The 54,893-nt window shown below is 61.5% G+C and carries 58 protein-coding genes and 3 pseudogenes (2 of these 61 cut by a window edge); 17 read left to right on the top strand and 44 right to left on the bottom strand.

Annotation, left to right across the window (positions count from 1 at the left end; genetic code table 11):
* On the top strand, positions 1-995 hold the 3' portion of the coding sequence (locus tag HX868_RS13850) for an alginate export family protein (RefSeq protein ID WP_177003244.1). The gene continues 328 nt to the left of window position 1, outside the view; the window shows 995 of its 1,323 coding nt (coding positions 329-1,323); the start codon falls outside the window, past its left edge; the stop codon is at positions 993-995.
* A 32-nt stretch (positions 996-1,027) separates the two neighbouring features.
* On the opposite strand, the pseudogene HX868_RS13845 reads toward HX868_RS13850, so the two are convergent.
* Together HX868_RS13845 and HX868_RS13840 are read right to left on the bottom strand one after the other, a co-directional pair.
* Positions 1,028-1,507 (bottom strand): annotated as a pseudogene (locus HX868_RS13845) (flavin reductase family protein); the annotation flags it as partial.
* Between the two features lie 58 nt (positions 1,508-1,565).
* Positions 1,566-2,735, bottom strand: a complete 1,170-nt coding sequence (locus HX868_RS13840; protein WP_028617044.1) for a p-hydroxyphenylacetate 3-hydroxylase oxygenase component — start codon at positions 2,733-2,735, stop codon at positions 1,566-1,568.
* Between the two features lie 236 nt (positions 2,736-2,971).
* Here HX868_RS13840 and HX868_RS13835 point away from each other — a divergent pair, with 236 nt between their 5' ends.
* A complete protein-coding gene (locus HX868_RS13835; protein WP_177003242.1) occupies positions 2,972-4,459 on the top strand; it encodes an aldehyde dehydrogenase family protein in 1,488 nt (495 codons plus the stop codon).
* Here the strand turns inward: HX868_RS13835 and HX868_RS13830 are convergent.
* On the bottom strand, positions 4,434-4,856 hold the full coding sequence (locus HX868_RS13830) for a RidA family protein (RefSeq protein WP_177003241.1): 423 nt from the start codon (positions 4,854-4,856) through the stop codon (positions 4,434-4,436). The two genes, HX868_RS13835 and HX868_RS13830, sit on opposite strands and share 26 nt — an antisense overlap.
* Before the next feature lie 402 nt (positions 4,857-5,258).
* On the opposite strand from HX868_RS13830, the gene HX868_RS13825 reads away from it, so the two are divergent.
* Entirely contained in the window at positions 5,259-5,534 is a 276-nt protein-coding gene (locus HX868_RS13825) for a DUF6124 family protein (protein WP_177003240.1), read from the top strand.
* Between the two features lie 253 nt (positions 5,535-5,787).
* Here HX868_RS13825 and HX868_RS13820 read toward each other — a convergent pair whose 3' ends face one another.
* From HX868_RS13820 to HX868_RS13805, 4 genes are all read right to left on the bottom strand, one after another.
* Positions 5,788-6,720, bottom strand: a complete 933-nt coding sequence (locus tag HX868_RS13820; protein ID WP_177003239.1) for a pyridoxamine 5'-phosphate oxidase family protein — start codon at positions 6,718-6,720, stop codon at positions 5,788-5,790.
* A 79-nt stretch (positions 6,721-6,799) separates the two neighbouring features.
* Complete coding sequence (locus HX868_RS13815; protein WP_177003238.1) at positions 6,800-7,684, bottom strand: LysR family transcriptional regulator; 885 nt, start codon at positions 7,682-7,684, stop codon at positions 6,800-6,802.
* Positions 7,684-8,604, bottom strand: coding sequence for a LysR family transcriptional regulator (locus HX868_RS13810; RefSeq protein ID WP_177003237.1), 921 nt, complete (start codon positions 8,602-8,604; stop codon positions 7,684-7,686). Before HX868_RS13810 ends, HX868_RS13815 begins: the two co-directional genes overlap by 1 nt.
* Before the next feature lie 18 nt (positions 8,605-8,622).
* Positions 8,623-9,243: a glutathione S-transferase family protein gene (locus HX868_RS13805; protein ID WP_177003236.1), complete on the bottom strand. Its 621-nt coding sequence runs from the start codon at positions 9,241-9,243 to the stop codon at positions 8,623-8,625.
* A gap of 256 nt (positions 9,244-9,499) precedes the next feature.
* Here HX868_RS13805 and HX868_RS13800 point away from each other — a divergent pair, with 256 nt between their 5' ends.
* On the top strand, positions 9,500-10,714 hold the full coding sequence (locus tag HX868_RS13800; RefSeq protein ID WP_177003235.1) for a DUF2599 domain-containing protein: 1,215 nt from the start codon (positions 9,500-9,502) through the stop codon (positions 10,712-10,714).
* A 1-nt stretch (position 10,715) separates the two neighbouring features.
* Here the strand turns inward: HX868_RS13800 and HX868_RS13795 are convergent, their stop codons facing one another.
* Positions 10,716-11,510, bottom strand: coding sequence for an ABC transporter permease (locus HX868_RS13795; RefSeq protein ID WP_016978449.1), 795 nt, complete (start codon positions 11,508-11,510; stop codon positions 10,716-10,718).
* Positions 11,507-12,190, bottom strand: a complete 684-nt coding sequence (locus tag HX868_RS13790; protein ID WP_177003234.1) for an ABC transporter ATP-binding protein — start codon at positions 12,188-12,190, stop codon at positions 11,507-11,509. Before HX868_RS13790 ends, HX868_RS13795 begins: the two co-directional genes overlap by 4 nt.
* Positions 12,191-12,363: 173 nt before the next feature.
* Between HX868_RS13790 and HX868_RS13785 the strand changes: the two genes are divergently transcribed.
* From HX868_RS13785 to HX868_RS13775, 3 genes are all read left to right on the top strand, one after another.
* Positions 12,364-13,560: a DUF1835 domain-containing protein gene (locus HX868_RS13785; RefSeq protein ID WP_177003233.1), complete on the top strand. Its 1,197-nt coding sequence runs from the start codon at positions 12,364-12,366 to the stop codon at positions 13,558-13,560.
* Between the two features lie 45 nt (positions 13,561-13,605).
* Positions 13,606-14,430, top strand: a complete 825-nt coding sequence (locus HX868_RS13780; protein WP_177003232.1) for a 5'-nucleotidase, lipoprotein e(P4) family — start codon at positions 13,606-13,608, stop codon at positions 14,428-14,430.
* Positions 14,431-14,505: 75 nt separating this feature from the next.
* On the top strand, positions 14,506-14,883 hold the full coding sequence (locus HX868_RS13775) for a c-type cytochrome (protein WP_218168652.1): 378 nt from the start codon (positions 14,506-14,508) through the stop codon (positions 14,881-14,883).
* A 3-nt stretch (positions 14,884-14,886) separates the two neighbouring features.
* Here the strand turns inward: HX868_RS13775 and HX868_RS13770 are convergent, their stop codons facing one another.
* The 11 genes from HX868_RS13770 to HX868_RS13720 all read right to left on the bottom strand — a co-directional run bounded on the left by HX868_RS13770 (position 14,887) and on the right by HX868_RS13720 (position 27,515).
* Complete coding sequence (locus HX868_RS13770; RefSeq protein WP_177003230.1) at positions 14,887-15,321, bottom strand: RidA family protein; 435 nt, start codon at positions 15,319-15,321, stop codon at positions 14,887-14,889.
* A gap of 244 nt (positions 15,322-15,565) precedes the next feature.
* Positions 15,566-17,149 (bottom strand): flavin monoamine oxidase family protein, encoded by a 1,584-nt coding sequence (locus tag HX868_RS13765; RefSeq protein ID WP_177003229.1) that lies wholly within the window; start codon positions 17,147-17,149, stop codon positions 15,566-15,568.
* Positions 17,150-17,161: 12 nt separating this feature from the next.
* Positions 17,162-18,085, bottom strand: coding sequence for an ABC transporter substrate-binding protein (locus HX868_RS13760; RefSeq protein WP_177003228.1), 924 nt, complete (start codon positions 18,083-18,085; stop codon positions 17,162-17,164).
* An 18-nt stretch (positions 18,086-18,103) separates the two neighbouring features.
* On the bottom strand, positions 18,104-18,877 hold the full coding sequence (locus HX868_RS13755) for an amino acid ABC transporter ATP-binding protein (protein WP_177003227.1): 774 nt from the start codon (positions 18,875-18,877) through the stop codon (positions 18,104-18,106).
* Positions 18,870-19,835 (bottom strand): amino acid ABC transporter permease, encoded by a 966-nt coding sequence (locus tag HX868_RS13750; RefSeq protein WP_028617063.1) that lies wholly within the window; start codon positions 19,833-19,835, stop codon positions 18,870-18,872. The genes HX868_RS13755 and HX868_RS13750 overlap by 8 nt, the downstream gene beginning before the upstream one ends.
* A gap of 16 nt (positions 19,836-19,851) precedes the next feature.
* The gene (locus HX868_RS13745; RefSeq protein WP_177003226.1) at positions 19,852-22,245 is read right to left on the bottom strand and encodes a TonB-dependent receptor plug domain-containing protein; all 2,394 of its coding nucleotides are present in this window, start codon (positions 22,243-22,245) and stop codon (positions 19,852-19,854) included.
* Between the two features lie 385 nt (positions 22,246-22,630).
* Complete coding sequence (locus HX868_RS13740) at positions 22,631-23,839, bottom strand: DSD1 family PLP-dependent enzyme (protein WP_177003279.1); 1,209 nt, start codon at positions 23,837-23,839, stop codon at positions 22,631-22,633.
* A gap of 56 nt (positions 23,840-23,895) precedes the next feature.
* On the bottom strand, positions 23,896-25,227 hold the full coding sequence (locus tag HX868_RS13735) for a D-arabinono-1,4-lactone oxidase (RefSeq protein WP_177003278.1): 1,332 nt from the start codon (positions 25,225-25,227) through the stop codon (positions 23,896-23,898).
* A 73-nt stretch (positions 25,228-25,300) separates the two neighbouring features.
* Positions 25,301-25,657, bottom strand: coding sequence for a c-type cytochrome (locus tag HX868_RS13730; RefSeq protein WP_016979647.1), 357 nt, complete (start codon positions 25,655-25,657; stop codon positions 25,301-25,303).
* A gap of 144 nt (positions 25,658-25,801) precedes the next feature.
* Positions 25,802-26,554, bottom strand: a complete 753-nt coding sequence (locus HX868_RS13725; protein WP_016979648.1) for an outer membrane beta-barrel protein — start codon at positions 26,552-26,554, stop codon at positions 25,802-25,804.
* Between the two features lie 136 nt (positions 26,555-26,690).
* Positions 26,691-27,515: an arylamine N-acetyltransferase family protein gene (locus HX868_RS13720; RefSeq protein WP_177003225.1), complete on the bottom strand. Its 825-nt coding sequence runs from the start codon at positions 27,513-27,515 to the stop codon at positions 26,691-26,693.
* A 120-nt stretch (positions 27,516-27,635) separates the two neighbouring features.
* On the opposite strand from HX868_RS13720, the gene HX868_RS13715 reads away from it, so the two are divergent.
* Positions 27,636-27,872, top strand: coding sequence for a DUF6555 family protein (locus tag HX868_RS13715; RefSeq protein ID WP_016979650.1), 237 nt, complete (start codon positions 27,636-27,638; stop codon positions 27,870-27,872).
* An 80-nt stretch (positions 27,873-27,952) separates the two neighbouring features.
* Here the strand turns inward: HX868_RS13715 and HX868_RS13710 are convergent, their stop codons facing one another.
* Together HX868_RS13710 and HX868_RS13705 are read right to left on the bottom strand one after the other, a co-directional pair.
* The gene (locus HX868_RS13710; protein WP_177003224.1) at positions 27,953-28,327 is read right to left on the bottom strand and encodes a tautomerase family protein; all 375 of its coding nucleotides are present in this window, start codon (positions 28,325-28,327) and stop codon (positions 27,953-27,955) included.
* Between the two features lie 6 nt (positions 28,328-28,333).
* Entirely contained in the window at positions 28,334-28,657 is a 324-nt protein-coding gene (locus tag HX868_RS13705) for a carboxymuconolactone decarboxylase family protein (RefSeq protein ID WP_177003223.1), read from the bottom strand.
* Between the two features lie 107 nt (positions 28,658-28,764).
* Here HX868_RS13705 and HX868_RS13700 point away from each other — a divergent pair, with 107 nt between their 5' ends.
* Positions 28,765-29,652, top strand: coding sequence for a LysR substrate-binding domain-containing protein (locus tag HX868_RS13700; RefSeq protein WP_177003222.1), 888 nt, complete (start codon positions 28,765-28,767; stop codon positions 29,650-29,652).
* Positions 29,653-30,195: 543 nt separating this feature from the next.
* Here the strand turns inward: HX868_RS13700 and HX868_RS13695 are convergent.
* The gene (locus HX868_RS13695; protein WP_177003277.1) at positions 30,196-30,579 is read right to left on the bottom strand and encodes a winged helix-turn-helix transcriptional regulator; all 384 of its coding nucleotides are present in this window, start codon (positions 30,577-30,579) and stop codon (positions 30,196-30,198) included.
* 204 nt (positions 30,580-30,783) lie between these two features.
* Between HX868_RS13695 and HX868_RS13690 the strand changes: the two genes are divergently transcribed.
* On the top strand, positions 30,784-31,722 hold the full coding sequence (locus tag HX868_RS13690; RefSeq protein ID WP_177003221.1) for an NADP-dependent oxidoreductase: 939 nt from the start codon (positions 30,784-30,786) through the stop codon (positions 31,720-31,722).
* Positions 31,719-32,102 carry a hypothetical protein gene (locus tag HX868_RS13685; protein WP_177003220.1) on the top strand — a complete coding sequence of 128 codons (384 nt, stop codon included), beginning with the start codon at positions 31,719-31,721 and terminating at the stop codon, positions 32,100-32,102. The genes HX868_RS13690 and HX868_RS13685 overlap by 4 nt, the downstream gene beginning before the upstream one ends.
* A gap of 207 nt (positions 32,103-32,309) precedes the next feature.
* On the opposite strand, the pseudogene HX868_RS30745 reads toward HX868_RS13685, so the two are convergent.
* Positions 32,310-32,429, bottom strand: a pseudogene (locus HX868_RS30745) (integrase); the annotation flags it as partial.
* Between the two features lie 74 nt (positions 32,430-32,503).
* On the opposite strand from HX868_RS30745, the gene HX868_RS13680 reads away from it, so the two are divergent.
* On the top strand, positions 32,504-32,749 hold the full coding sequence (locus HX868_RS13680) for a hypothetical protein (RefSeq protein ID WP_177003219.1): 246 nt from the start codon (positions 32,504-32,506) through the stop codon (positions 32,747-32,749).
* 321 nt (positions 32,750-33,070) lie between these two features.
* The gene (locus HX868_RS13675; RefSeq protein ID WP_177003218.1) at positions 33,071-33,499 is read left to right on the top strand and encodes a hypothetical protein; all 429 of its coding nucleotides are present in this window, start codon (positions 33,071-33,073) and stop codon (positions 33,497-33,499) included.
* Between the two features lie 77 nt (positions 33,500-33,576).
* On the opposite strand, the gene HX868_RS13670 is transcribed toward HX868_RS13675, so the two are convergent.
* Both HX868_RS13670 and HX868_RS13665 read right to left on the bottom strand, forming a co-directional pair.
* Positions 33,577-33,777, bottom strand: coding sequence for a DUF6021 family protein (locus tag HX868_RS13670; RefSeq protein WP_177003217.1), 201 nt, complete (start codon positions 33,775-33,777; stop codon positions 33,577-33,579).
* Between the two features lie 14 nt (positions 33,778-33,791).
* The gene (locus HX868_RS13665; RefSeq protein ID WP_177003216.1) at positions 33,792-33,968 is read right to left on the bottom strand and encodes a hypothetical protein; all 177 of its coding nucleotides are present in this window, start codon (positions 33,966-33,968) and stop codon (positions 33,792-33,794) included.
* A gap of 113 nt (positions 33,969-34,081) precedes the next feature.
* Here HX868_RS13665 and HX868_RS13660 point away from each other — a divergent pair, with 113 nt between their 5' ends.
* Positions 34,082-34,603 carry a DUF3087 family protein gene (locus HX868_RS13660; protein WP_177003215.1) on the top strand — a complete coding sequence of 174 codons (522 nt, stop codon included), beginning with the start codon at positions 34,082-34,084 and terminating at the stop codon, positions 34,601-34,603.
* Here the strand turns inward: HX868_RS13660 and HX868_RS13655 are convergent.
* The 3 genes from HX868_RS13655 to HX868_RS13645 are packed head-to-tail and all read right to left on the bottom strand — an operon-like array spanning position 34,600 to position 37,626.
* Positions 34,600-35,040 (bottom strand): MEKHLA domain-containing protein, encoded by a 441-nt coding sequence (locus HX868_RS13655; protein WP_177003276.1) that lies wholly within the window; start codon positions 35,038-35,040, stop codon positions 34,600-34,602. The two genes, HX868_RS13660 and HX868_RS13655, sit on opposite strands and share 4 nt — an antisense overlap.
* Before the next feature lie 43 nt (positions 35,041-35,083).
* A complete protein-coding gene (locus HX868_RS13650) occupies positions 35,084-36,214 on the bottom strand; it encodes an MFS transporter (RefSeq protein ID WP_177003214.1) in 1,131 nt (376 codons plus the stop codon).
* A gap of 47 nt (positions 36,215-36,261) precedes the next feature.
* On the bottom strand, positions 36,262-37,626 hold the full coding sequence (locus tag HX868_RS13645; RefSeq protein WP_177003213.1) for an MFS transporter: 1,365 nt from the start codon (positions 37,624-37,626) through the stop codon (positions 36,262-36,264).
* 200 nt (positions 37,627-37,826) lie between these two features.
* On the opposite strand from HX868_RS13645, the gene HX868_RS13640 reads away from it, so the two are divergent.
* Positions 37,827-38,552: a carbonic anhydrase gene (locus HX868_RS13640; protein WP_177003212.1), complete on the top strand. Its 726-nt coding sequence runs from the start codon at positions 37,827-37,829 to the stop codon at positions 38,550-38,552.
* 3 nt (positions 38,553-38,555) lie between these two features.
* Here HX868_RS13640 and HX868_RS13635 read toward each other — a convergent pair whose 3' ends face one another.
* The 7 genes from HX868_RS13635 to HX868_RS13605 are packed head-to-tail and all read right to left on the bottom strand — an operon-like array spanning position 38,556 to position 42,378.
* The gene (locus tag HX868_RS13635) at positions 38,556-39,005 is read right to left on the bottom strand and encodes an alpha/beta fold hydrolase (RefSeq protein WP_177003211.1); all 450 of its coding nucleotides are present in this window, start codon (positions 39,003-39,005) and stop codon (positions 38,556-38,558) included.
* On the bottom strand, positions 38,998-39,747 hold the full coding sequence (locus tag HX868_RS13630) for an HvfC/BufC N-terminal domain-containing protein (RefSeq protein ID WP_177003210.1): 750 nt from the start codon (positions 39,745-39,747) through the stop codon (positions 38,998-39,000). Before HX868_RS13630 ends, HX868_RS13635 begins: the two co-directional genes overlap by 8 nt.
* Positions 39,744-40,568, bottom strand: coding sequence for an MNIO family bufferin maturase (gene bufB / locus HX868_RS13625; RefSeq protein ID WP_177003209.1), 825 nt, complete (start codon positions 40,566-40,568; stop codon positions 39,744-39,746). Before bufB ends, HX868_RS13630 begins: the two co-directional genes overlap by 4 nt.
* A gap of 54 nt (positions 40,569-40,622) precedes the next feature.
* Positions 40,623-40,895 carry a BufA2 family periplasmic bufferin-type metallophore gene (bufA2, locus tag HX868_RS13620; RefSeq protein WP_016979675.1) on the bottom strand — a complete coding sequence of 91 codons (273 nt, stop codon included), beginning with the start codon at positions 40,893-40,895 and terminating at the stop codon, positions 40,623-40,625.
* 26 nt (positions 40,896-40,921) lie between these two features.
* The gene (locus HX868_RS13615; RefSeq protein ID WP_177003208.1) at positions 40,922-41,683 is read right to left on the bottom strand and encodes an alpha/beta fold hydrolase; all 762 of its coding nucleotides are present in this window, start codon (positions 41,681-41,683) and stop codon (positions 40,922-40,924) included.
* Between the two features lie 18 nt (positions 41,684-41,701).
* The gene (locus HX868_RS13610) at positions 41,702-42,109 is read right to left on the bottom strand and encodes a DoxX family membrane protein (RefSeq protein ID WP_177003207.1); all 408 of its coding nucleotides are present in this window, start codon (positions 42,107-42,109) and stop codon (positions 41,702-41,704) included.
* Complete coding sequence (locus tag HX868_RS13605; RefSeq protein WP_010209548.1) at positions 42,106-42,378, bottom strand: BufA1 family periplasmic bufferin-type metallophore; 273 nt, start codon at positions 42,376-42,378, stop codon at positions 42,106-42,108. The genes HX868_RS13610 and HX868_RS13605 overlap by 4 nt, the downstream gene beginning before the upstream one ends.
* Before the next feature lie 576 nt (positions 42,379-42,954).
* On the opposite strand from HX868_RS13605, the gene HX868_RS13600 reads away from it, so the two are divergent.
* Positions 42,955-45,771, top strand: coding sequence for an ATP-binding protein (locus tag HX868_RS13600; protein WP_177003206.1), 2,817 nt, complete (start codon positions 42,955-42,957; stop codon positions 45,769-45,771).
* A gap of 151 nt (positions 45,772-45,922) precedes the next feature.
* Here the strand turns inward: HX868_RS13600 and HX868_RS13595 are convergent.
* Positions 45,923-46,815, bottom strand: a pseudogene (locus tag HX868_RS13595) (glycine betaine ABC transporter substrate-binding protein).
* Between the two features lie 156 nt (positions 46,816-46,971).
* On the opposite strand from HX868_RS13595, the gene HX868_RS13590 reads away from it, so the two are divergent.
* On the top strand, positions 46,972-49,008 hold the full coding sequence (locus HX868_RS13590; RefSeq protein ID WP_177003205.1) for an NADH:flavin oxidoreductase: 2,037 nt from the start codon (positions 46,972-46,974) through the stop codon (positions 49,006-49,008).
* Here the strand turns inward: HX868_RS13590 and HX868_RS13585 are convergent.
* From HX868_RS13585 to HX868_RS13555, 7 genes are all read right to left on the bottom strand, one after another.
* Positions 49,005-49,676 carry a TetR/AcrR family transcriptional regulator gene (locus HX868_RS13585; protein WP_177003204.1) on the bottom strand — a complete coding sequence of 224 codons (672 nt, stop codon included), beginning with the start codon at positions 49,674-49,676 and terminating at the stop codon, positions 49,005-49,007. The two genes, HX868_RS13590 and HX868_RS13585, sit on opposite strands and share 4 nt — an antisense overlap.
* Positions 49,677-49,762: 86 nt before the next feature.
* Positions 49,763-50,830 carry an alpha/beta hydrolase family protein gene (locus tag HX868_RS13580; RefSeq protein ID WP_218168650.1) on the bottom strand — a complete coding sequence of 356 codons (1,068 nt, stop codon included), beginning with the start codon at positions 50,828-50,830 and terminating at the stop codon, positions 49,763-49,765.
* Positions 50,831-50,892: 62 nt separating this feature from the next.
* Entirely contained in the window at positions 50,893-51,663 is a 771-nt protein-coding gene (locus HX868_RS13575; protein ID WP_177003203.1) for an APH(3') family aminoglycoside O-phosphotransferase, read from the bottom strand.
* Positions 51,664-52,043: 380 nt separating this feature from the next.
* Positions 52,044-53,330 (bottom strand): C4-dicarboxylate transporter DctA, encoded by a 1,287-nt coding sequence (dctA, locus tag HX868_RS13570; protein WP_177003202.1) that lies wholly within the window; start codon positions 53,328-53,330, stop codon positions 52,044-52,046.
* Between the two features lie 39 nt (positions 53,331-53,369).
* Positions 53,370-54,311, bottom strand: a complete 942-nt coding sequence (locus HX868_RS13565; RefSeq protein WP_177003201.1) for a D-2-hydroxyacid dehydrogenase — start codon at positions 54,309-54,311, stop codon at positions 53,370-53,372.
* Positions 54,308-54,691, bottom strand: a complete 384-nt coding sequence (locus HX868_RS13560) for a VOC family protein (RefSeq protein ID WP_016979694.1) — start codon at positions 54,689-54,691, stop codon at positions 54,308-54,310. Before HX868_RS13560 ends, HX868_RS13565 begins: the two co-directional genes overlap by 4 nt.
* On the bottom strand, positions 54,684-54,893 hold the 3' portion of the coding sequence (locus tag HX868_RS13555; protein WP_177003200.1) for a hydroxymethylglutaryl-CoA lyase. It continues 741 nt past the right edge of the window; only the last 210 of its 951 coding nucleotides appear in the window; its start codon lies beyond the right edge, outside the window; it ends in the stop codon at positions 54,684-54,686. Before HX868_RS13555 ends, HX868_RS13560 begins: the two co-directional genes overlap by 8 nt.

The raw sequence follows: 54,893 nt of genomic DNA, 5'->3' as shown, positions 1-54,893 counted from the left end.
AACGCACCACCAAGTTTGACGAAGCCTTCGCCGGCTGGCGCTCCGGCGATCTGTTCCCGGCCTTGGGCAAGGACGGCGTGGACCTGTCGTTCGGCCGCCAAATCATCATGCTGGGCGACGGTTTCCTGATCAATGATGACGGCCCCAACCTCGGCAAGGGCGTGGGCGATGGGGAATTCAACCGTGGCGGCGCCTACTACATCGCCGCACGCCATGCCTTCGACAAGACCGCCGTGATCCGCCTGGGCGGCAAGGATGGCGTGCATGGCAGCCTGATGTGGATCAAGTCCGACAACCCCGCCCAGGCCATGACCGAAATGGCCGCCGGCACCCTGGAGTACAGTGCCGCACCGGGCACCCTGGGCCTTACCTACATTCATGGAATCGACGTGGATGAACGCTTCGCCAGCGAGGTGCAGCGCCAACGCAAGGGCATGAACCTCTATAGCCTGCGCGGCGCCGGCAATGCCGGCATCGACAACGCGCATTTCGCCTTTGAACTGGCCCGCCAGGACCGCCGCGACAGCCAACAGAACGCCGGTTACGCCGAAGCCGGCTACACCTTCGCCGACCTACCCTGGTCGCCGGACCTGACCTATCGCTACGCGCGCTATTCAAAGAACTGGGACGCAATGTTCGCAGGTTTCAACCGGGGCTACGGCACGTGGGTGCAGGGTGAAGTCGCCGGCAATTACTCCGGCCCGTACAACACCAATACGTCGGTGCAACACGTGGCGTTCAAGGTCAAACCGCTGGAGAACGTCACCCTCGGCGCGCTGTTCTTCGACTACACCACTGTCAGCACGCGTGGCCAACTCAATCTGGATGGCCGCGAGCTGGACCTGTACGCCGAATGGGCGGTGAACGAGCACCTGATCATCACGCCGCTGCTGGGCCTGTATAAGCCCAACAAAGATGCCGAGACCGGCGGCAACCAGGTCGGTGGCAACGGCACCAACGTCTACAGTCAGTTGGTGGTCGCCGTGCCGTTCTGAACCGTCTCGGGCGCGCACGGACGCAGCGCCTGGACCTCGGCATAAGCGCCCTGGTGGTACAACAGCGGCGCACGCCCGAAGTCATCGAAGGCGACCACTTTGCCGATCATGATCCAGTGGTCGCCGCCGTCGATCTGCTGGTATTTCTCGCAGTGGAACCGCGCCGAGCAATCGGCGAATACGGGCGAACCACCCTCCCCCGGTTCGTATTCAATCAGGGCAAAGCGGTCTTCACGAGGGCGCGCAAAGTTGTTGGACAGGTGCACCTGGTCGGCCGCCAGTACATTCACTGCAAAATGGCTGGCCTCCTCGAACACCTCGTGGCTGTTGGAGCGTTTATCAATGCTCCACAGCACCAGCGGCGGGTCGAGGGACACCGAGTTGAAACTGTTGGCGGTCACACCCACCTTGCGCCCGGAGGCGGTGGCGGCAGTGACCACGGTCACGCCGGTGGCAAAGTTGCCCAGGGCGCGACGAAAGGCCCGTGGGTCGAAAAGGCTGCGGTCAGACATGCAAGACTCCCGGACGCCATCGGATGGGCGCCCTGATTGTTGTGAGGGGAAGAACGCGCTACACCATGCTCGGGTCCGGCTCCAGGCCCATCAGCTCACGGCCGAGGATCTGCGCGCAGACGTCGTAGTCGGTGTAGGCATGGGCGCCGGTCATGTGGGAATCGCGGAACAGGCGCTGCATTTCGTTGTGTTCGAACCAGGCATTGCCACCGGCGGCGGCGAACAGCCGGTCCACGGCTTCGATGCACATTTTCGTTGCGTAGGCCTGGTTGGTGCGCCAGAACGCCAGGGTTTCGCGGCTCGGGTAGCGGTGCGCGGCGCTATGTTCGGCGTGGTCCTGCCAGGTCTTTTCGAGGAATGCGCGGGCGGCCGCCACTTGGTGGGTGGATTCGGCCAGGCGCATCAAGGCGGGCGTGGCCGCACCGACGGCGGCACCGGTGTAGGCGCGAACGCGGTTTTTGGTTTTTTCGCGGAACACCTCCAGCATGCGCTCGGCCACGCCGAGGCTGACGGTGGAAAACCCGCTTGCAAAATACGGGCGGTACGGCGCGTAGAAAATCTGGCTGTCGGGATAAAGGCCGAAACCTGCGGACTTGCCTTCCATCATGTCCTTGGCTTTCTGGATACGATGCTCGGGCACCCAGGCATTGTCGATGACCAGGGTCTTGGTGCCGCTGCCCTTCATGCCGGCAGCGAACCAATCGTCACGGATCTGGTAGTCACTGCGCGGCAGCACGGCGAAGCAGTAATCCTGGCCGCCTTCGGCGTTCTGCCGGCGGCAGCCGACAATCGCCCACTCGCCATGGTCACAACCGCTGCTCCAGCCCATTTCACCACTGAAGTGCACACCGCCCTCGCCCTCCACCACCCGGCCAAACGGCGCAATACTGCTGCTGGCGGTGGCGTGCGGGTTTTCGCCCCAGATCTCTTGCTGCAACTGCGCCGAAAACAGCGCCAGTTGGTGGCTGTGGGTGCACAACAAGCTCATGGCCCAGGCGGTGCTGGCGCAACTGCCGGCAAGCAAGGCGATGCAGTCGGCGAACTCGGGCAGCGACAGTTCCAGCCCGCCAAAGGCCTTGGGTTGAAAGGCGCGGTGCAGGCCGATGCTTTTGAGCAAGGCGATGTTTTCATCCGGCACCTGACGCTGCTGCTCGGCCCGCGTGGCATTCGCGGCAATCAGGGGCAGGAGGGGCTTGAGGTCTTCAAGGAGCGGGTTTGGCTTTTTCATGGACGGCCCTGCTTATTATTGGAAGTCCGGCGGGCGCTCCGGTTTGAGGAACGGCGCCTGATGCAGGGCCAGTATCGATGGGGGCGCACAGGTGGAAAATGCACGTTCCACAGGCAAGGTTGTACTTTTCATAGGCGTGGCAGCCACAGACATCTCGCGCGGCAGGCAGAGTCAAGCCATGGCTCGGTGCCTTGGTTACCCTCGGGCTTTCCTTTGTGAACTGCCAGGAACCTGCCATGAGTGATATCCCGCTGCTGCCCCAAGTCGAAGCCTTTCTGCGTCGGCCCCATGGGTTATTCATCGACGGCGTGAACGTGCGCAGCCATTCCAGCCAGACGCTGGCCGTGACCAACCCGGCCACCGGTGACGTGATCGCCCAGGTGGCCGATGCGGACCTGACGGATATCGACGCAGCGGTGGACTCCGCCAACCGTGGCTTCCAGCTCTGGTCCCAGGCGTTACCCGCGACACGCGGCAACGTACTGCTCAAGCTCGCGGACTTGCTGGAACGCAACCGCGAAGAGCTGGCGCAGATTGAAACCTGCCAGTCCGGCAAGATCATCCAGATTGCCCGCGCGTTCGAAGTCGACCAGGCCGCGCACTTCCTGCGTTACTACGCGGGCTGGGCGACCAAGCTCAGTGGCCAGACCCTTACCCCGTCGCTGCCCTCGTTCAATGGCGAGCGCTACACCGCATTCACCCTGCGTGAACCGGTGGGCGTAGTGGTGGGCATCGTGCCGTGGAATTTCTCCACCATGATCGCCATCTGGAAACTCGCCTCGGCGCTGGTGACCGGCTGCAGCATCATCATCAAGCCCAGCGAATTCACGCCGCTGACCCTTCTGCGCATTGCCGAACTGGCTGTCGAAGCCGGGTTGCCAGCCGGTGTGCTTAACGTGCTCACCGGCGGCGGACATATCGGCAAAGGCCTGGTGGAACACCCTGGCACCCACAAAGTGTCCTTCACCGGCTCCGTGCCGACGGGCATCGCTGTCGGCCGCAGCGCCATGGGCGCCGGCCTCACCCGTGCGACGTTGGAACTGGGCGGCAAGAATGCCGCTGGCTTCCTGCGCGATGTGGACGTGGACAAGGCGGTGGACGGCATCATCGAAGCGGGCTTTTTGCACTCCGGGCAAATCTGCGCGGCGGCCGAGCGTTTCTTCGTGCATCGTTCGCAAATGGACGCTGTGTTGGACAGGCTCAGCCAGCGCCTCAGTCGCCTCACCATCGGCTCGCCACTGGATGAACGCACCGAATTCGGCCCGGTCACCCACCACCAGCACCAACTCAAGTTGCTCGGTTACTTCAGCCAGGCCCGCGCCGAAAACAACACGATCATCCACGGCGGCACCCTGATTGACCGTCCCGGCTGCTACGTCGAACCCACGGTGATCCTGGCCAACAGCATCAACGACACCCTGCTCAACGAAGAAACCTTCGGCCCCATCGCCACCTTCCTGCCCTACGACAGCGAAGATGAACTGCTCGCCCTGATGAACAACGGCCCCTACGGCCTCAGCGCGAGCCTGTGGACCAACGACCTGGGCAAGGCCCTGCGCATGGTGCCGGCGATCCAGGCCGGCACCGTGTGGGTGAACATGCACACGCTGCTCGACCCGGCAGTACCGTTTGGTGGGAATCGCTCTTCGGGGGTGGGCCGGGAGTTTGGCAGTGCGTTCATCGAGGATTACACCGAGCTCAAGTCGGTGATGATTCGGTACTGAACGGAACAACCGCCTCCGCCTCGATCTCGATCAACCACTCCGGCAATGACAACCCGCTGACGATAATCCACGAAGACGGCGGCGGGTTGCGCGGGAAGCGCTGCCGCAGCGCCTGTGCGATCGGTTCCTGCTGGTCGCGGGCGGACTCGGCGATATACAGCCGCAGCATGATCACATGGGACAGATCACCGCCGACTTCGGCCAGCACCTTGTCGATATTGTCGAGCGCAGCGGCGGTCTGCTCGGCAATGTTTGGGCCGACCGTGCGCTCGTCCGCATCCACCCCCACCTGGCCGGACAGCATGATGCGCCGACCCTGTGGCACCTCAAGGGCCTGGCTGAAGCCGTATTGCAGGGAGTTGAATACCGTCGTGGGATTGATGACCTTTCGTTGCATGACGCTTCCTTGTTGTCGGTAGGAAAACAAGGCTAACCCATTGAGTGGGGGCAATTCGGTGATTCAATATCTGGCAACATTTCAGCCCCTGCAGGCTCCGCAACCACCGGACCGTTCTTACATAACTTTCGGGTTGCGTCCGATGAACCTCGCCGCTAACCTTCGCGGGTCGCTGCAAATTCAGCGAACGGGTGTGGAAGCCCGAACTCTCCAGGCGTATAAGCGCCCATAGCCTTTAGCGGGCGCTTTTTTCATGTCCGCGATAAAGTGTTATGGCGGCTGTACGCGGGGCACCTTCGGGTGCGCCGGGGTCCTGGAGTCCGGTCTTCCACACCTGCGTACAGTCGCCACCCATCATGTGGAAGTGATTGTGGCGGCTCCTTTAACTCCAGGAGCAACCGTATGAAAAAAGTCACCCCCAATCCCCCGTCATCCACCTCGGATGACAATCCGCAACTTCCTCCCGATGTCATTTTCACCGTCCGTCCCGGACTCAGTACCGAAGCCGCCTTGAGCAATGCCAGCGAGATGCTTGATTCAGCGGCTGTCTGTGCCTATGACTGCGCCGAACACCTTGATGGGCCAAGCCGTAAAAAGGTGCTGGCAGTGGTGCAGATGGTCGAGATTGCGCAGTTGTTGGTCGATGAGGCGCTGAACCGGGAATGCCCGGTGGCCTGATCAAACACGCAATTCCCTGTGGGAGCCGGGCTTGCCCTAATGCCAGTCAGTTAAGAAGTTGAAAGGGTAAAAAAGTGACCTGTGGCGAGGGAGCTTGCTCCCGTAGGACTGCGCAGCAGTCCCAGGCTTTTTGAACAAAGAGCTGGGGCCGCTTCGCGGCCCAACGGGAGCAAGCTCCCTCGCCACAGGAACAGTGTTCGCCTTAACTGACTGGCATTAGGGCTTGCCAGCTCCCACATTTGGGCGTCGTCGCCTACCAACGCCCCATCGCCAGACTGAACGGCGAAAACTCCGCGAACTGCCACCGCAACGCCAACGCCGCCGGGCGGCGCACCACTTGTTCCACCGTCACCGTCCACAGTCGCTGGGCGCCCTCGAACAGCGCCACTTCCGGGCCGTCGAGGATCAACGTGGTACGCCCGGCCACTTGCAGCACATCCCCCGATTCAAAGTCGATGAACAACAACCCGGCCACCGGGTTGGCTTGCAGGTTGCCCAGGGTGGCGAAAAACAGGTTGCCGGCAAAGTCGGGGATGGTCAGCACGTTGCCTTCGACCCGCACAAAACCCGTGTTGCCACCTCTGTGAGAAACATCTACCGAACGTTGGCCGTCCACCTCGACGTAGCTGGCGACGAACAGCGTGTCGGCGTTGCGGATCAGGGTTTGGGCGGCTGCGTCCAGGTCGTTGAAGCGCTCGACCGCCGTGCCGGGTTTACGGGCAATGCCATCGACCGGGCGCAGTTGGATGTACTTGGGGCAATTGCCGAAAGTGTGCACCACGTCGACCGAAAAGCCGTCGTGATCGAGTGCACCCACATGGCCGTTCATGCGGTTGCGACGCCGGGTGTTGAGGTCGATGCCCAACAGGCCGACGGCTGCTCCCTCACGCAGGGCGTTGCGGGCCGGGTCGGTCGCGGACGGCAGGCTGTCGATCTGCAGGGTCTGCGGGTCCGGCGAGTGGGCAAAGCCTGGCGCGCCTTCGATCATCGTCGCCCAAGGGATGCCCTGCTCGTCCACCGCGCCCAGCACCAGGTAAGGCAATAAGGGGTAGAAATCCCGGTGCTGTTCCGGCAGGTGATCGCGGATCACCTTCGGCCCGACCACGGCCATGCGGTCGGCCACGCCCACCGCCTCTTGTATGTGCCGTTCGCCGGCATGCCAGGGAGATTGTTCGATCAGGTTCATGGCGAGCACCTCAGGTTGGATGTGTCGATGCTGCGCCCTGCCAGCCGGCGTGAGAATCACCACACCAGGTAATCCACTATTACGCCAGCTGAAATGCCGGGTGTTCGCGCAGCGCCATTACGCAGTGGTCGACAAAGCTGCGCACGCGCATCGGTGCGTTGCGACCTTCGCGGTACACCACCTGCACCGGCAGTGGCGGCAGTTCAGAATCCGGTAATACGCGACGCAGTTGCCCGCTCAGCAGGTGTTCGTGCACCGGATAACTCAGGCAACGAATCAACCCCGCGCCCTGCACCGCCGCATTGATCGCACCCTGTACCGTGGCGCAGCCCAGACGGGCACGGGCCTTGAGTTGATAGCCCTGGAAATCCCAATGCACCTGATCGGCGCTGGCGATCAGTCGGTGCTGCTTGAGATCGTCCGGGTGTTGAGGCTCGCCGTGAACAGCCAGATAGGCGGGGCTTGCACAGAGGATATGCCGCACCTGCCCCAGCGGCCGGGCGATCAATGACGAGTCGGGCAATTCACCGACGAGGATGGCGACGTCGAGCCCTTCCTCGTGCAGGTTCGGATAATAGTCGTGGTAGCTGACGACCAGGTTCACCTCGGGATAGCGGTCCAAGTAGTCGGCCAGGACCGGCGCCATCACATAACGGCTGAACAGGAACGGCAAAAACACCCGTAGATTGCCCTGGGCCTGCACATGCAGCCCCTTGGCCGAGGCTTCGGCGGCGTCCACCGCAGCGAGCAGGCGTACGCAGTCCGCCAGGTAGGCGCTGCCGGCGTCGGTAAGGCTCACGCCACGCGTGCTGCGCGCGAGCAACGGCACGCGCAAACGCGCCTCCAGGCGGGCAATCGCGCGTACCAGGGTCGGGCCCGAGACCTGTGCGTCACGCGCCGCCGACGCCAGGCTCGGCTGCCCGGCCAGCGCGGCGAACAACTGCATATCGCGATAACGCTCCATCAGCTGCGCCGTTTCATCGCCGGGTTCAGGGCGGCGTCCTGGCCCAGGCGATGGGTAAGGAAGTCGACAAAGGTGTTGATCTTGGCCGGCACCCGGCCGCTTTTGTGGAACACCACCTGGATCGGCAGCGGCGCCGACTCATAGGCTTCGAGGATAATTTCCAACTCTCCCGCCGCCACCGCGGCTGCGACCTGATAGGACAACACCCGCGTCATGCCCCAGCCCAGGCGCGCCAGGTTGATGGCCGCATTGTTCGCCGTGACCACCAGACGTGGCTCGATGGTCACAGTCAAGGGTTGGCCGCCGTCCACAAACTCCCAGCCGCTCACCAATGAACTGGACGACGACGTGGCGATCTTGGCCTCACGCAACTGCGACGGATGCGTAGGCCGCCCGTGCTGTTCGAGGTAGGCCGGCGATGCGCAGACCACCCGGCGCACTTCGCCGACCTTGATCGCCTGCTGCCCCGGTTCATGCAAGTGACCGATACGCACCGCCACGTCCACCCCTTCGTCGGTCATGTTGACCACGCGATCGACCAGTAAGGCGTTAATGTTCACCAAGGGGAATCGGTCCAGGTACTCCCCCAGCACCGGCGCCACATACAGCTCGCCAAACAGTACCGGCGCAGTCACGGTCAGGTGACCACACGGGATGGAATAACTGCCTGCCGCCGCTTCCTCGGCTTCATCGAGCTCCGCCAGGATGCGCCGGCAATCTTCCAGGTAACGCTGGCCGGCTTCGGTGAGGTGCAAGCTGCGGGTGGTACGCGCCAGCAATTGGGTGCCGATGCGTTCCTCCATGGCGGCGATGGCGCGTGTCACGCTGGGTGGCGAGGTTTTCAGGCGGCGCGCGGCAGCGGCAAAGCCCTCCTCCTCGGCCACCGCCAGGAATACCTGCATTTCATGAAATCGGTCCATCGGCGCGCCTCTAGAAAGTTATTGCGACTGCAAGCCTACCGCCGTGCGCGGCATGCCCACGAACCCCGGCAATGCCTCGATGCTGGCGAGCCAGGCGCGCACATGAGGGTAGTCGGTCAGCGCCACATTGCCTTCCGGCGCGTGGGCCGTGTAGGTGTAGAAGGCCACATCGGCAATGGTGGGTTGCTCGCCGACCAGGAAACGGCTCTGGGTCAGTTGTGCTTCAACCAGCTTCAGCAAGGCGTGGGAACGGGCAATGACGGCGACGGTGTCAACGTCGGCACCAAAGACTGTGGCCAGTCGTGCAGCCGCAGGCCCAGCGTGCAGTTGGCCGGCAGCGGTCGACAGCCAACGTTGCACGCGGGCCTGCCCCACCGGGTCGCTCGGCAACCATTGGCCTTTGCCATAGGTGTTCGCCAGGTAGATCAGGATCGCATTCGAGTCCGCCAGTACCACGCCGTTGTCATCGATGGCCGGCACTTGGCCGAACGGGTTGATGCCGGCAATGAACTCGGGCGCCTTGTGGGCGGCTTGCTTGAGGTCCACCAACACATAGTCCGTGGGCAAGCCGAGCAGCGACAGCATCAGCTCCACGCGGTGGCTGTGGCCGGACAACGGGAAACCGTAGAGTTTGATCATGAGGGGCTCCAATAAAGTGGGGTATCAACGCCCCGCATGTTCCGCCGCTGCCCCAGCCGTTGGAATCACCAGGATTTACAATCCAGCATTTCACCCCATGAAACAATCACCCGACAGGCAAAAGGGGGACAGGTTCTCGCCGGGATCATCAAGCACCCCGGAGCGACTGGAGCGCAGGCAAGAGTCTGTCTACGCTCTGCACCGAGTGGAGCAAGGAATCGTTCCAGTCGCTCCACGTATTCAAGGAGCAATACCCATGAAAGGATCACGTACGCCCATCGCCCTGGCCCTCGCGGCGCTGGCATTCACCGCCCATGCCGATCAAGGCACCGACACCGTCGCCCGGCTCAACCAACTCTACAATGACACCCGCCAGGACTGCGGCGGGCCGTCCAAGCCAGCCTTCCTGTGTTCCGGCGTGCTGTTTCGCGCCACGTGGCCTTCCACCGACTATCAGTTCTACAGCGTCAGCCCGAAAAGCCAGGCCAGCGGCGGCGTATCGGCCTCCTACCTGCGCAAGGATTCCAAGTACCGCAAGTTGGCGTACGGCCTCAAAAGCGGCTTCATCTTCGACACCATTTTCGGCAACCCCAAGGATCATCAGGACTACGCCGTGCTGTGTTCCTTCCCCATCGACGCCGCCACCGACGATCGCAACCAGCAAGGCTGCACCGACTCGCGTCGAACGCCAGGCGTCGTCGAAAAGTACTGCCATGAACAAGGCATCACCACCGCCGAGCAATGGGGCGTCAACTACAAGCAGAACCGGGGCGATCACTCGCGCCAATGCTCCTTTGATGTGCGCGACGAACGCAACACCGCCGCAGGCCCGGCGTTCTATCAGAGCATTCGGGCAATGGCGACGATTGCCGACGAATCCTTCACCACCCAGAACGAGCTGCGTCTGGCCAAGTGGGAGGAAAACCCACCGAAGTCACCGTCGATCCTCGCCCTGTTCTACACCGAAGACGTCGGCCTGGAAGGTGCACGTTTGAACCAGTTGCAGTGGTACAAAGCCGTGGGCAACTACCTGCCGGTGATCAACATGAAACTGCCGCAGACCCGCCAGCAGGAGGCGTCGTTCGCCTACGACAGCAAGAAGCAGGTCATCCAGCCCATCACCGAAAAGAACAGCTGCGAGCGTTACGTGCAAAGCGCAACCTGGGTGGAGCGCGACGACCCAGGCTTTGGCCGCAAGATCATGACCTTGGAAGTGACGCCGACCGACTGCGGCCGCCAGGTCAAAGACGGCCAGACCAACAACTTCTTCAACGAACTGGCCAGCGACCACTACCTGGACGCCGGCTGGAAGGACAACCCGGACAACCGCGACAGCAACGTCGGCAGCATGCGCCGCCAACTGGTCTGCCACTTCAATATCGCCCGCAACAAGCCGGAGTGGAACCTGGAGCCGTCGCGGCCGTATACCTCCAATGAGGATTCGATTGCCAAGGGTTGCAACAACACTTGAGTCAGGAACGCTCCTGCAGCCGATCGCGCAAGAAGCGATGGCTCACGGAGAACAACCGCCGGTAGGTGAGCAGCACCGCACCTACCGTGCCCAACGCCGACGCTGCGGCAATCAGAAACATGATCACGATCTGATACCGCACTGCATCCACCGGGCTCTCCCCCGCCAGCACCTGCCCGGTCATCATGCCGGGCAGGCTGACGATGCCCACCACGGTCATCTGGTTCAACGTCGGGATCATCCCGGCGCGCACAGCCTGGCGGATGGCTTCCTGCGCCGCTTCCCAGCGCGAGCCGCCGAGGGCCAGGATCATTTCGATGGTGTTGCGGCCCGAGGTCAGTTCCTGGGTCATGCGTTCGATCCCCAGCGACACGCCGGTCAGGGTATTGCCCAGGATCATGCCGAGGATCGGGATTGCATACTGCGGCTCGTACCACGGGTGGATGCGAATCACCGCAAACAAGCCCACCGCCGTCACCAGCCACGAACTGCCCCACACCGACAGGATGCTGTCCACACGCTGCCCTCGGTAAGTACGCCGCCCGCGCCCCGCCGCCGAGATGCCGGCGATCAAGGTCATGGCGCACATCAACGGCAGCACCACGTACCAGTAAGCGAACTCGAACACCCAGCCCAGCAGGTAACCGATGGCCAGCAGCTGCACCACGGTGCGCACTGCCGCCCACAACAACTGGCGCTCCAGGCCCAGGCGCAGCAGCAGGGAAAGCGCGCCGTTGATCAGGATCAGCGAGGCGGCAATACCCATGTCCAGCGCGGTGAGGTTCTGATAGTTCATGGCTGGGCCACTCCGCTCAATACACCGGCGCTCATCTGCAAATGGATGTCGCTCATGCGCCGGGCCTGGTCCAGATCGTGGGAGACCCAGATACAGGCGCGGGAGGGATCCCCGGCAAACCAGGCGTCGATCAGCGCTTCCACTTCGCGGGATGAGGTGGGGTCGAGTGCGGCGGTGGGCTCGTCGAGCAGCAGCACTTCGGGATTGAGTTGCAGAGTGCGGATCAGCGAGACCACCTGGGATTCACCGCCCGACAGGTCGGCGGCGCGCTTGGCCAGAAAGTCCGCAGCCTTGCCGGCGTGGCCCAGCAGTGTGGTCACCGTGGCAAGATCAAAGCGGCGTTTGCGCGACGTCTTGAGGCTGAAGGGGAAACGCAGGTTGTCTTCCACCGTGCCGTCGAGCAGCGCCGGGCGTTGCGACAGGTAGCTGATGTGGCAGCGATAGTGGGGAATCTGCGCATTGCCGATCGGCTGGCCGTTCCACAGGATCTGCCCGGAGCTGGGCGCGTCCAGCAGCGCCAGTGCACGCAGGAACACGCTTTTTCCGGAGCCGGATGAGCCGGTGATCGACACGCGATCGGCGGCATTCAAGGTGAAATCGGTGGGCTGGAGCAACGCCACGTGGCGGCGCTCGTCCAGGCGCGTGAGGGCGCGGGTTTCGATTAACGGGGTGTCGGACATGAACTCTTTACTCGGCTGAACGGCTTGCAATCAAAAACCTCACTGCCTATATTCCCCGTCTGGCGTTCTCTACGCCACCTTCCGCGGAAAGGGCTGCGCCCAAGACACTGCAACATCCTCTTTTTCTACGACTCCCCACCTTGAAGCGGAAAAGGTTTGTGCAAGGAGATCGTATGTCCCGCCACTTCAATACCGATGGCCGCCTCAACCTTGAGCAACAGCGCAAGCGTGCCAAGGAACTGCTGCCACGCCTCAAAGCCGAAGACCCGAACGCGACCTTGTCCCTGGCCCAATGGGAAATCGCCAAGCAGCTGGGTTTCAGCAGTTGGCCCAAGCTCAAGGCGCATGTCGATGCTATCGACTTCGCCGCCCGCCACCCCGACTTTACCGCTAGCGACGAAGCACGCACCACCCATTGGCGCTGCGGCAATGACATTGCCCACAGCCTTCATCTGGCGGGGTTCAAAGGACAGTTCCGCATGCTCACCGACCCGCTGTGCATGGGCCCGGTCCGCGATTTGCCCAGCAAAGCCTTTCGCGCCATGCGCAGCGCTTTTATCAGCCAGGCCTTTGCCATCGACGAAGCCGATGCGGCACGCCGTATCGACACTGAATACGACCACCTCGAAGCCTTGGCCAGCGCCGATCACAGTGTGCTGTGGTGCGAAGCGGATGCCTATGACCAACTGTTCCTGGTTCGCGCACTGGCGGGTCTTGAGCAAGCACCGCGCAAGCTGGAACTGATCGAGGTCGACCGCATTCCCGGCGTGCAGCGTTTTATCGGCATCGGCCAACTGGCGCCGGATGTGTTGGCGTGGCTGTGGCCGCAACGGCGCTTGATCGATGATGACGCCGTGCAACTTGCCAAAGAGGCCTGGTCGGCGTATTGCGACAGCTCGCCAGTCAAGTGGGCGCAATTGGCCCATGGCAGCCACCCCGCCTTACCGTTTCTGGCCCCGGCGCTGTTGCGTCAGTTGCAGGAGTTGCCAGGTCTGCGCGATGGGCTGTCGCTGACCGAACGCCTGGCCCTGACGTACCTCGACGAGGCTGGGCCAACGCCCTTCGGCCGGGTCTTTGCAGAATTGATGGCCAAGCGTGAACCGCTACCGTTTCTGGGGGACATGATGTTTCACGCGCTGTTGCGGCCGTTGATCGATGGCGACAACCCTTTGCTGACAGCCACCGAGACACACCTGGAATGGCCACGCCAGGTGCTGGCGTTGACGGCGCTGGGGCAAGCCGTGCTGAACGGCCACGCCCACTGGCGGGATCATGCCAGCCATGCGCGCTGGGTGGGTGGTGTCTGCCTGCGACCTGGCCAGCCTCATTGGGCGACGGATGAAAACATCCTGCCTGTATGGCGCCCGTGATTAGGCTAAGGTGCGCCCATCCAACTTTCATCTGCGAGACTGTCCATGCGTAACCTGATCTTCGCCAGCCTCTGCCTGCTGGCGGGCTGCCAACAAACACCTCCGGCCAACGACCAACTCGACGCCGTGCTCTGGACACAGACCTCCATCGAGCATGAGTTGATCTACCGCCAGCTCTTCGCCAATGCCACCCGCCAACTCGACGTGGCGCTGGCTGATCCGACCTGGGACGCCCTGCCCTTCCCCCCGCGCAACCTCAACGGGTTGCCGCCGGCGGTCGTGGTCGATATCGACGAAACCCTGCTGGACAACGTGCCGCTCAACGCGCGCGATGTGGTCAACAACCAGGTTTATTCCTACGACCGCTGGAACACCTGGGTCGACCAGGCCAAGGCCCAGGCATTGCCCGGCGCAGTCGCCTTCGTGCAAGCGGCCCAGCAGAAAGGTATCGCGGTCTACTACCTGACCAACCGTGAACACAGCCAGGTCGCCGCCACCGTGAAGAACCTGCGCCTGCGCGGTTTCCCGGTGGAAAGCGACGAACACGTCCTCGCCGCCAGCACGCCCACCGGCCATTGCGAAAGCGCCGGCTACGGCAAGAACTGCCGTCGCCAATGGGTCGCCGCCCATGCCCGCGTGTTGTTGATGGCCGGTGATTCCCTGGGGGATTTCGTCCAGGCCGAGCACAACACCGTCGCAGATCAACGCAAGGCCGTGGCGCCCTATGTGAACTGGCTGGGGCAGCGCTGGTTTCTGTTGCCCAATCCGACGTATGGCAACTGGTACAGCGCGCCATATGGGGATGATGAGAAGTTGCCGTTTGAGCAAAAGCGCAAGCTCAAGCAACAGGCGTTGCAGTTGCAGGAATAGCCCACGCGGCTGAACGGTGGGCATCAGGTTGTGCCCACGATCCCAATCTAATTCAAGCCACAAGGTCATATGGATATGAAACGGGTACTTATCGCCTGGCTCGGCCTGTTATCGCTCACCCAACCCTCACTGTCCTTCGCGGACAACCTCAACGGGAAAACCCTCTTTTCCCAGCGGTGTGCGATGTGCCACGGCGCCGATATCAAAGGCACAGGCCCCTTGGCCAACAAGAGCAATCCGCCCACCCCCGACCTGACCACCGCGGCGTTCAAAAAGCGCCTGAATGACTATCCAGGCGTTATTGTCTCGTCGATCATCCTTCGCCCCAATGGCGACTTGATCCCAAGAACCTTGCGAGAGAACGGCGTGAAGCTGGCGCCGTTCGCTTGGAGGGTTGACGACTTCCGCGATTTGAACCAGTACATGAGCAGTGTGATTGCAAAAAGTCGATGAGTCTCACACCGCTCTTGCCGCGATCGCCTCCACTTCGACCAACGCGCCGGGCAACGGCAATGCCACCACCTGCAACGCCGTGCGTGCCGGTTTATTCGGTTGCTCCGGCGTGCCAAAGAACTGCGTATAGCCCGCCTGCAAGCCGGCGAAATCCAGCTTGCCGCCCTTCTCTTCGGCCCCCACCAGAAACACCCGCAACTGCACGATGTCGCCCAGATCCAGGTCTTGCTGACGTAGGATCTTGCGCAGCTTGTTGAACACCGACACCGTCTGCACTTCGGTAGTGCCATAGGCGGCTGGAGTGCCCGCCGGGGCATTTGCGTCGTGCAGATCGGGCAAGGTGCCACTGACAAAAACCAGGCTGGCGGAAGCCGGTACGGTGACGGTCTGCGAGATTGGGAAATCGCCGACGCTGGTGCGTTGAATGTTGTCGCTCATGATGTTTCTCCTTAATGATGCATGGGTCACTAAACCCCTTTTAAAACCGCCAACACCCTCTGTGGCGAGCGGGCTTGTTGTGGCGAGCGGGCTTGCCCCGCGTTGGAGTGCGTAGCGCTCCCAATCCAGGCGCTGCGGTGTGACAGATAAACCAAGTCGGCAGGTTCTGGGGCCGCTTCGCGCCCCAACGCGGGGCAAGCCCGCTCGCCACAACAAGCCCGCTCGCCACAAGTGCGCATTTGGCCTAAGAGGCGGCAAGTGCCGCGCTGTGCCGTTGGTGGATAACTCGCTCAGCCAGTTGCCCGACCACATGGCGCGCCGAATTGGCCGCCGATTCCTGCCAGATGCCCACGCCGCTTTGCACCAACCCATCACCGGCGAAATACACACGGCCGTGGCCGGCTTCGAGCAAGGCGCTGGCGTCGGCCGGGAAGTGTTCGCGTTGCAGCCACGGGCCTTCGCTGTAGGGGATCTGTTCCCAGGACACCGCCAGCGGATTGCGCAAGTGTTTGGAATAGCCGGGGTGCAGCAGTTCCACAGCTTCTTTCGAGGTGGCGTACTGCTGGTCGAACGGTTGCGCACCAAATACGTCGGCGCCCTCCCCGGTCACATAGCCCGCTACCAGCAAGCCTTCGCGGGTGTTGAGGTCGTTGCTCGGGTACCACAGCAGGCGCGCCGGGTGTTCGATCCACGACAGGCCGCCGTAGGTGCGGTAGTCGGTTTCCCAGAATCGCGGCGACTGCCACGCCACTTTGGTTGCCTGGTCGCTGCGGGTGCTGAGCAAGGCGGCCTTGATCGGGTCGCTGAAGTCAGTGTCGAGCTTGGCCAGCAGCGGCAACGGCAGGGTCGAGATCAGGTAATCGGCACGTACCACTTGTTCGCGACCGCTGAGCTTGTCGTGATAAGTAACGGCTACGCCGTCTTCCAATTGGCGGATCTGCCGCACCTGGGCGCCCAGTTGCACCTGGCCCCGGACGCGCTGGTAGAAGGCATCCGTGATGCGGTCCATACCGCCCACCGGCTGGAACATGGTGGCGGAGAACTCCGGGAATTCCGTGTGCAGTAACGCGCCCCACAGTTCCGGGTGCAGCAGTTGATCGAGTGATAACGGGCTACGACTCGCGGGCAACGCGCCGGGATGCGCAGGTGAATCCAGATGCCCCGAACGGATCGTGCCCTCGAAGGCCAGCGCCTGTGACAGGTCGCCGTACACCTGCAGGAACGCCAACAGCCGCGTGCGTTCCTCAGCGCTCAATACATCATCGAGGGCATCACGTTGCACCGCCTTGGCCAGCAAGCCGGACACCTGCCCCCGTGCATCATTGATTGCCTGGCCCACCGTGAAGGCCGGCTTGCTCACATCCGGCCGCACCTGGGCGCCATGGCTGCTGTTGACCAGCACCTCCAGCGGCACGCCCAACTCGCTGCAATAGTCGAGAATGGTGCGATGCTGGCTGGGAATCCGCGCCGGTCCGGCGTTGAAGTAGTGCCCTTGTTCGAACGTTGCGGTTTGCGTGCGGCCGTCCTTGTAATCCACCCGATCGCCGTTGCGGATCGTCCAGGTGCGGCCGCCCACGCGGTCACGCGCCTCCAGCACTTGCACCTCGAACCCGGCGCGGGTCAACTCCAGTGCCGTCACCAGCCCCGCGATCCCGGCGCCCAACACCAGCACGCGGGTGCCCTGCCCCAGGCCTTCCTTGAGTTTCAGCGGTTGCGGGCGCCGGTGTGACGACGGCCCCAGGCCCAATGCCGCCAGTGCCTCCTTGACGGCCTTTTCGCCGCCTACCGCAGCAATGCTCGACAGCGCTTCACGTCGTGTCAGTCCCATGTTCGATGCTCCTTAATCCGGCAGGCCCGGTGGGTTGATCAACGACTGGTCGACGCGCTCGATATCCAGGCCCCAGCGTTGCAGCACCTGTGCGTATTGGCCGCCGGCAATCGCGCCTTCCAGCGCGGTGTGAATCGGCTGGACCAGGCCGTTGTCCTTGCGCGTGGTCACCGCGATATCGGCTTTTAAAGGCCAGCCACCATTGACCGTGCCGACAAGCTTGATACCGCCGGTGATTGCCGCCGAATAGGCGTACACCGAGTTAGGCCCGAACAGCGCATCGCTGCGCCCGGATTGCACCGCCAGTTGCGCGGCGGCCTGGTCGTCGAAGTACTGCAACAGCGCCGGCTTGAGCCCGGCTTTTTCATTGGCGTCGTTCCAGGCCAGCAGGACCTTTTCCTGGTTGGTGCCGGAGCCGACGATGATCTTCAGCCCGGCAATATCTTCGGCCTGCTTGATCGCGCTGATCTTGCTGGTGCTCTTCACATAGAACCCAAGCACGTCCTGGCGGTAAGTCGCGAAGTCGAAGCGCTTCTTGCGCGCCTCGGTCACGGTGACGTTGCTGATCACCGCATCGTACTTGCCCGAGCTGACGCCCAGGGGCCAGTCCTCCCAACTGGTCTGCACCACGTTGAGTTGCAGGCCCAGGCTGTCGGCGACCAACTGCGCGGTATCCGCTTCGCTGCCGATGGTGGTCTTGTCGTCATTGGCCAGCAGTGCCAGAGGCGGCCCGGCCACGCCGGACACGGCCACGGTGAACTTGCCCGGCTGGGCGAACTTGAAGCCTGGCGGGATCTGCGCGATGGCCGCTTCGTTACGCGGTACATGAATGCGCGCACGGTCGGGGCTGAGGTCGACCTGTTGCACGGCGAACGCGCTTTGTGCGGTGCTGACGGCCAGCGTCAACAGGGCGATACGAGCGGTAGAGATAAGCATGGGCAGTCACTCCTTGAACTAAAGCACCTTGCCGAGAAAGGCCACGGTGCGGGGATGTCGGGGTTGGCGGAAAATCTGCTCGGGCGGGCCTTCTTCGATCAACTGGCCGTCGCAGAGGAACACCACGTGGTCGGCCACCTCACGGGCAAAGCCGATTTCGTGGGTGACGATCACCAGGGTCACGCCCAGTTGGGTCAGGCCCTTGATCACATCGAGCACTTCGCCCACCAGCTCCGGGTCGAGCGCCGAGGTGGGTTCATCGAACAGCAGCACTTTGGGGTCGAGCGCCAAGGCGCGGGCGATGGCGACACGCTGTTGCTGGCCGCCGGAGAGCTGGCGCGGGTAGGCATCGACCTTGTCCGCCAGACCCACCTTGGCCAGCAGCTCGGCCGCCTTGGTTGGGGCCTCGGCCTTGGTCCAGCGCTTGTGGGCCAGAGGCGCCTCAGCGACGTTCTCCCAGGCGGTGAGGTGCGGGAACAGGTTGAAGTTCTGGAACACGAATCCCACGTCGATGCGGCGCTTGAGAATCTCGCGTTCTTTCAGCTCGTAGAGCAGGTCACCCTTGCGGCGATAGCCGACGTATTCACCGTCGATGGTGATATGCCCGCTGTCGATCTTTTCCAGGTGGTTGATGGTGCGCAGCAAGGTGGACTTGCCCGAGCCGGATGGCCCGAGGATCACCGTGACCTTGCCCGGATCGATGGTCAGGTCGATGTCTTGCAACACCTGTTGGTTGCCAAAGCGCTTGCCCACGCCCTGGATCTGAATGCGCCCGGCGCGTGCTTCAGCCATGGGTTTTCTCCTTCAACCAACCACGTAGGCGTTGCAACGGCGTGGGCGGCAGCACCCGTGCGGTGCCGCGTGCAAAATGGCGCTCGACGTAGTACTGCGCGCTGGTCAGCACAGTGGTGATGATCAAGTACCAGACCGTCGCCACGATCAGCAGCGGGATCACCGCCTGGGTGCGGTTGTAGATGACTTGCACGGTGTAGAACAGCTCGGGCAAGGCCAGCACATAGACAATCGAGGTGCCCTTGACCAGGCCGATGATTTCGTTGAACCCGGACGGCAGGATCGAGCGCAGCGCCTGGGGCAGGATGATCCGGAAGATGCGGCGCGAGGCCGGTAAACCCAGGGCCGCAGCGGCTTCATGCTGCCCGGCATCGACACCGATCAGCCCGCCGCGAATGATCTCCGCCGCGTACGCCGCCTGCATCAGGCTCAAGCCCAATACGGCCACGGTGAACTGGCTGAGCACGTCCACCGTGGACCACTCGGCGAACACCACCGAGGTGAACGGCACACCCAGCACGATGTGGTCATACAGGTAGGCGAAGTTGTACAGGATGATCAGCACCAGCAACGCCGGCATCGAGCGGAAGAACCAGATGTAGCCCCAAGCCAACGCCGCCAGCAGCGGCGAGCCCGACAGGCGCGCCAACGCCAGCGCCGTGCCGAGAATGATGCTGAACACCGTGCTCAACAGCGTCAGCAACAACGTCTGCCCCAGCCCGCGCAGCACCGACGGCGAGAAAAACCACTGGCCGAACACACCCCACTCCCAGCGCGGGTTAGTGGCCAGGGAATGCACGATGGCCAGCAGCACCAGCGCCGCGAAGATCGACCCGGCCCAGCGCCAGGGATGCCGCGCGGGCACCACTTGCAGGGCCTTGATCGGCGTGGAGACACGGGCCTGGCGCACCGGGCTGGGCGAGTCAATCAGGTCATAGGATTTGGCGACGATGGGCATGGTGTGTTCCTCGGCCTCAGAAGGCATAGGTCAAGCGGGTGTAGTAGTACCCGCCGGTAAAACCGTAGGGCGAATAGACGCCGTAGCTGCTGACCATGGTGCTGCTCGGCACCCCTTGTTTCTTGGGGTAGATGTCGAACAGGTTCTTGGCGCCGACGGCAATGTTCAGGTCTTTGGTGAGGTTGTAGCCAAGGTCGAGATCGGTGATCCACTTGGCACTGTAGATACGGTCCAGATCACGGTTGGCCGACGAGTTGACCTCCTTGTAGGAGCCGTAGCGGGTCAGGGCCAGGTTGAGGTTGAAACGATCGATGCTCCAGTCGCCGCCGAGGATCAGCTTGGTACTGGGCTGCACGCCGGTGATCAGGTTGCGCGCCTCGCGGTTCATCAACTCGTAGGACGTGCCCAGGATATTGGTGGATTCCTTGTAGTTGAGGATCCGCGTCTGGTTCCAGTTGAACGCGGCGGTCCACTTCACGGAGCCGTACTGGCCGAGGTCCTGGCTGTAGTTGCTGACCAGGTCCAGGCCTTTGGTGCGGGTGTCGGCGCCGTTGATGAAGTACTGGCCGCCGGAGGTGGAGTTGATGCCGTTGTTCTGCAATACCTGGGTGATCTCGGGGCCGAGCAAGGTGCCGGTGAGCGTGATGCGATCGCGCAGGTTGATCACATAGGCATCGGCGGTGAAGCTCAGGCGATCAGTGGGCGTGAGGGTGAAACCGAGGCTGAAGTTGGTCGAGCGCTCCGGCTTCAACTCCTGGGCGCCGAGCGCCTGGGCGGCAGCAGAACCCACAGGCAATACGCCGTAGTTGATCGACTGATACACGCCGTCAACCACGCCATAGGTGGTGGAGCGCGCACTGAACAGGCTGTTGGCCAAAGACGGCGCGCGAAAGCCGTTGCTCACCGTGGCGCGCACGGCGAATTGCGGGGTGAAGTCATAGCGGGTGGTCAGCTTGCCGCTACGGGTGGCGCCGACGCCCTGGTTATAGTGCTCGTAGCGGAACGCCGTGCCGACGTACCAGTCCGGCACCGGGTTGAAGCCCACATCGACATAACTGGCCAGGCTGTTGCGCGAAGCGCTGCTTTCCTCATCTGGCGAAATCCCGTTGGTGACTTGCGCCCCCGACGACGCGCAATTACCCGGCGCCACGCAGTAGCCGCCGTTGGCATACGACTCATAGTCACCGGCCTGCACCTCATAGGTGTCACGTCGGTGTTCGAAACCGACGCTCAGGTCCAAGGGCTTTTGCAGGCCGATATCAAAGCCGCGCTTGAAGTCGAGATTGGTGGTCAGCTCGGTGGAAATCCAGGTGCCTGAGGTGAAGTGATTCGGCGTGGCCTCGCCCAGCGACGGGTTCTGGTTATGGGTGGTGCCCTGCTCCGCGTCGTTGCGCCCGTAGGTGGTGGACAGGTCCCAGTCCCACTCGCCTACCGTGCCTTTACCGCCGAATGCCGCCTGGAAATCGTCCTCATCAATAAACCAGGTCGGGGTGTAACCGCCTGGATAACCGTTCGGCCCGGTGGTGATGGTGTTGGTGATGGTCGGCAGGCGGAAGTTCTGACCCTGCTCGGCCTTGCGGCGTGAATAGGTGGTGAAGGAATACAGGCTGAAGCTGTCGTCGATCGGCAGCTCGGCGTTGTAGCCCAGGGTCAGCAGGTTGGTCTTGGGCGTGCCGTAGCCGCCATAGGTCGACCGCCCGGCTTGCTCGTAGGCTTGCGCGTAGGTGTAGCCGTTGGCGCTGGCCTTGTTGTCGTCGTTCTGGCTGCGGGCATCCAGGGCGAGCTGCACGATGCCGCCGTTGCCGATCTCGAAGCCTTTGTTGAGGCTTTGCTGCACGGTCTGTTTCTTGCCGTCATACCCCTGGCCGACGTTGGTCACCGAAGTGCCGCTGGTGTCGGCCTTGAGGATCACGTTGATCACTCCGGCGATGGCATCGGAACCGTATTGGGCGGCGGCGCCGTCGCGCAGGACTTCCACGTGGTCGATGGCACTGATGGGGATCAAATCCAGGTCAGCCGGGGCTGCGCCGGTGTTGATGCCATTGATGTTCAGGGTGGCAGCGGTGTGACGGCGCTTGCCGTTGACCAGCACCAGCACTTCGGCGGCGCTCAGGCCCCGCAGGTTGGGGGCGCGGGCAATACCGCTGGCGTCCCAGCCGGTTTTTTCCGGCAGGGTCAGCGACGGGATCACTGCACTCAGGGCTTCCATGAGGCCGGGCTTGCCGGTGTTCTGCAATTGCTTGGCGCTGACCACATCGATCGGCACCGGGCTGCTGGTGACGGTGCGCTGTTCGGCGCCACGGTTGCCGGTGACCACCACGGTGGACAGGGTGCTGTCGTCCTGGGCTTGGACGCTGTTGGCCAGGATAGCCAGGGCCAGTGCGGCTGACGGTTGTAGGGCTCGCTTCATAGGTATTCCTGCGTTTCCAAATCGCGAAGTCGGGCAGTCACGCGGATGGGCGCGGTGCTCGGGTTTTTCTGGGGGGTTGGGGCGATTTGGGGCTAGGTGTGGGGCGAGGTTTGAATTGGCAACATGCGTTGAACTCCCTTCCAACGATTCTGCTGCGGGGGTGGCAGCGCAGAATCCGAATCTAGATTGGTACCATCCGAGGTCAGGGGTAGGCTGTTGAGTTCAAACATAACGGAATGGATTTTAAAAATATAATGCTATTTGGGCATAAGCTAATATTCTTGTATTTCATTATTTTTGAATATTTTATTCGCATTGGTAATGTCTTTCGACAGCTAGGCATGAGCCCATATCCGTTACCGCAGGAACGGATACCTGCCAATCGTCAGCTATAGACAGGCCAAGCTTCAACAATTTTGCCTCCCCGGACCCCAAGCAAATCCCCAAACTGCAACAACACAAACTCACTCTGCGTCGGCCGCAAAAACACTTGATCCTCCACCCTCAACTCCACCGCCGGCGACCCATTCACCATCTCCTGGTTGGAACTGCGCCCATACAACTCATTACTCTTGAGCCCCTGCGGTGACTCAAACTCCGCCATCCAATTGCCCCCATAAATAAAGTAAGTCCCCCGCTGATTCGGATCCCACCACGAAAACACCCGCGACCTCCCATCCAACGCGGGGATATTCACCAACCCCGTGCTTTTCAAGACCGGCGTAGCAATAAACGCCGCCGGCACATGCTCACTGAGGGAAGGCAGATCGTAATGCGTCGGCTTGAGCAACGCGGTGCCCACCGACACTTCCGTACTCAGCTGTTCCTGCTCATGAATCCGATAACTCGGGCTCCCCGCCGTATTCAACGTGAGCCCATCTCGCCACAACCCGGCAAAGTACTGACGCGCAAAATCCACATACCCGGTATAGCGCTGCATCACCTGCTCAAACAACGCCTGGGGCGACCCAAGAATGCCCGGCACCCCCATGCCCACAAACGGGTCATAGCCCATGAACCCGGCAAATTCCAAATGCTGCGGATTAGCGCTGATCAGCGTCAGCATCTGCCCCAGCACCGCGTTATCACTGATGCCACCCCGATGCAGCCCCACATCCAACTCGATATTGACCCGAAACCGCACACTCAACCCCTGCGCCAACCTCAGGTATTGCTGCAACCGCTCAGGCGTATCCAACAGCCACTGCAATTGCCGCGACGGATCAAACGCGCCTTTGTGCGCCTGATAAAACAACTCCGCCGATCGCACCGGCAACGGCTTGCCCAACAGGATGTCCGCTTCGGGGAATACCTGGGCGTCATGATTCAGGAATGGCTGGTGAAACGACATCAACCGTTGTGTGCCGGCGCGTTTGGCGATGTAGGCCAGCAGCCCTGGCGACGGCAGGGATTTCTCCACCAGCCGTAGGTGTTTGCCGCCGCGCTTGACCGATTGCATCACCACATCAATGTTGTGATCCAGCCGATCCAGGTCAATCAGCATCACCGGCCGCATCGGCCCATGGGCCTTGAGTTCGGCGTTAAGGGTGCGGAAGTAATCGTTGTAGGGGCTGCCACGGTCACTCGGCCGCAGCAGCCAGGCTCCAGCGGCCAGCAAGGCGCCAGTGCCCAAAACAAAATGTCGACGCTTCATCGGGCCACTCCCAGGATGGATGACAGGTGTGCATTGAGGAATTTGCCACTGGGGTCCAGCTCGCGACGTACGCGGGTGAACTCGTCCCAACGCGGGTACAGCGGCTGCAGCGTGCGCGCGTTGAGGCTGTGCAACTTGCCCCAGTGCGGGCGGCCGGCGTACTTCCAGAAGATCGGCTCCACGGCGGCAAAAAAGTTGTGATGGTCCATGGCGTAGTGCTGGTGCACGGAGATCGAGCAACTGTCGCGGCCTTCGAACATGCTCAGGGGAATGTCGTCGGCCTTGACGTAGCGGTACTCGATGGGAAACCAGGTGCGCAGGTCCTTGTCATTGATCAGCTTGAGGATCTCGCGCAGGCAGGCCGGCCCATGCTCGGCGGGTACTGAATATTCCATTTCGTTGAAGCGCACATTGCGCACGTTGGCATAGACTTCGAACGACTCAGCCACGCGGTCCTCGAAGCTGGCGAAAAACCGCAGGCTGTTGAGCAAGGTGCGGCGGGTGTCGGGGAAGTCGCTGACGTATTTGTCGAGCTTTTCGATGAGGGTCACGAACTCATTGCCCCCCGCCTCTGCCGGGTCGATGGGTGGCGTTGCCGGGTCGCTGGTTTCGTTCAGGGCAATGGACAGCGCGTAGTCGGAATGGGTGACCACCAGCATTTCCCAGTGCTGGTTTTCCCGGGTGTGCTTGTCGATGTCCTCCAGCAACTCTTCGGTCTTGGCGATCCACTGGCGTTCGCGCAGACGGTACGGCGCGCGGTTCTGCGAGCGAATTTGGGTGGCCACGCCCAACGCACCGAGGGACACACGCGCGGCGTTGAATACCTCGGGATGGCGCTGGGCGTCGCAGTCAAGCACCTCGCCCTGGGCCGTCACCAGTTGCAGCCCGGTGACGCAACCGGAGTACGAGGTGAAGCCCACGCCGGTGCCGTGGGTCGAGGTGGCAATCGCCCCGGCCAGGGTCTGGTAATCGATATCCGCCATGTTCGGCAGCGCCTGGCCCACCGCCTTGAGTGCCGGGCCCATGCGCGACATCGGCGTGCCGGCGGCGAAGGTGGCTTGCAAGGTCGCGGGATCGTGATCGAGCATGCCGTTGAAGTAACTCAGGGACAGCAGCGTGCCGTCGGTGGGTACCAACGCGCTGAAGGAATGGGCCGAACCCACCGGCCTGACCTGCCCCGGCGCCTGGCGAATTATCTGCACCAACTCGTCCAAGTCTTTCGGCGCCAGGCGGGCCAGCGGCAGACAGGTCTGCGCCCCCGACCAGTTGCGCCACGGAATCAGCCTCGGCGCGCGCGCCAACTGGGCCAGCACCGGGTTGCTGCTCAACGCCAGGAAAGCCCCAACCAAGCCTGAACGTTGCAAGAGTTGCCGCCGTGAAAGCGCCATCCACCACCCCTTCTTATTGTTGGATTTGCACGCCGGCCATAAAGCCGATCAGCGCCACAAACTGTTCCTCGGAGCACTGCATGCACATCCCCATCGGCGGCATGCCGTTGTAGCCGTTGATGCTGTGGTCCAGCAGCGTGTCGACACCCTGGGCGATACGCGGGCTCCACGCCGCGCGGTCAGCCGTCAGCGGCGCACCGGAGGCCGGGTTGGCATGGCACAGCTTGCAACTGCTGTCGTAGACCTGGGCGAGCGCCGGGTCAGCGGGCATGGCCGTCGCCGCCGTGGCGCGTTCGGGGGAGTGTTTGGGAGTGTCGTCACAGGCCGTGAGCAGGCCGAGTAGCAGCAACAAAAAGGCGATGCGGGGCATGGCCACCCTCTCTTCTCAGGCTATGGAAAGCAGGTTCCACACTAAGGCAGCGACGCGGCGGCGTTGAGGGTTTTGGCGGACACAAAGGGGGCTGATGGGGACAGTTGAACGTGGGCGTTGGCCACCCACGTCCCGGTGATGCGCTTAGAACGCGATACCGACCTTGAAGCCGTACTCGTTGCGCTTGAGCTTGGTGTTGTCGGCCACTTCGGAATCGCCGTCGAGTTTGTACTCGGTGCGGGTGTAGTACAGGCCCGCGACCACCGGCAGATCGCCCTTCTGGTTCATCAGCAGGCTGACTTCGGCGTAGGGGTTGGTGCGGTCCTTGAGGTCCACGGTGTCGCTGCCGAAATCATCCACCTTGAGCTTGGTGCGGCCATCGATGGTGCGACGGGCACCGGCTTCGACACGCAGGGTCATGTCATCGAACTGGTGGTTGTAGCCCAGGGCTGCCTTGGCGAACGGCGACTTGTTGGTGAGCTTCACGTCGAGGTCGTTGATCTCGGGCTCGTAGCGCGTCCAGCTGTAGCCACCGCCGACGATCACGTCGACAAAGTTGCGCGCATCCAGCGCGGCACGCCAGCCGAGGTCAAGGTCGGCCTGGCCTTCCTTGAGCTTGTTGTCGCTCTTTTCGCCGTACTTGGCTTCGATGCCGGCCTGGTAGATAAAGCCGGATTCAGCGGTGAGCTTGTTGCCGAAGTTATAGAACAGGCCCGCTTCGGGCATGTGGCTCTTGTCGCTTTCGCTGCCGCCTTCGAATTTGAAATCGTTGTAGCTGCCCAGGATCCCGAAGGTGGAAATCGGGTCAGTGGACGGTGCGGCGAACACCGCGGCAGGCGCAGCGACCAGCGCCAGCAGCGAGGAACCCTTGAGGAATTTTCCGAATAGCTTGGACATCGTTTTACATCTCCTTGTCTGGTGAGCAAATTATTCAGGAACCGGTTCGAACCCCTGCTTGCGCGAAAGGTTCGAATTAATTTGCGTTGATTTGGAGGTAAAACGGTTCAGCGAAGGCTCTAACTCAACACTTCTATCAATTGGCCACCACCAAGCCATCAAGGACAGTGCGCAGCGCCGGCGTGACCGGCACGCGAATGCAGAAGGTTTCAGTCAATACCTGCAACACCTCGTCGGCACTGGTGAGGGCGCGCTTTTCACTCGGCCGGTCCAGGTAGTGAATCGCATAATGGGCGTTGTTCAGGGTATGGCGCTTACCCGCAGCCAAGCGCGCGACTTTCAACTGGCCAATGAATACCGAGTCCGGATGGGTGGAGACATACCAGTTGCCGATTTCATAATCGATGGCTGCCTGCACCTGCAGATCGAACACATACAGCCCGCGCCACTCCTCCGCCACATGCGCCCACAAGGTGTAACTGCCCTGCCCGTCGAAACTCAGTCGATAAGGCTCATGCGCCGTGGCCTGCACCGCCTCGGTGTCCAACCGCAACGGACTGCTGGGCACCATGCCGCCAAAGCCGACATCGGTGATATAGCGCACGCCATCCAACGTCACCAGGCTCAAACGATGCGTCCGCGCCGTACGCGCATCCGGCGGCCCACCCATCACCACCCGCCCAGTGATGCCGCGCGCGTCAAAACCAAGCTCCTGCAATAACGCAAGGAACATCTGGTTCAACTCGTAGCAATACCCGCCCCGCCCTTCCAACAGCACTTTCTGCTCGACGCTGGCCAAATCGATAGGCACCGGCAGGCGCATCAGGCTCGACAGGTTCTCGAAGGCAAAGGTGCACACATGGCGCAGTTGCAGCTCCCGCAAGGTGTGCAAGGTCGGCGCTGGCGGCGAGTCGTATCCCAGGCGTTGCAGATAGAGGCGGCTATGGGTCAACAGTGACATGGCGCAATCCTTGGGCACGGGATAGAGGCGACACTATGCCCCGCCGATGTGCAGATTGTCATTTTGAATGAACCTTTTTGAACGCTGCCCTATCCATCTATAACAACACAGGGAGGCAACATGAGTACCGCGAAAATCTACACCATCAATTATCAGCTGCACGGCAAACCGAAATCCTTTGTGGTGCGCGCCGAAGTGATGAACAACGCCGAGGCCTGGCACTGGGCGGCAGTGGATGCCGATATCGCCCATGTAAGCCGCGTGGGGCGGGTTGGGCACGAGCAAGTGAAGAAGACGACCCGACCTTGGGCGGAGAAATTTGGGATTACGGAGGTGACGTGGGTGGCGCCGAAGTGAGGGGGGAAAGCCCCGCTGGGTGAGGCGGGGTTTTCTGGACTGTAGCGGCCATCTGTACAGGCGATGCATAAATCCGCAGGCTAATTGCCCCGCCCGCCTCCAAACGACCACTCGTCACCGGCTGTAGTGGAAATCACCACCATGACATCCTCCGCGTTCAGTCCCGTCGCCCGCTCTAATTTTCCAACCAGATCACGGTAAAAACGCTGTTTGGTCTCAACACTTCGAGGCCGGCCTGCGGTGATCGCGATCAGCACAAAGTCATGGCTACGCGGCCCACCCAAGTAATGGGGATCGAATATCAGCTCGCCAACCTCATGTTGGTGAATAGCCTGGAAGCGATCAGCCTTCGGCACCTCGAAGCTCTCGACCAAGGCGTCGTGCAACCCGTCAGACAACGCGTGTAAATACTCGACCGACTTCCCACGGTGCAGTGAAATTCGTGCAAACGGCATCAACGGTTACTCCTGAGGTTTTGGAAGGCTGGCCTGTAGTTCACTGAGCACATTCAGCGCCGAGGCGGCTGTTGGCCAACCTGAATAAAACGCCAGATGGGTGATGACCTCGGCCAGCTCGTCAACACTCAAGCCGTTATCCAGTGCACGTTTCAAATGAAAAGGCAGCTGCTCCAGACGGTACATCGCCACCAGCGCGGCCACGGTCGCCAGACTGCGCTCACGGGGATTCAATTGCGTACGCGTCCACATGTCACCAAACAATACGTCGTCAGTCAGCTCGGCAAATTTTTGCGGGTAGCTGCTCTGGTGTTCTCGCCCCGTTATCATCGTTTTTCCCCCTGAAGTCCCAATTGACGAGGAAAAACTATCAACTCGCGATAGTCCCGAATATCAGATTTAATAGCACCCATCATCCCGAATTAGTGGACTGTCGAATGCGCCGCCCAACCTTCGATCTCGACGTATTGCGTACCTTCGTCACCGGCGTGGAGTTCAACAGTTTTGCCAGAGCGGCGGATCGTCTCGGTCGTTCGACGTCTGCCGTCAGCGCTCAATTGAAGAAACTCGAAGAGCAGGTCGGTACGCCGATCCTGGCCAAGTCCGGCCGCGGGCTGGCCTTGACCCCCACGGGAGAAACACTGCTCAGTCATGCCCGCCGCTTGCTGGAGCTGAACGACGGCATTTTTCAGACCCTACACGAAGGCCAAACCGCCGGGACCCTACGTCTCGGGCTTCAAGAAGACTTTGGCGAGCATTTCCTGAGCGATATCCTGCGACGCTTCGTCCAAACTTACCCGAGGGTCAATCTCGAAGTCAGGATCGCCCGCAACACCGAACTGCTGGCGCTGGTCGAACGCTCCAATCTGGACCTCGCCCTGACCTGGGACACCGGGCACACGTCACCCTATGCCACACACCTGGGCGAAACACAGATGCACTGGATCGGCGCCCGCGATACACCACTGCTGACGGCCCTCGACGACTCACCGTTGCCATTGATCCTGTTCGACGCGCCTTGCCTATTGCGCAGCGCCGCCACCCAAGCGCTGGATGCTGCGCACATTCCATGGCGAATTGCCCTGACCAGCCCCAGCGTCGGCGGTATCTGGGCAGCCGTCGCCGCCGGATTGGGCCTGACGCTGCGAACCCGCATTGGGCTGCCAAGCCACTTGACCGTTGTGTCTGGCCTGCCCCCCGTACCGAGCCTTGGCTATGTGCTTCACTGCGATAACGACAACCCGAGTCCCGCCACCCAACAATTGGTCGCGTTAATTAAAACGAGCCTGCAAGAGCAGCAGTTTCGGTTCCCGCTGACGAAATAATTCTGGGCTGCACGCGTCGGCGTCGACGCACAAATTACCGCGCCACGTTTGGCGCAGCGCCTGCTGGGAGACTGGCATGAAGAACATGAAGATATCGTTTTTGAGTTGGGGTTAATCAGGGAAAACTGCGCGACGTCCGCGCGATTGCGGAAGCCGCACAGAAAAATCTCGAGTACCTGATCAGGTGGGGCAACCTGGAAGAGTTCCAGTGCAAGTGCGCTTGTGCGTTAGCGCGTATTGGCTCCAGCGATTCAAAGGTAGCGCTGGAGCTCATGGCACAGCAGTCCAACCCAGGCCTTTGCAAGTAGGCTGAGGAGGGTCTGAAGCATTGGCCTATGTCGGTCAAAAGCGGGTTAGCGGGACGAGTTTGTCTTTCTCAATGACCGCTTTCGGCCAAAAGCTGCCATTGACTCGTAATCGATATCTACGGCGATATCTGCTTTTGTGATGGTACGTTCCGGGCATTTCTTTGAGGGCATGGCCAGCATCAGGCGCTGGAAGAAGTGTTGGAATGGGCTAAGCGCAAATACTCCGAAAAGATATTCATGCTGACTGGTTACTAGGGGGATTCGCGCTTTGCGCTGGGATCCGACTAGCGTTCGGGAGGGGTTGCTCGTCTCGCGCCACGCGAGTGTCGTATTCGAGTCGTGCGACCAAAACTGGCTTCATGTTGTCCTCAGCCCACTGACACATTTGCCCAGTAACTGAGGTGATGCTTATGCCAAGCGGCGTCAGCGAGTATTCCACGCGTGGTGGCGAGCTCGGGTATACGACGCGCAAGACCAAGCCGTCTCGTTCAAGTAAGCGCAAGGTTTGCGTCAGCATCTTCTGCGTCACGCCGCCCACGTGCCGACGCAGTTCACCGAAACGCATCGGCCCCGACGAGAGTGAATCGACCACCAACAGGGTCCATTTATCCGCGAGCATCTGAATAACGCTACGCGACGGGCAAGTGACGTCATAAATGTCGCCTGCCCGCAGTTTTCCTATCTGGGATCGAGCGAGGTGATTGAACGTAGTATCCATTGGGTACCTATAGCACTAAAAGGTGCCTAATTTACAAAGGGAATCATCTCGATGAGTATAGCCCCATAGGCTCTATTTCAGAGTTTTTATCTGAGAAAGCAAATTATGAAAAGCTTGATTCAGTACAGCGTTGGCGGCCCGGAAGTGCTCGAAATGGCCGAGGTACCCAAACCGGTGCGCACCTTCACTGATGTGCTAGTGCGTGTGCATGCCGCGTCCATCAACCCAGTCGACCTTATGGTGCGATCAGGCGTATTCCCACTGCTGGGTGCCCTGCCCTTCGTGCCGGGTTGGGACGTGTCTGGCGTAGTTGAGGAAATCGAAATTGGCACTACCCGCTTTAAAGTGGGAGACGAAGTCTTTGGCATGCCGCTGTTCCCACGTGCCTTAAACGCCTACGCAGAATACGTTGCTGCACCATCGCGCCACTTCTGGAAAAAACCGGCGCGCCTGAGCCATGCCCAGGCCGCGGCACTACCGTTGGTTGGGCTGACGGCGTTGCAAGCGTTGAGCGAAATCGCCCAGGTTGAACCTGGCCAGCGTGTGCTAATCCATGGCGGCGGAGGTGGGCTGGGCCACATCGCGGTGCAGGTCGCCAAGGCACTGGGGGCACACGTCATTACGACAGCCAGCGCAGGCAAACACGATTTCGTGCGCAGCCTTGGCGCTGATGAAGTGATCGATTATCAGGCCGTCGATTTCACCACGGTCCTTAGCGACATCGACGTGGTATTCGATACCGTGGGTCATAGATACGCAGAGCGCTCTTTGTCAGTGCTTAAGCCAGGTGGCATCGTCGTTACATCCATGGGCCTGAGTCACGGCCACATGCCGGCCTTGGCTGAGGCCGCCGGACGACGTTTCTCCAGCATTGCAGTTGAACCGGATAGCGCGGGCCTGCAACAGCTAGCTGCATGGGTCGAATCGGGTCAGTTAACGCCGCATGTCAGTCATGAGTTTCCGCTAAGCGAAGGAGCAAAGGCGCATGCGCTGGTGGAACAGGGAAGCACGCTGGGCAAGGTAGTTTTGAGTATCGCGCCATGACCGCGCCGTCGACACCGTTGTTATCGCCAGCCTGGCTAGACCAATTGGCACCAGACGCGATTCTAATTTCGTCAGTCCTCAATCGCTCTTTGCAAGGCAGGGATTCGATCATCAAAGTCGTACAGGCCGTAGGTGGGATGTATGAGGCCCATTTAGTGGCATTTCATGCCACATTTTCGGACAGGGAGCTGATCGAATATGACGCTCTCACCTTAGGCGGGGTTGCCGTACACGGCGTTGTATTACTCAGCAGAAACGCGGCAGGCGAAATCCTCAATGTTGGTGTCCACCATGGCCCCGTGGAAGCGGTGAACAAGCTTTCCGCCGCGTTGAAAGAGCGCCTGTTTGACGAGTTCGGGGGCGAATATTTCCTGCCCTGAGTTTTAGTGAATGGGTGGCGTCGACGCTTAGACTAGCGCCACCTCTCCCGCTAATAACAGGATCAATGAAACGCGCGATCTGTTGGGTTCGCGCACGTCCATTCCTCTCATACGCCTTTGGTTTTTTTGTAGTTTGTTTTCATTCGGCAGAACGCCGGGGGAAGGGTAAAAGGTTCTCAAACCAAAATCGCACCCCCTTGCAGACTGCGGCTTTACGATCTCGCCGCCACGCCGGTAAACCGTCTCTGTGATGCGTTTGTCCGTGTGCCCCAGAAGGCGGCTAGCATCACCGAGTTCCAGAATTTCGCTTGTTGCCTTTGGGCGGATATAATAGGCAACACCATCGATGCATACGGCTCTGAAACAGTTGGCGGCGAGATAGGTTCCTTGGGAGATAAGAAGTGATTAAGCCTACATCGAGATTTCAAGCATTTATGTTGCTTTTGATATATGTAATATCTTTGTTTTTTTTGGTGGGTGTTATTGCGAAATTTATGGGCGCTTCCATTAGTTACTATAAAGCTGGCGTATGGCAACTTGGCTGGTCTGATATTTCGGGTTTATTTCCTGGGGCTTTTGCTTATGCCGTCCCTGTTGGGATTGGGGTCTGGGTACTATCATGGCTGAAAGACGGCCGCGAAGGCTGAGTGCAACACCAATATTTGCTTCCTTCTGACCGCAAAACTCAAAGCCCGAGACACCTCCTCCGCTCAGCTCCAGAATGACGCTCAGCGTAAAAATAGACGTATTTTTTAATGGATTTTCTATTCCACATAAACGGCGACACGTGAATCGAGCCTCTTTGTGTAGAATCTCAAGAGAGTCTGCTTTTGGCCGATTTCTGCCCTTCATAAACGGCAGCTTTGGTTAGTAAACTCCCATCTCAAATGCCGCTTGATTCGGCGCACTTTCACTGTAAAAAGCAGTGGCCATTCAACGAACCACCCGCGTCAAAAAGGTCACAGGGAATGAGATCGCTAGAAAACAATCCGCCACTGCTCACGCATATTCCGCTGACCGCCATCGGCGTCGGGCTAGGCTTTGCCGTTGCCCTCTACACAACCGGCAAGGGCCCCTTCTTCCTGGAGAACTTTGCATACGCCTGGTTACCCCAAGCGGCGGTGCTTTGCGTGGCGTTGCTGTGCAAGGCGTCAAGAGAGTCTTTGGGGGGAATGGCTACTGCCATGGGGCTGTATTTGTTCCTTTTCCATCTTTGGGTCACAGACTCCATGGGTTGGCTTTTCTATCTGTTCAGCTTTCCCGGCATCCTCATCGGGGCACTGCTTGGCGTTGTTTTCAGTCCCGCGCGGAAGTTGCTCAAGGCGCCGGCAGCGTTTGCGTGGGTGGTGCTCGGCATAGTGGGTAATTTGGCGGTTCTGGTTATTACGGTCACATAAGCCCCCTCAACCCCGAAGGGCCGACTTTGGCCGGAAGTTGCCAAAGTCAGTTGTTGCTCAACGTCAAAGGCCTCCACTCAAGGCTTCAAGTCGCCCAACGGATCATAAGGCGGCTTTTTTTCATCCTTGTCTTTCTTCTCCTTATCCAACGGCGCAATCGCCGGCCCTACCGGATCCACCTGCGGATCCGCCACATCCGGCGAATCCGGGTCAAACCCCAGCTCATCCTTGCCACTGGAATGCTCGCCCGAAGCCGGGCCTTTGGGTGTGTTACTCACGGCGTTCTCCTCGTTCAAAGTGGGCGGGCCTTGTCGTGCAGGTTTTCCAGGTCTTCCTCGACGCGTTCCACGTCGTCGGCCTGACGTTCCGCCGGGTCGTTGGGGCGCAACGCATCGTTGTCGCGCTCTTCTTCTCCGGGTGTGCGGTCAGGGTTTGGGGTGCCGGGGGGCGGCTGGTTGTAGTCGGACATGATGGTTCACCTCAAGGGGTCTACACAGGTTTAGAGAAACCGCCGTGCGCCAACGTTCAACTTGTTTGCCCAAGCGTGAGATGATGCCCACCCCTTCTGGAGACATGAACCGGATGTTCGAGCTCAAACCCTGCGACCCTGTCACCTTCCGCCAGCAAACCCGGCGCAGCACCTTAATGGTGGCGGTGCTGTTCCTGGCCCTGGCGATGTTGCTGTCGAGCCTGGCGGTGATGCTGTTTGGCGAGCCTGGCGGGGATAATTTCCGCTTTAATGTCGGCGGAGTGTTCGCCGGGGTGCTGATTTCGGTGGCGCTGGTGCGCGGTCCGTTCTGGTCTCAGCCGTGGCTGGCGGCGGCGGTGTATGGCTGGCAGCTCAAGCGCAACCTGATGAGCGTGACCAATGTGATGCACAAGGTCACCGAGCGGGTGCAGGCCAATGATCCGACGGCGATCAAGGTGCTGCGTTTTTATCACTTGGGCCTGACGCAGATGCATGAGCTCGATGCCAACTCCAGCGCCCAGGTGCAACTGGTCGCTGAGGTCGAGGAGCATAAGGCCAAGATGCAGGCGCTGGGGATCGATCCCGAGCAGACCCGATTCGACCCCGCCTGGCTGGACGCGTTTAAAAGCGCTTAGGCCAGCACGCCGATGCGTTGCGCGTCGGGCCAGAACAGCGCGGCCTGGCCGCAAGGCTGGCCGGCGTCGTCGAGCAGGATCCACACTACCCCGGCGTGGATCATGAAGGGCTGATCAAAGGCATCTACGCGCCAGCCGCTGTAACCGGCGGCGATGCCGTTGGCGGTGACTTGCTCCAGCAGTACCTGGCGCGCGGCGCGGTCGAGTTCCGAGGCGCTGAAGCGTGAGGGCATGCCGATGAAGCGCTCGCGCGGGTATTTGAAGCACTGCAACGCGCAGTCGTTCACGTAGGTAAAGCGCGGGTCTGCGGCGCCGTCATGGGCGAGCAGGCTGTAGGGCGCGTCGCGGTGCAGCCAGGCCAGGCGCTGTTGCGGGTCGAGGTGGTCGGGGGCCGGCAGTCCCTGGCCGGTCCAGTGTCGATACGCCATGTCCAGCACGCCTACGAAGTCTTCTTGATGGGACACGCACACCCTCACATGGTCAGTTGGAAATCTTTGCCCGCCAGCAGAACACCGCGCTGACGGCAATGGCCGCACCGGCCAGGCCAAACACCCAGGGCGCCGAGGCGATCGGCAGCAGCAAGCCGGCGAGCAAGGGCCCGAGGCCAGCGCCGATATCGCGCCACACGGCGTTCGAGGCCAGCGCCGACACGCGCATGGAACCGGGATTGCGCTCGGCCACCAGGGTCGTCACCAGCGGCAGTTGCAGCGCACGCAGCACCAGCACCGCCGCCGCGCCGACAATCACCCAGTAGCTGCCAAATGCGGTCAGGGCCAGGGCACTCAGGAACGAAAACAGCAACAGCATCGAGGTCGCGCCAAACCGCTGGGCCGCGCGACCGCCCAGGGGGCTCAGGAGCATTTCCGAGACGTACCGCAGCGCCACCAGGCCACCGGCGATCAGCACCGCATCGCCGCCCAGCAGCTTCTGCGCCTGGATCGACAGGCCGAAGATAAACAGGCCGTCCAGCGCCACACCTTCGATAAACGACCACATCGCCACGCTGTCCGGCCACTTGAAGCGGCGCCCCGGCGTGCTGTGCAAATCATGCCCGACCGTAGGCAAGCCGCGCGCCATCCACAAGCCCACCAGGCAGCAGCCGGCCAGAATCAGAAAGATCGGACGCGGCCCGGCCATCAATGTCAGCCAGCCGCCCAGGGGCAACGCCAGCATCGGCCCCAGGGCGATCAGCGCGCGGGAACGCCCGGCCCGGCGTGCGGCACCGGCAGGTTCCGAGGTGGCTAGCACTTGGGTCGAGAGGTTCAACGCAGCAAAACACAGGCCCCACACCAGGCGCAGGCACAGCAAAGCGGCGAAGCCGGACAGTAGCGAGTTGCCCACGGCGCACAGGGTAGCGGCGCCGGCGGCGATCATGCAGGTCAGGCGGTCGCCGTTACGTGCGTAAAAATTCAGCACATGGCGGTAGCCGAAAATCCGCACCAGGCGGTTGGCCGCCAGCAGCACACCGGCTTGGGCCAGGGTGATGCCGAAGGCCTGGGATTCCATCGGCAGCAGTAGGTAGAGCAACACGTCGCTGGGCAGGCATAACGCCAGGGTCAGCGCGGCGCGGCGGGAGTGGGTATCAGCGGTGCGGAGGGCCAGGCTGGACATAAATCTGGAAACATCCCGAAATATTCAGGTCGCCACGGTAGCGTTAATCAGCCCTTTTTCCCATAGGGAAACAACCGCAGACCACTGGCCACGGCCCCGACCAAGGCAAATCCGCAGCCCAGCCACAGTGCATATTGCGGCCCGCTGCCCAGGGACAGGTGAAAACACAAGGCCACCAACGACGCGCCCAGCGTCTGCCCCAACAACCGCGAAATCGCCACGATGCCACTGGCCCCGCCGCTGCGGGCCAACGGCGCGCTGGTCATCAAGGCCTTGAGGTTGGGTGACTGGAAGAAGCCGAAGCCCGCGCCACATAGCGCCATGCGCCAGCCGATATCCAATGCCGACGCGCCGCTGCCCAGGGTCGCGAGCGCGGCCATGCCCACGCTGAGCATCAACAGGCCGATGCCGCACAGCACGCCCAGGTTCACCCGGTCGGCCAGGCGCCCCGCCACCAGCGCCATCACCGCCACAACAGCGGGCCAGGGTGTCATCAGGAAACCGGTTTCCACCTGGCTATGCCCCAGAACCGCCTGCAACAGGAACGGCAGCGACACAAAGGCCAGGCCCTGGGCGCTGAACGCGCAAATGGCAGTGAGGGAAGACAAGGCAAACACCGGGCGCTTGAACAGGTCCAGCGCCAGCATCGGCGCCGGGTGCCCGGCCTGGCGCCGCAACAACAACGCGCCGCACACCAGCGCCACCGCGATCAGGGCCAAGGTCAACGCACCCTGGGCGCCGTGCACCGCCGTGCCCAAACCCAACACCAACAACGCAAACAGCCCCGCGCACAACAACGCGGCAAGACGATCGAAGGCATGCCCGGTCATCGGCAGGGTCGGCAACGAGCGCAGGCCCAACGCCAGCGCCAGCAAACCCAAGGGCACGTTGATCAGGTACAGCCAGTGCCAGGTCGCTACCGACAGAATCGCCGATGCAGCGGTCGGCCCCAGGGTAAACGCCAGCCCCACCACCAGCGAGTTGTAACCCAGCCCCCGACCCAGCATCTTCGACGGGTAGATATGCCGCAGCAACGCCGTGTTCACACTCATGATCGCCGCCGCGCCCAGCCCCTGCACCACCCGCGCCGCCGTCAGGGTGACCAGCGACCCGGCCAACCCGCAAAACAGTGACGAGACAATAAACAGCAACAACCCGCCGAGATACACCCGGCGATGCCCCAACACATCACTGAGGGACGCAAACGGCAACACCGTGGCGATGATCGCCAACTGGTAGGCATTTACCACCCAGATCACCGAGGCGGAATCGGTGCCAATCCCCTCGGCCAGGGTCGGCAAGGCCGTGTTGACGATGGCCGTGTCCAGGGTCGCCATACCGATCCCCAGGGAGATCGCAATCACGGCTGGCAGGCGTTTTTTGAGGGGCAACCCATCGGCAACAGAAGACATGGACAATCCGCGCAGGTGACAAAGGCCCTTAGATTACGGGCAGACCGTTTTTTTTTCAGTGACCGATGGGCTGGCTGTCAGAATTTTCATGTTGATGCCCACGCGATTCCCGACAAAAAACGGACAGCGCCTACATCTCCCCCCGACCATTCTTTGCACCCTTGGCGTTTCTTCTCTTAACGAACCAGAGAGCGCCGCCCATGCACAAGCAGCCACCCCTGACCCATGACCGTCGACAATTCCTACGCCTTGCTACGGTCGGCGCTGGCGCCCTGATGCTCACGGGCGCGTTACCTGCAGCGCTCGCACACGCCTCGCCGGCACCGAAGGCGGCCAATAACCTCAACCCACAACAAGCCCTGGCCAGGTTGATGGAAGGCAACGGTCGCTATGCCGAAGGCGTCACCAAGCGCCATGAATTCATGAGCGAGCGCGAGGCGTTGGAGGGCGGGCAGAATCCGTTCGTCGCGGTCCTGAGCTGCGCTGATTCACGGATTACTCCGGAGTACGCCTTCGATACCGGCCTCGGCGACCTGTTTGCCGTACGGGTGGCGGGTAACTTCGTGACCGACAACGGGCTCGCCAGCCTCGAATATGCGGTGGCGGTGCTCGGCACGCCGTTGATCATGGTGCTCGGGCACGACAGCTGCGGCGCCCTTGCCGCCGGGGTGAAAGCAACCAAGGAGAATGCCACGTTCCCCGGCAAGATCCAGGGCCTGGCCGACGCGTTCAAGCCGTCGGTGCGCAAAGTCTTGAAAGCGCCTGGCGATCTGCTTGCGAACGCCATTGCGCAAAATGTCAGCGACACGGTAGCGCGGCTCAAGGCCGAGTCGACGCTGCTGGCGGACGCCCTGGCCGCCGGCAAACTGCACATTGTCGGCGGTATCTACAGGTTGCACAGTGGCCGGGTCGAGTTGATCGGCTGACCCTCAACGCCAGTGCCCGGTGCTGGCCATTAACCCCACGGCTTGCGCAAAACCCGCCTGGGGTGCGGTGTTCAGCGTGACCAGCCCGACACAGCGGCTCGGCTTCAACGTCGCGGTCCGCGCAGCGACCCGTGCGCCCTGCTCCGCACCGGCGAACACCGCTTCGGGGATGTGCAGCGCATTCATCAGGTCGAGCACATCCTGGCCAAGCACAGCGTCGTCTGCCGTGCGCAGGTACGGGACGATCACCCGAAACCCCTGGGCCGCCAGCGGCGCCGTCACCTCGGAGAACGCCCTGACATCCGCCCCCAGTAAAATGATCGCCCGGCCCTCCTCCGGCCCAAACTGTTCATAACGGATCTCCTGGTCATCGGTACTTACCTGTTGCACTGCCAATGCCGGTGCGGCCATCACCACCGCCGCCAACAACAAAAAACCTCGACGATCAAACATGACGGACTCCCACTATTAATTCACTGCCCAGCCAACCGGCCAGGTATTCCCCTGCCTGCATCACGCCCGCTTCTTCCCCCAGGCGCTGCACCAGGAACTCACACAGCCCGGCGAAGCTGCCGTCGGCCTGTAGCTGTTGCACGGCCAGTAATTCCAGCGCATCTACCTGGCGCAAACGCGACGTGAACTGACGCCGCCATACCAGCAGGCCGCCCGCCTGTTCCAGCATCACTGCTTCCGGCGTGGGCGCTTCCTGCCACAGCGCCGACCAGATGGCCTCGGCATTGGTGGTCAGGGCGTGGCAGCGCAACGACGGCGTCAACTGCAACACGGCCGTGTCCCAATCCAGCTCGGCCAAGGCCTCCAGGGCCAACGGCTGTGCATCGGCGGCGACAAAGGCTTCATTCAGGGCCGACTCGATCCAGGCCAGTTCATGCACATCGGGGTTGCGCGGGAATACGTCCTTCAAGGTGGCGTAGAAGCCCTCCGGATACGCGTCCAGCGTCCAGGCGTGAGGCGGATGGCGGTCGATATGGGTGATGCTTGCGGCCAGGAAGGCTTCCTCCCCGACCCACCGGCGCAGGTTGGGAAACGCCTGTTCCAGGCAACCCACCAACTGCGCGCGGTAGTTGTTCTGGTACACCGCCAGGCCGGCGTGATGATTGCCCAGCGCCTGCGCGGATTCATCCGACGCACTCACCAACCAGCTGCGAAAGGTCTGTTGTAGCTGCGCCAGGTTCATCGTTGCGCTCCCAACGTCCGGGCCATGGCCAATTCCTGGAGCAGCTCGGCAAGCGGCGGGATTTCATCGTCGCGCTCGATCATGGTCGCCACCGGGCCCAGCCGGGTCATGGCCTGGGCGTACAGCTCCCAGACGCCGGTGCACACCGGGCTGTCATGGCTGTCGATCAAAATGTCGCGGCCCTGGCTATGGCCGGCCAGGTGCACCTGGCGCACACGTTCGGCGGGAATACCCTTGAGAAACGCCAGGGCGTCGAAACCGTGGTTGCTGGCACTCACGAACACGTTGTTGACGTCCAGCAGCAGCTCGCAGCCGGTGCGCTGGGCCATGGCCGCGATAAATTCCCACTCGGTCATGGAGGCGCCTTCAAACGCCAGGTAGCTCGATGGGTTCTCGAACAACATCGTGCGGCCCAATGCGTCCTGGGCTTGCTGGATGTTGGCGCAGACTCGGTCCAGGGCTTCGTCGGTGTAGGGCACTGGCAACAAGTCATGGGAATTGAATCCCCCGCTGCGCGACCAGCTCAAGTGGTCGGACACAAACAGCGGTTCAACTTCGTCTACCAGCGACTTGAGGCGCTTCAAGTAATCCCCGTCCAGCCCTTCGGCGGTGCCGATGGACATGGACACGCCGTGCAGCGCCACCGGGTAGCGCTCGCGCACCTGGCGCAGGATATGCCGGGGCTGGCCGCCCGCGACCATGAAGTTTTCGGAGATCACTTCGACGAAATCCACGGGCACCGAGGTCTCCAGGAAGTCGCAGTAATGCTCCTTGCGCAGGCCCAGGCCGTAGCCTGAAAAGTGCGGGTTGGATGTCGACATGGCGGATCTCCGCAAAGAATAAGTGGCGAGCCCGCAAGGGGCCCGCCGGGTGGATTACTTCGGTTCAGTCAGGGTGCCGCCGGCCTTCAGACATTCGGACGGGGTCTTGACGATCACGCCTTCGCCCTTGCAGCTATTGAGGCCTTTGCAGTCGTTCTTGGCGGTGGCGCACAGGCTGGTGCCTTTGCAGGTGTTGACGCCGTAGCAACGGCCGGGTTTTTCCTGCTGATCAGCAGCGCTGGCAGCGGTGGCGAACGAAGCGGAGGCCATGGCGATCAGGGCAGCAGCGGCAGCAAGGCTCAGGCGGGATTTGAGTGCAGTGTTCATGGGTGTTTCTCCGGGGTTGGGGTGAATTACTTGATAACGGAAGCAGCGTCTTCGATGACCTTCGCCACAGCCTCAGGCTGGGAGATGTACACCGAGTGGCTGGCCTTGATTTCGGTGACCTTGGAACCGGCGCGCTTGTACATCCAGCGTTGCAGGTCCGGGCTCAGGGCACGGTCTTCGGTGGACACCACCGCGTAGGTCGGTTTCTTGTGCCAGGCCGCGGCCCACACATTGCCGCCGAACAAGGCGGTGGTCGCCGGCACTTGGGAGGCGGCCATGAAGTCAGTGCGGTTGGTGGTCAGGTCAGCGGCAAAGTCGGCGTTGAATTTGGCGCGATCGAAGAACAGATGACCGTCGCGGCTGGCCTTGATGTCATCGCTGGGCGCCGGCATCGAGCCGATCAACTGGGCCATGTTCTCGCCCACTTCCGGCTGCAGCGCCGACACGTAAACCAGCGACTTGACCTTGTCGCGGTCGCCGGCAATCGAGATCACCCCGCCACCGGAGCTGTGACCCACCAGCACCACGGGGCCGACTTGCTGTTCGAGCACTTCACGCGCCTCGGCCACATCGGCGGCGAGGCTTTCGTGGCCCTGGTGCACCACGGTGACCTTGTAGCCCTTGTGAATCAGGATGTCGTGCACCACGCGCCAGCCGGAACCGTCGACGAACGACCCGGGCACGATCACCACGCTTTTACCGGTGCCGGGCTGCGGGGCATCGGCCGCCTGGGCCAGCATCGGAACCGTCAGGGCCATGGCAATGGCCAGGGAAGAAAGCATACGCATTGGAAGTCTCCATCAAAGTTATGAACGTTTGCCTGAGATCAGGCGGTCCAGCGACCAGGCTCCACCGCCGAACGCCAGCAGTGGCAACAACAAGCCCGCCCAGGTCAGGTGCACCGGCCAGGCGGCGGGGTACACAAACACCTCAATCACCAAAGTCATGCCCAGCAGCGCGGCGGCGGCCGGACGGGTCAACAGGCCAAGCACCAACAACAGCGGGAACAGGTGCTCGGCGTACGTTGCCAGGTGCGCGGCCCAGTCCGGCGGGATCAGCGGCAAGGCGTATTCCGAACGGAACAGCGTGTAGGTCGACGGCTTGAGTTCAAGAAACCCCGTGACCTTGGTGCGCCCCGACAGGAAGAACACCGCCGCAATCGCCACCCGCGCCACCAGCAACAGCAGCGCTTCGGGGAGCAGGCGCTGGATCACGGCTGCTCCGTCAGGCTGCCGAAGCCTTTAGGGGTCTTGATCTGGGTGCAGGTGCCTTTGTCCACCAGCACCCAGGCGTTGCCCTGGTAGTCGGTGGTGGAGGTGGCGGCGCACGAAGTGCCCGCGCCTGCGGCGCAATCGTTGGCACCGGCCAGGGCCACGCCGAAGCATTTTTCCTGGGGCTTGGGTTCATCGGCATGGGCCACGGCCGCGAAGGCGCTGAGGGAGAGGGCGAGGGTTGCCGCGAGGGCTGCGTAAGGACGCTTCATGGGGTGAGTCTCCTGGCTTGACTGAGTGTGGCCAGGGCGCCTTGGGGTCGGTGACCGCCTGCGCCAGCTGGTGTGCAGAGTTAAAGCCAGGCGTGTATCCGGTCTGTGTCGCGAACGCGATAGAACGTCATGCGGGTGTATCAGGATGGTGCGGGGATACAGTTCGATACACAGTCAATAAAACAGTGCCAAAACCCCGGCGGTTTATTCGGCATCCCGAACGACACAATTAGAAATATTCGTGTTTCCGAACGAAGGCGATTTCGCGTCGCCGATGACCGCAAAAATCACCATAAATTTCATATGGTTGTTGTCATGTTTGTTACATGCCAACTGGCATACATTCTGCTTTATCCATGTTTCTGGTAATAAAATGTTTCAGCTCTGAGACAGTCTCATCCCCTGAAGCATGGCCGGCGATCCACCTATAAAAACCACCACGCCCCAAAGGAGGGCGGCCTTTCCGACCTTTTGATCGACATCAACTTTCCAAGACTGCTGCTGCACATCTGCACCCCAAAAAGGGCGAACGGCCTGATCGCCGAAAACAAGCCCGACTATAAAAAGGACGATTTGATGAGCTCGAGCAAGAACCACGCAGCGTCCTTCCTGGACGCAGACCACCCCGCGCCGGCCACCCCGGACAGCACCATTGGCTTCGGTCCCTTTCTACTCCTGGCAAGACAGCACGTATTGCTGCGCAACGGCGAGCCGGTGACCCTCGGCAGCCGTGCGCTCTACCTGTTGATTGCCCTGGTGACCCGTGCCGGCGAATTGCTGGAGAAGTCCGAACTGATCTCCTTCGCCTGGCCCAAGGTGGTGGTGGAGGAATGCAACCTGCGCGCGCAGATCGTCGCGTTGCGCCGGGCCCTGGGTGACGATGGCAACTTCAGCTACATCGTCACCGTACCGGGCCGGGGTTATCGCTTTGTCGCGCCGGTCACGGTGCAGGCTGCCGGTGAAGAGCACCTGCCGGTGCCTTATGTGCGAGTGGATGAGCCCAATCTGCCGACGTCGACGGCTGAGGTGATCGGCCGCGACGCCTTGATCGCCAGCCTGGCCGACCAGGTCATGAGCCAGCGTTTCGTCACCCTCACCGGCCCCGGCGGCATCGGCAAGACCACCGTGGCCATGGCCGTGGCGCAGCGCCTGGCCGGCGAACTCAACCTGGGCAGTTGCTTTGTCGACCTGGCACCCGCCACCAGTGGGCAATGGGTGGCCGGCATGCTCGCCAGCGCCCTGGGTATCCAGACGGTCAGCGAAAACCCGCTGCAGGGCGTGGCCGCCAGCCTGGCCCACCGGCGCTTGCTGCTGGTGCTGGACAACTGCGAGCATCTGCTGCCGGCCACCGCCGACGCCGTGGAAACCCTGCTGCGCAGCGCGCCCCAATGCCATGTGCTGACCACCAGCCGCGAACCCCTGCGCGCCGACGGTGAACGGGTGCACGACCTGGCGCCGTTGCAAGTGCCCGACGCGCACGTCAGCCTCAGCGCCCACGAAGCCCTGACCTGGTCCGGCGTGCGGCTGTTTGTGGAGCGGGTGCGCGCCCTCGATCCCGACTTTGTATTCCGTGATGTCGATGTCGCGGCGGCCTGTGCAATCTGCCGCAAGCTCGACAGCAACGCCCTGGCCATCGAAATCGCCGCCGCCCGGGTGCGTACCTTTGGCATCCAGGACCTGGTGGGCCTGCTTGACGGCAGTTTCCGCCTGCAAATGACCGGTCGACGCACCGCCCTCGCCCGCCATCGCTCCCTTAGCGCCACCCTGGATTGGACCTACGCCATGCTCAGTGGCGATGAACAGGCGATGCTGCGCCAGCTTGCGGTGTTTACCGGTTCCTTCACCCTGGAAGCGGTCAAGGCGATGACCGCCAGCAGCAGCCTCGACCCGCGCAACGCCCTGCCCCTGCTCGAAAGCCTGATGGACAAGTCACTGCTGATCGCCGGTGAGTCCAAGGCGCTCAAACGCTATCGCCTGCTGGAAACCACCCGCGCCTACGCCCTGGAAAAACTCAGCGAACAGGGCGAAACCCGCTCAACCTGCCAACGCCATGCACGCTATGCCCTCGGTATGTTGCAGGAAGCCGGGCAGACCCTGGACGGCCTGTCGCCGGAAACCTGGCTGGCGCTCTACGGCCCGGAAATCAACACCATCCGCGCGGCGCTCGACTGGGCCTATTCGCCCACCGGGGACTTACCCCTGGGCATCGAACTGACCCTGGGCGGCGTGCCGCTGTGGCTGCGTTTGTCCCTGGTCAGCGAGTGCCGGACCTGGGTCGACAAAGGCCTGGCCAGCGACGGCCTCGTCCCACTGCCGTTGCGCCAGCGCATGCTGTTGCAGACCGCCCTGGCCAGCGTGCTGATGCTCACCTACGGCACCGGCAGCGAAATGCGCGAAGCCTGGCGCCAGGTGCGCGAAGACGCCCGCGACCTCAGTGATGCCGAGCACAAGTTGCGCGCCCTGTGGGGTTTGTGGACCGACCGCTGCGGCTGCAACCAGTACACCGAAGCGCTGGAACTGGCCGAGCGCTATATCGCCCTGAACAGCAGCGGCAGCCACCAACTGCTCGGCAAGCGCATGCGCGCTGTGGCGCTGTTCCATATGGGTGATTTGATGGGCGCTCGGCAGAATATCGACGAAGCCCTGGGCTCACCGTCAGCGCCGCGCTCGCACATCATCGACGTGCACTTCGACCAACGCATCGCCGCGCGCTGCCTCAAGGCCAAGGTGCAGTTGCTCGAAGGCGATGTCGACCCGGCGCTGCGCTTGGTGGGACATTGTGTCGACGAAGCCATTTCCCTCGACCACCCCGCGACCCTTTGGTACACCCTGTGCCTGGGTGCGATCCCCCTGGCCCTGCTGGCGTCCAACCTGCCGAAAGTGCGCTACTACCTGGGCCTGCTGCAAGACAGCACCACCGGCCAGGACCTGCACATCTGGCGGCAGTTTCGCCTGTGTTTCGAGAGTATCCTGCTGATCCGCGAAGGCTCCCCGGAAGTCGGCGTGCCGCAACTGGGCGAAGCCCTGCATCACCTGCAAGGCCAGGGTGACAGCCAACTCTACAGCCTGCTGCGCTGTGAATACGCCCTGGGCCTGGCGCGCCTGGGCCTGGAAAAACTCGCTCTGGAAGTGCTGGAAGACACCCTGCAATTGGCCCTCGGTCGCCAAGAACGCTGGTTCGCGCCGCAGATGCTGCGCATCAAGGCACAACTGACCCTGCGCCAGGCTCACTACGGCTCGGTCGACAAGGCCAAAGTGCTGCTGCGCCAGGCGTGGGTAGATGCGCAATTATCCGGCGCACATTTTTGGCGGGCGCAGATTGCGACGGATTTGGCGCGACTGCAGGAGCCCAAATTGCGCATCGCCTCCCTGCCGCGTTTCCAGCACCGATAGCGACGTCGATCTGGAGTGACCTGCTGTTGTGAACCCGGCGCGCTGCGGTGAATGACGCTGTAGCAGGTTTGCCGTGTTGGGCCGCGAAGCGGCCCCAATACCAGGCACTGAGTGTCGTCTGCAAACATACGGTGAATCGGACGAGGGCTGCCTATCGGGAAACCAATCCCGGTTTAAACATCCCCTCAAAGCGCGCCTTGTTCGCCGCGTAATACGCCGCCACAGCCTTGTCCGCGGTGCTTTCCCGTGCCTGCATCATCAACGCTTCCAAGTCAGCCTGGGGGATAGAGAAATGCGCAAAGAAGTACGCCACTTCAGGATGCTCCTGGCTGAAGCCTTTGCGGGCCATGGCGTGGATCTGTTCGGCGCCGCCGAAAATCTGCTTGGGATCATCCAGGTAGCGCAGCGACCATTTGGAGAACATCCAGTGCGGGCTCCAGGCGTTGCCAATGACCACTTGTCACGCTTGAGGTTGCGGTCCAGCTCGTTGAGCATGCCGCTCTCTGATGACCCCACCAGTTTGTAGCCCACCAGCTTGTAGTCCTCGATCGCCTTGACGGTGAGTTTGTACTGGCCGTTGCCGACTTCGGAGGTAAAGATCTTGCCGTCGAACTTCTCGCGAATCCCCGGTTTATTCAGGTCTTCCACGCTGGAGACTTCCGCGACCGGCACCGAAGTGGGTACAGCCATGCCGATTCGCCCTTCATACAGCACGCCGAGGTCTTCGAGCCGGTCCTTGTACTTGTCGTAGAACGCCTTGTGGGTGCTGGGCAGCCAGACCATCGGGATCAGGTCGATATTGCCGTTGGCCAGCGCCTGGAACTGGATGCCGATATCGGCCATCACCAGCTTGACCGGTTGCTTGAGATGTTCCTGCAACGCCGTGCTGGCGAGCTTGACGGTGATTTCCGTGTCGGACCAGTTCACCCAACCGATGCGTACCGGTGGTTTTTCTTCTGCATGGGTCACCGCCGCAGTGGCGCCCAGCGCAAGGCCGAACAGGTAGGCACAGGCTTTTTTCCGATAGTGCACATGAGCATTCATCAGACGTCCTCCTAAGGGGTGAGGCCGATCTTAGCGACGACTTAAGGGCACCGCAATAAAAATGTACAGCAGTGTCGACCATTATTGACACCTATGTACATTTATCCTAATTTCAGATCGCCGAGCCTGATGATGCCCACTACGGAGCACAGAATAATGTCCAGCGATCCCCTGCTGCAGCCCTACACAATCAAGCACCTGACCCTGCGCAACCGGATCATGACCACGGCCCACGAACCGGCCTACCCGGTGGACGGCATGCCGCAGGCGTTGTACCGCGCCTACCACGTCGAACGCGCCAAGGCCGGTGTGGCGTTGACCATGACCGCGGGCTCCGCTGCCGTGTCACGGGACAGCCCACCGGTGTTCAACAATGTGCTGGCCTACAAAGATGAAGTGGTCGGCTGGTTGAAGGACCTCACCGATGAGTGCCACGAACACGGTGCTGCGGTGATGATCCAGCTGACACACCTGGGCCGGCGCACACGCTGGGACAAGGCTGATTGGCTGCCGGTGGTCTCGCCGTCGCACCGTCGCGAGGCGTCACATCGCTCGTTCCCAAAGAAGATGGAAGACTGGGACATCGAGCGGATCATCAAGGACTACGTCGACGCCGCCGAACGCATGAAAGCCGCCGGGTTGGACGGTCTTGAGCTGCAGGCCTACGGCCATTTGATGGACCAGTTCTGGTCACCGCTGACCAACGAGCTGGACGGCCCTTACGGCGGTTCGCTGGAGAACCGCATGCGCTTTACCTTCGACGTTCTGCGCGGCATTCGCCAGCGCGTCGGCGAAGACTTTCTGCTGGGCGTGCGCTACACCGGTGACGAGGCGCTGCCGGGCGGGTTCACCGCCAGCGAAGGCCTGCAGGTTTCGCACATGCTCAAGGACAGCGGGCTGGTGGACTTCCTCAACGTGGTACGTGGGCATATCGATACCGACGCAGGGCTGACCGACGTGATTCCGATCCAGGGCATGCGCAACTCGCCGCACCTGGATTTTGCCGGCGAGATCCGTGCGTCCACCGGCTTTCCCACCTTCCACGCAGCGAAAATCCCGGATGTGGCCACCGCGCGCTACGCCATTGCGTCGGGCAAGGTGGACATGGTCGGCATGACCCGCGCCCATATGACCGACCCGCATATCGTGCGCAAGATCATCGAGCGGCGTGAAGAAAACATCCGCCCCTGCGTCGGCGCCAACTACTGCCTGGACCGCATCTACCAGGGCGGCGCCGCCTACTGCATCCACAACGCGGCGACCGGCCGTGAAACCAGCATGCCCCATGAGATTCCCAAGGCTGCGGTGAAGCGCAAAGTGCTGATCATCGGTACCGGCCCGGCCGGGCTGGAAGCGGCCAGGGTTGCCGGCGAGCGCGGGCACGATGTGACAGTACTGGAAGCGGCAGACCGGCCCGGCGGGCAAATCCGCCTGACCGCCCTGAGTGAGCGGCGTCGCGAGATGATCGGCATCATCGACTGGCGCATGGCCCAGTGCGAACGCCTGGGCGTGAAGTTCCACTTCAACACCTGGGCCGAAACCGAGACGGTGCTGGCCCATGAGCCGGACGTGGTGATCGTCGCCACCGGCGGCCTGCCGCACACCGAAGTGCTGACCGAGGGCAATGAGCTGGTGGTGTCGACCTGGGACATCATTTCCGGCGACGTCAAACCGGGGCGTCATGTGTTGATCTTCGACGACGCTGGCGACCACGCCGCGCTGCAAGCCGCCGAGGTGATTGCGCAAAGTGGCGCCAGCGTCGAAATCGTCACCCCGGACCGCGCGTTCGCCCCGGAAGTCATGGCCATGAACCTGGTGCCCTACATGCGCAGCCTGCAGGACCTGGACGTGACCTTTACCGTGACCTATCGGGTTGAAACAGTGGAGAAACGCGACGGTCGGCTGCTCGCCCGTTTTGGCAGTGACTACGGCGCGGTGCACAAGCAACGGGTGGTCGACCAGGTGGTGGTCAACCATGGCACGATTCCGCTGGATGACCTGTACTTTGAGTTGCGCGCGCACTCCAGCAATGGCGGCGCGGTCGAGCAGCAGGACTTGATTGCCGGGAACGCGCAGAACATCGTGACGAACCCTGAAGGTCGCTTCCAGCTGTTCCGGATCGGTGATGCAGTGGCCGCACGTAATACCCATGCGGCGATCTACGATGCGTTGCGGTTGGTCAAGGACCTTTAAAAACGCTCAAACACACCGGGTGTGGTTTCAGCATAACCAAACGCCCCATAGAAGCGGTCCAGTTCACGCCGCTTCAGGGCCTTGCCGGTGAACACGCTGACATACTGGGGAATACGCCGGAACCGCACCACGACCTCTTCGGTGGTGTTCATCGAGATATAGCCGATCTGCGTCAGGTAGATGGTCCGGGCACGCACATCGGCGGCCTCATCATCGTAGCCAAAACGCCGGAACATCCCGGTCAGGGCATTGATGCGGGTGTCATCAGCCTGCGCGATTTCGGCCGCGACTTCCACCGACTGCATCGCCCAACTGCGTACGGCAAACTCGAACTGCGAGTCGAATAGTTCCGGGTTCAACCAGCACTCGAAGACGTTGAGAATGGCCTCGGAAATACTCTCGGCATAGCGTTCGCACTGGTACACCAAGTTGCCGGTGTTTTTGTCGCGCCAACGGGTCAGCAAGGCGGCGAGCAGTTGCTCACGATCCTCGAAAAACCAATAGAAACTGGTGCGTGACAGGCCCAGCTGCTTGGCCAGCGGCATCACGCGCACGGCGTCGATACCCGACTCTTTGAGGGCCGCGTAGGCGGCGTCCAGCCACACATCGACCGAGCCGCGCCAGCCTGTGTCCTGGTTCTTGCCTCGCGGTTTTGCGGGTTGCGACATCCTTGGGTCACCTTTGCCGGGGAATTGCAGGCCACTCTACACGCCTCACCCGCGCCGTGCACAGAGAGTGTACAGCGACGTACATTTTATCCTTGGCCACCGCGCTCAACGCCACTCAACTCGGCTGCGGATGGAGACTTGATCCAGCGGGTGATCAATGCCAGGGAGCCCGGCGCGTAAGCATGACGTCCCAGCCCTGCGAACAGATACTCTTTCCATACGGGCCACTGCGTTACCAATTGATAATTGAACAGGCCTGCCCTTAACAAGCTGTGAGTGGCGTCGGGGATCACAACCGCTTGTCGTTGCCTGACGCCTGCAAACAGATCCCGATAGACAATCGAATCCGTGGACGTATCGACGTTCAAGTCCAGGGCACCCCAGATCGCCAATACCGGCCCCTTCATCGTCTTCAATGCCGCCGTCACATCTTCGTTGTAGTTTTTCTGGACGAAGTTGAAATGGGCCGCGTTCATGCGGGGAAAAAGGTCAGGGTTGTAGGTTTGATCCGACGCGCCGAAAACCCGGTCGTTCTTCGCATATTCGGCCTTCACGGCTGCGTCGATTTCATCCTGGGTCCGCCCTTCATCTGCCATGCGTACCCGCGTGTAGTACATGCCTTGTCGGCGCCAGTTCACGGCTGCGCCGACAATCACCGAAAAGCCGGGGTCTCCTTCACTGGCGGCGCGTGGAATCACCCAGCCGCCTTGGGAAAACCCCAGAAACCCGACCTTATCGGCTACAACGCCCTTTTGCTCGCGCATCAGGGCAAGTGCAGCCAGGGCTTCCGTGGCTCGGTCCGACATCGACTGGTTGAGCCAATTCCCCGTGCTCTGCCCGACCCCCTGTTTGTCCCACGTAAAAACGCCTATTCCGGCGTCGAGCAAGCTGTTGATGAGCGGGAAATAGCCGTCGGACGCAAAACGGTCCATGGGCCCATCCCCATGAATGAGCAGGACGATGGGCCCCGCTTGCACATCCGGAGGCAATGCCAGCGTCCCAACCAACTGCGCCCCTCCTGAGCGAAACGTCAGCGTCGAAACCCGGGCATTGCTGAACGCCATATCGGACAGATTCTGCAGCACGAAAACAGTCAAGCCCAGCAGCACTGCGCAGATACCCGCGACGCCAAACATCACAAACTTTTTGTGCATCCTGATCTCTACCCTGTCTATCGGCCGAGCCTCATGGGCATGCGCCCCTGCTCTGCATGCGCTCAATAAAACTCATCCAGCAAACAGTAGAACGCCAGGCGTCGATGATCCGGCTCCACGCCATAGGCCCTGAAAAACGGAGCGACCCAGGCGGCGCCATAGTTACGCTCAATACTTCGGGCGGCCAGCGCAAGATCCTGATAGATGTCACTGATACCGAGCCGACCGCAGTCGATGTAGCCGGTAAAACCGTTGCCTTCCATCATGAAGTTGGGCAGGCAGGCATCGCCGTGGGTGACCGCTAGCTCTTGGACCTGAGGACGTGACGCCAACAATTCTGCAAAGGCGTCGGCAGCAGTCCGGCCTGTTCGATCATCGTCAAAATCTTCCTCGTCAACGAGGCCTGCAAGCATTCGGCTTTTGGCGGTGGCTATTCGCTGTTCCAACGAGTGATCAAAGGGACATAGCTCAACAGGCACCTGATGCAGCGTACGCAAGGCCGCTGCGAGGATGCTGATGAGCTCGGATGGAGACACGCTGGCGCAATCGGACAGATCCTTTCCGGGAACAGCCGTCATCAGCAACCAATGCCGATCACTTTCCGTCGTGACATCAAGCACTGTCGGCCCAGGCAAGTTCAGCCGGTTCATCCAACCCAGTCGTTCAATCTCTTGCGGCAGCTCGCTGTGTACGCCAATCGGCTCGGACTTCACGAACAGGTCTTTCCCATCGGCACCGCGAACACGAAAAACCTCGGCGCCGGATTCGCCAACCGTTTGGCGCTCGATGATTGCCCCATCGAACTGCCGGGACCACTGGGAAGGAAAGTTCATCAGCCCTTTACTCTCTTATCGACAAAAACAGCCATCGTCATTACCAGCCCCCTTCCTTACGAGACAACATTCTTCACCAGCATCGATAAAACAGGAATTCAGGTATCGGCTCAGGGGCCGACTCCAGGTGGTAAGTGATGGGGTTGAAGAAAAGCGTCCCCGATATGAGGAAGACGGCAGCAGCCGGTTTGCTGTTCTAAAGAAAACGCAAATTAGCACTTTGTTTTTTGGATAATCCACACGCTAAAGGTAAAGAGTTGTGAAAGAGTTCCCCTCGGTTTCACATCCCGCGTGGAGCCCTCGCACGTATCGGGAGCAAGCAGGCTCACTCCCGAATCATGCTACTGACCTTCAACTTTCCTTTAGCGTCGCTGCACGCCCTACCCTAACTCACGCTTGAGCTGCTCGCGATCCAACGCCCCATCCCAGCGGGCAATGAACAACGTGGCAACACCGTTGCCGATCACGTTGATCAGCGCACCGCCTTCCGAGATAAATCGGTACACGCCGAGCACCAGCACCAGCCCCGCCGCCGGGATCACATCGATGGAGCCGAGGGTGGCGGCCAGGGTGATGAATGCGCCGCCGGTCACGCTCGCCGCGCCTTTGGAGGTCAGCAGCAGGATCAACAGCAAGGTCACCTGGTGATACAGCGACACATCGATGTCCAGCGCCTGGGCAATGAAGATCGCCAGCACCGTCATGTTGATGCAACTGCCGTCGAGGTTGAAGCAGTAGCCTGAGGGCACCACCAGGCCGACAGTGGACTTCTCACAGCCGAGCTTTTCCAGCTTGCCCATCAGGCGCGGCAAGGCGGATTCCGAGGACGAGGTGCCCAGCACCAACACCAGTTCTTCACGGATGTACTTGAGGAACTTCCACAGGCTGAAACCGGCCAATCGCGCGACCAGGTTCAACACCACGAACACAAACACCAACCCGGTAATGTAGTAGCACACCAACAGGTTCACGTACGCCCCCAGCGATTGCACGCCGTATTTGCCGACGGTGAACGCCATGCCGCCAAAAGCCCCGAGCGGCGCCAGGTACATGACGATCTTGAGCATGCGGAAAAACGCCTTGGCCACCAAGTCGATGGTGTTCAGCAAGGGTTTTCCGGTATCGCCCAGCAACTGCAGGCCAAACGCAAACAACACCGAGATGAACAGCACCTGGAGGATGTCGCCGTCGGTAAACGCGCCGAACACCGTACTGGGCACGATATGCGTGAGGAAGCCGACCACGCTCTGATCGTGGGCCGCCTTGGTGTAACCAGCGATGGCCGATGCATCCAGGCTGGCCGGGTCGATATGCATCCCCGCGCCCGGCTTGAGCAGGTTGACACCGATCAGGCCGATCACCAGGGCGATGGTGGTCAGCACTTCAAAGTAGATCAGGGATTTGAAGCCGATGCGGCCGATGCGCTTGAGGTCCTGCATGCCGGCAATGCCGCTGACCACCGTGCAGAAGATGATCGGCGCAATCAGCATCTTGATCAACTTGATGAAAGTGTCGCCCAAGGGCTTCATCTGTTCGCCCAAACTTGGGCTGAAATGGCCGAGGATCACCCCCAGCACGATGGCTGCGAGCACTTGTACATACAGGTGCTGGTAGAACGGTGCGCGCCGTGGCAGCGCTTGGATCGACGAGCTGATTATTTTTGTCATGGCTCTGCCTATAAGGTTTGTGAGGGGCGTCGCTGGCGTTTAGGTCACCACGTTGATTGGTTTGTTGGCGGCGAATGCCTCGATGTTGGCCAGCAGCACCGCCTTGAGGCGCGCAACACTGCTTTGGCTGGCCCAGGCAACGTGGGGTGTGATCAGCAGATTGGGGTGTTCACAGTGCAGCAACGGGTGACCGATCTGCGGCGGCTCCACGTGCAGCACATCCAGTGCAGCGCCGCCCAATTGCCCACTGGCGAGAGCGGCCAGGACGGCGTTTTCGTCCACCAATGCACCGCGAGCGGTATTGATCAGCAAGGCGCCCGGTTTCATCCGCGCGATTTCGGCGGTGCCGATCAGGTAACGGGTCTGGGGCGTCAGCGGGCAATGCAGAGTCAGCGCATCCGCCTTGGCCAACACCTCCTCGAACGCCACGTAACCCGCCCTCACCTGCTGCGCGCCACGGTGTTCGGCAAACAGCACGGTGATGTCCAAGGCCTTGGCCAGGCGCGCGACACGGCTGCCGATATCGCCGCGACCGACGATGCCCAGGGTCGAGCCTTGCAGGTCCTGGATCGGCGCGCCGTGCACGCAAAAATGCGAAGACTGTGGCCACAAGCGCACCGAGGCAGCGCGGTACGCCAGCAAGTGACGGCGCAACGCAAACAGCGAACCGATCACCGATTCAGCCACGCTGACGGCGCTGTAGGCCGGCACGTTGCACACCGTCACGCCCTGATCACGGCAGGCGGCGAGATCCACGCAGTCGTAGCCGGTCGCCGCCACGCAGATCAGCTTCAGGCGCGGCAATTGCTCCAGGGTGACGCGGTCCAGGCGCACCTTGTTGGTGATCGCCACGTCAGCGTCTGCCAGGGCTTCGAGTACGTGATCGGGACTGGTGTGCTCGCGCTCGGTCCAGTGGCTGGCGTGGGCAGGACGCGCCAATGGAGACGGCAGGCTCGCGCCGTCGAGAAACACGATATTCATGCGGGCACCTGCTCGGAAATTTCGATGAGGTTCAGGTCGGGGTCGCGCACATACACCGAGCGAATCGGGCCGGTTGCGCCGGTACGCAGCACCGGGCCTTCGATGATCGGCCAGGTTTCAGCCTTCAAATGGGCAATCACTGCTTCCAGGGAGATGCTGGCGATAAAGCACAGGTCCAGCGCGCCAGGCACCGGCAGATGGGCCTTGGGTTCGAACTCATGCCCACGCTCATGCACATTGATTTTCTGGTTGCCAAAACGGAAGGCGACGCGGCCGTTGCCAAAGGTCTCAAGGCGCATGCCCATGACGCGGGTGTAGAAGTCTTTGCAGGCGGTGAGGTCAATCGTCGTGAGGACCAAATGGTCGAGATGATCAATCATGATGGGCTACCTGTTGGGTCAGGGTGTGGACGTGTTCGGGAATGGGGTGCAGGTCCAGGCGCTTGCCGGCCTTGAGGATCTGGCTGGGCGTGGCGTGGCCGATCAGGCCGGGTAAGCGGGCAGATGCGGCCAGTACGCGGTCCAGCTGCAGGCCGGTGTCATAACCCATCAGGTCGAGCATGTGCACCAGGTCTTCCATGCA

This window comes from Pseudomonas reactans, from assembly GCF_013385825.1.
GTDB lineage: Bacteria > Pseudomonadota > Gammaproteobacteria > Pseudomonadales > Pseudomonadaceae > Aquipseudomonas > Aquipseudomonas reactans.
The sequence above is the reverse complement of the archived record's forward strand: the minus strand, read 5'-3'. Positions and strand labels throughout refer to the sequence as shown.

What these genes read in the sequence shown, in the direction of transcription:
- HX868_RS13840 (WP_028617044.1), bottom strand. Translation starts at nt 2,735, where the DNA reads ATGAAAAAGCCAAACCCGCTCCTTGAAGACCTCAAGCCCCTCCTGCCC.
- HX868_RS13835 (WP_177003242.1), top strand. Translation starts at nt 2,972, where the DNA reads ATGAGTGATATCCCGCTGCTGCCCCAAGTCGAAGCCTTTCTGCGTCGG.
- HX868_RS13830 (WP_177003241.1), bottom strand. Translation starts at nt 4,856, where the DNA reads ATGCAACGAAAGGTCATCAATCCCACGACGGTATTCAACTCCCTGCAA.
- HX868_RS13825 (WP_177003240.1), top strand. Translation starts at nt 5,259, where the DNA reads ATGAAAAAAGTCACCCCCAATCCCCCGTCATCCACCTCGGATGACAAT.
- HX868_RS13820 (WP_177003239.1), bottom strand. Translation starts at nt 6,720, where the DNA reads ATGAACCTGATCGAACAATCTCCCTGGCATGCCGGCGAACGGCACATA.
- HX868_RS13815 (WP_177003238.1), bottom strand. Translation starts at nt 7,684, where the DNA reads ATGGAGCGTTATCGCGATATGCAGTTGTTCGCCGCGCTGGCCGGGCAG.
- HX868_RS13810 (WP_177003237.1), bottom strand. Translation starts at nt 8,604, where the DNA reads ATGGACCGATTTCATGAAATGCAGGTATTCCTGGCGGTGGCCGAGGAG.
- HX868_RS13805 (WP_177003236.1), bottom strand. Translation starts at nt 9,243, where the DNA reads ATGATCAAACTCTACGGTTTCCCGTTGTCCGGCCACAGCCACCGCGTG.
- HX868_RS13800 (WP_177003235.1), top strand. Translation starts at nt 9,500, where the DNA reads ATGAAAGGATCACGTACGCCCATCGCCCTGGCCCTCGCGGCGCTGGCA.
- HX868_RS13795 (WP_016978449.1), bottom strand. Translation starts at nt 11,510, where the DNA reads ATGAACTATCAGAACCTCACCGCGCTGGACATGGGTATTGCCGCCTCG.
- HX868_RS13790 (WP_177003234.1), bottom strand. Translation starts at nt 12,190, where the DNA reads ATGTCCGACACCCCGTTAATCGAAACCCGCGCCCTCACGCGCCTGGAC.
- HX868_RS13785 (WP_177003233.1), top strand. Translation starts at nt 12,364, where the DNA reads ATGTCCCGCCACTTCAATACCGATGGCCGCCTCAACCTTGAGCAACAG.
- HX868_RS13780 (WP_177003232.1), top strand. Translation starts at nt 13,606, where the DNA reads ATGCGTAACCTGATCTTCGCCAGCCTCTGCCTGCTGGCGGGCTGCCAA.
- HX868_RS13775 (WP_218168652.1), top strand. Translation starts at nt 14,506, where the DNA reads ATGAAACGGGTACTTATCGCCTGGCTCGGCCTGTTATCGCTCACCCAA.
- HX868_RS13770 (WP_177003230.1), bottom strand. Translation starts at nt 15,321, where the DNA reads ATGAGCGACAACATTCAACGCACCAGCGTCGGCGATTTCCCAATCTCG.
- HX868_RS13765 (WP_177003229.1), bottom strand. Translation starts at nt 17,149, where the DNA reads ATGGGACTGACACGACGTGAAGCGCTGTCGAGCATTGCTGCGGTAGGC.
- HX868_RS13760 (WP_177003228.1), bottom strand. Translation starts at nt 18,085, where the DNA reads ATGCTTATCTCTACCGCTCGTATCGCCCTGTTGACGCTGGCCGTCAGC.
- HX868_RS13755 (WP_177003227.1), bottom strand. Translation starts at nt 18,877, where the DNA reads ATGGCTGAAGCACGCGCCGGGCGCATTCAGATCCAGGGCGTGGGCAAG.
- HX868_RS13750 (WP_028617063.1), bottom strand. Translation starts at nt 19,835, where the DNA reads ATGCCCATCGTCGCCAAATCCTATGACCTGATTGACTCGCCCAGCCCG.
- HX868_RS13745 (WP_177003226.1), bottom strand. Translation starts at nt 22,245, where the DNA reads ATGAAGCGAGCCCTACAACCGTCAGCCGCACTGGCCCTGGCTATCCTG.
- HX868_RS13730 (WP_016979647.1), bottom strand. Translation starts at nt 25,657, where the DNA reads ATGCCCCGCATCGCCTTTTTGTTGCTGCTACTCGGCCTGCTCACGGCC.
- HX868_RS13725 (WP_016979648.1), bottom strand. Translation starts at nt 26,554, where the DNA reads ATGTCCAAGCTATTCGGAAAATTCCTCAAGGGTTCCTCGCTGCTGGCG.
- HX868_RS13720 (WP_177003225.1), bottom strand. Translation starts at nt 27,515, where the DNA reads ATGTCACTGTTGACCCATAGCCGCCTCTATCTGCAACGCCTGGGATAC.
- HX868_RS13715 (WP_016979650.1), top strand. Translation starts at nt 27,636, where the DNA reads ATGAGTACCGCGAAAATCTACACCATCAATTATCAGCTGCACGGCAAA.
- HX868_RS13710 (WP_177003224.1), bottom strand. Translation starts at nt 28,327, where the DNA reads ATGCCGTTTGCACGAATTTCACTGCACCGTGGGAAGTCGGTCGAGTAT.
- HX868_RS13705 (WP_177003223.1), bottom strand. Translation starts at nt 28,657, where the DNA reads ATGATAACGGGGCGAGAACACCAGAGCAGCTACCCGCAAAAATTTGCC.
- HX868_RS13700 (WP_177003222.1), top strand. Translation starts at nt 28,765, where the DNA reads ATGCGCCGCCCAACCTTCGATCTCGACGTATTGCGTACCTTCGTCACC.
- HX868_RS13695 (WP_177003277.1), bottom strand. Translation starts at nt 30,579, where the DNA reads ATGCTCGCGGATAAATGGACCCTGTTGGTGGTCGATTCACTCTCGTCG.
- HX868_RS13690 (WP_177003221.1), top strand. Translation starts at nt 30,784, where the DNA reads ATGAAAAGCTTGATTCAGTACAGCGTTGGCGGCCCGGAAGTGCTCGAA.
- HX868_RS13685 (WP_177003220.1), top strand. Translation starts at nt 31,719, where the DNA reads ATGACCGCGCCGTCGACACCGTTGTTATCGCCAGCCTGGCTAGACCAA.
- HX868_RS13675 (WP_177003218.1), top strand. Translation starts at nt 33,071, where the DNA reads ATGAGATCGCTAGAAAACAATCCGCCACTGCTCACGCATATTCCGCTG.
- HX868_RS13665 (WP_177003216.1), bottom strand. Translation starts at nt 33,968, where the DNA reads ATGTCCGACTACAACCAGCCGCCCCCCGGCACCCCAAACCCTGACCGC.
- HX868_RS13660 (WP_177003215.1), top strand. Translation starts at nt 34,082, where the DNA reads ATGTTCGAGCTCAAACCCTGCGACCCTGTCACCTTCCGCCAGCAAACC.
- HX868_RS13650 (WP_177003214.1), bottom strand. Translation starts at nt 36,214, where the DNA reads ATGTCCAGCCTGGCCCTCCGCACCGCTGATACCCACTCCCGCCGCGCC.
- HX868_RS13645 (WP_177003213.1), bottom strand. Translation starts at nt 37,626, where the DNA reads ATGTCTTCTGTTGCCGATGGGTTGCCCCTCAAAAAACGCCTGCCAGCC.
- HX868_RS13640 (WP_177003212.1), top strand. Translation starts at nt 37,827, where the DNA reads ATGCACAAGCAGCCACCCCTGACCCATGACCGTCGACAATTCCTACGC.
- HX868_RS13635 (WP_177003211.1), bottom strand. Translation starts at nt 39,005, where the DNA reads ATGTTTGATCGTCGAGGTTTTTTGTTGTTGGCGGCGGTGGTGATGGCC.
- HX868_RS13630 (WP_177003210.1), bottom strand. Translation starts at nt 39,747, where the DNA reads ATGAACCTGGCGCAGCTACAACAGACCTTTCGCAGCTGGTTGGTGAGT.
- bufB (WP_177003209.1), bottom strand. Translation starts at nt 40,568, where the DNA reads ATGTCGACATCCAACCCGCACTTTTCAGGCTACGGCCTGGGCCTGCGC.
- bufA2 (WP_016979675.1), bottom strand. Translation starts at nt 40,895, where the DNA reads ATGAACACTGCACTCAAATCCCGCCTGAGCCTTGCTGCCGCTGCTGCC.
- HX868_RS13615 (WP_177003208.1), bottom strand. Translation starts at nt 41,683, where the DNA reads ATGCGTATGCTTTCTTCCCTGGCCATTGCCATGGCCCTGACGGTTCCG.
- HX868_RS13605 (WP_010209548.1), bottom strand. Translation starts at nt 42,378, where the DNA reads ATGAAGCGTCCTTACGCAGCCCTCGCGGCAACCCTCGCCCTCTCCCTC.
- HX868_RS13600 (WP_177003206.1), top strand. Translation starts at nt 42,955, where the DNA reads ATGAGCTCGAGCAAGAACCACGCAGCGTCCTTCCTGGACGCAGACCAC.
- HX868_RS13590 (WP_177003205.1), top strand. Translation starts at nt 46,972, where the DNA reads ATGTCCAGCGATCCCCTGCTGCAGCCCTACACAATCAAGCACCTGACC.
- HX868_RS13585 (WP_177003204.1), bottom strand. Translation starts at nt 49,676, where the DNA reads ATGTCGCAACCCGCAAAACCGCGAGGCAAGAACCAGGACACAGGCTGG.
- HX868_RS13580 (WP_218168650.1), bottom strand. Translation starts at nt 50,830, where the DNA reads ATGCACAAAAAGTTTGTGATGTTTGGCGTCGCGGGTATCTGCGCAGTG.
- HX868_RS13575 (WP_177003203.1), bottom strand. Translation starts at nt 51,663, where the DNA reads ATGAACTTTCCTTCCCAGTGGTCCCGGCAGTTCGATGGGGCAATCATC.
- dctA (WP_177003202.1), bottom strand. Translation starts at nt 53,330, where the DNA reads ATGACAAAAATAATCAGCTCGTCGATCCAAGCGCTGCCACGGCGCGCA.
- HX868_RS13565 (WP_177003201.1), bottom strand. Translation starts at nt 54,311, where the DNA reads ATGAATATCGTGTTTCTCGACGGCGCGAGCCTGCCGTCTCCATTGGCG.
- HX868_RS13560 (WP_016979694.1), bottom strand. Translation starts at nt 54,691, where the DNA reads ATGATTGATCATCTCGACCATTTGGTCCTCACGACGATTGACCTCACC.